Here is a 57,671-nt window from a genome sequence, read left to right as displayed (position 1 = left end):
CGGTGGAGGGGTTCGGATCCGCCGCCAGCACGAAATGCGGATCCACGCCCGCTCGCCGCAGAGCCCGAAACGACGAGTTTCCCGCCACGACGACCGCGCGATCCTGCATCGATTTGATGAACTCCAGCGATTCGTCGAGGGACGGCCCGGCGCCTGCCATGATCAACGGCAGTCCCTCGAAGCAGCCCTGGAATTCGATGGGATCCGGAGAAACGATCAAGCGCCGCAGGTTGAGAAAGGTGTTTCGCTGCCAGAAGCCCGACTGCGAGAGGTTGGTCCCGTACATCTTGCGCCACATCTCCACGTTGCGGGCGAACTCCAGGAAAAACCTGGCATAGAACGCCTCGTCCTCCTGGTAAAGGGGAGCGAAGATCAACGGCTCTGCGCTAGCATAGCTCACGATCTCGAAGGAGGCCAAGGTACGGAAAAACATATCGTCGATCTCGCCGACACCGAAAAGCAAACGACGATCGGTCATCAACTCCGCCGCCAGATCCGTCGCCAAAAAGGCGTTGAACCGCCGCGCATTCGCCTCGGCGCAAAAGACCATGCCGCCTTCCGGCAGGATCTCCAGCAGCTTCCTGAGGTGCGAACCGTCGCCTACCCCACTCACCGCGACGGCCGCGTCCGCTTGAAGATTCAAGCCCCGTATCCAGCGGTCCAGCAGGGCCTCAGGATCCAAGCAACGCGCTTTCCAAGGAGCGAGCTCCTCGGAATCGGCGGTCGCCTCAGACACCCGATCCGTGAGGTGGATGTGTCGCTCCCGAAATCGCTGCATCCCAAGGCTCATGAGGCTTCCTTTCCGTCTAGAACTTGGGCCACGTCCTCTCGCAAGCACCGACCCAATGTCAGCCAGCTGGGAGCGACCTCACTGGCAAGCTGGTCGGAAACACGCACGCTGTCGCCGGACTCGACCGCGTCGGCCACGGCGTTGATCGAGTCGATCCCTCGCTGAAACGCCTGGCCTAGAGCCTCCGTCCATGCGGCTTGGCTTTCCTCTCCATAGCCTCGAGCCACCTCCACGCCTTCGATGATCGGTCGCATCCGTTCCAAACAGTCCACCACCTTCATCTGGCTCTCCTTCCACTCCACTCTGAGACTCACGCTCGCCAAGGTCTCGGCTTCCTCCGCGATGCGCGAGCTCGCCTCGCTCCATTGACCGCAAAGCGAGGCCAGACGCTGCTGAGCCGATTGAGTGAAAAACGCCAAGACGCCGTAGTTGACGACTTGGGCGAGATCCTGCAGCTCCCTCTCCACTCCATCGAGTTCCACCCGCTCCACGACACGACCGACGCCGCCGAGATAGTTTTCGATCAGCGCAATCGCATCGGCGCAGCTTTCAGGAGCGTCTCCCTGAAACTCGACCTTCTCCCCGTCTAGATAGACTTCCGACATACCAGCCCTAGCTTAGGACGCTTAGGTCGTGCTCGCCGAGGCGAAGCGTTCCGGAGGAAAGGATGCGACAGCGCAGACCGCCTCGGTCCTTCAAAGCGGCGCACGCTCCAGGGGCCACCGCCTTGTCCATCCAATAGCAGGGCTTGCACTGCTCGGTGCCCACGAACTCCACTCCGCCCACTTCGAAACGTTTCCCCACAAGCTGATTCAAGTCCACCCCGCTCACCACCACGTTTCGCCGAAAGGCGCTGCGGTCTTCGACCGTGAGCGCCAGCTCCCTCTCCATGTCCGAAATGTCCTCGGCGGAGATGAAACTGATCTGCCCTTTGAAATCCTCCTCGAAGCCGAAGTACCGGTCGCCCTTCAAACCCTTGCCCTGAACGCAGTCCACCGACTCGACCGACTGGATGCCGTGGTTGAGACGCTCCTGGCCGTGCCGGCCCTTGAAATCGTGGCCCGTTGATAGGAAAATGGATCGAATCGTTATGCTCTCTTTCATGAGACAACCGTCAATATGGATGAGGGATGGATGAGACCGGGAAACTCAACCCGCTCCGCCTGCCGATGGCAATCTCGAAGCCGAGCTAGCGAGCGGACCGATCCGAAACCGTTTCCCAAAGCCGCTCAAAACAATCCCCCATGCGTCGGGCGAACCCTTCCGCATCCCAGAGGGTCGACCTGCGCAACCGAGACGGCAACGCCTTTCGCCATTCCAGCAAGGCGCTCGCATCGGAAGCCAGGTCGCTAGCGAGCGCTACGTAGTCGGACTCGGTCTCCGCGATCCATTGCGGCACTCCCGCCGCGCGCAACAGGCTCCGCCCCACGCGGGCTGCATGCCGCCGACCCGTCAGACTCACCACCGGCACTCCCATGGCCAAGGCTTCGCAGGTGGTAGTGGTGCCATTGTAAGGCGTGGGATCGAGCGCCACGTCCACCCGCCGATACAGCTCCAAATGCTCCACCAGGGTCGGTTGAGGCGGCAGCAGCGACACTCGTTCTGCCTCTACCCCATGCTGCTCGAAACGTCGCAGCAGGTGTTCTCCCGTCGCCGCGTCATCGTGGTAAAAGCTCTTCAGAAGCAGGCTCGAGCCGGGCGCGGCTTTCAAAACCCGAGCGAACAACGCGATGCTTGCCTCTCCCAGCTTCGCGAAGTTGTTGAAGCAGCCGAAAGTCGCCGATTTCGAAACCAAAAGAGGCGGACTTCCCGAATCGGGCAATTCCGCTGGCGGCTGGTAGCAAAGAAAACACCCCTCCAGGTAGGCCGTCTCTTCCGAGGCGGTCGCGCCCTCGCATGGGTCCGTATCACGATCCACCAGTCTGGCGTCCATCGCAGAAAGCCCGGTGGCATGGGCATAGCCCAACCAGCTCGCTTGAACCGGCGCCGCCCGCCGAGCGAACGCGACCAAGCGATTTCCAGCGGTGAAACCGGACAGATCGATCAAAATGGATATGGCATCCTCTCTGGCCAGCTTCGTCAGTTCGTCCGCCGAGCCTTGGCTGATGTCTCTCCAGGCGTCGGCCAGGTCCCGAAACTGGGCCGTGGTCTGGTCCGGCTCGGAAACGCAGCTGTAGCAGATCACTTCGAAACGGCCGCGATCCAATCGCTGAAATAGCGGCAGCAGAAAAAACGCCACCGAATGCCGCCGAAAATCAGCCGACACGAAGCCTAGGCGCAGTTTTCCCCCAGCCTTCACTCCCTCGATGGAGTCGCTTAAGTCCGGGGCCTTGGGCTCGATGCCGGCTTCCAAAGCCTCCGCCGCCTGCCGATGGTAGGCGAGGAGCGTCGCTTCGTCGATGGATCCATTGGCGATCTGCCGAGCCGCGAAGGCCATCCTGGCCTCCACGCCGCGATTCCCCAGTTCGAACGAGCGCAGGTAGGCCTGCCTCGACTCCTCGTGGAGCCCGAGCTCGTAACGGGCTTTGCCAAGCTGCTCCCATGCCGACGATCGCTGGTCATCGAGGCCGATCGCCTGCACCAGCAAGCGTTCCGACTCCACCGGCTTGCCACTTTTCAGGAGACCCACCGCGTAGTTCTCTAAAAAAGAAACCTGGTTCGGCTGCAGCTCCAAGGCCCGTCTGAAGCATATAGCCATCTCTTCGAAGCGCTCCAGTTCGCGCAAGGCCAAGCCCAGGCCATTAAGGTGCTCCGCCCGATCGGGGTTCACTTCATGAGCCGCCTGAAAGGCCTGACGGGCCTCGTCAAACTGCTTCACGCCCAGATAGCCCGCCCCCAAATTGCTCCAAGCAGCCTCCAAGCCCGGCTCCTGCTGCAACGCCAGCAGCGCGCTTTCCACACAGTCGCTCGGGCGCCCCTGAGCCAAGCAAAGCGACGCCTTCGCGCACAAGGCTTGAGGGCTTTCAGGAGCGATCTCCAGCGCTTGATCGATCGCTTCCATCGCGTGGCCCCATCGCTGGAGCGCTTGGTAGGTGACCGCTAGATTCGTATAAACCGCCTCGTCGGCCACCCCGAGCTCAATCAGCCGACGCAAATGCTCCGCCGCAGCGCTATGCCGACCAAGCCCCATCGCCAGACCAGCCAACTCGATTCGAGAGTCGATTTCATCGCCGCCCCAGCGCAGGGCGCTCTCATAGGCTTGGTAGGCCGAGGCCAGTTCGCCAAGCTCGCCGTACGCCTTACCCAAAGCGGCATGCGTCGCCGCATCCGTTTCATCGAGCGAGAGCGCTTGGCGAAACCGCTGGGCCGCCCCCTCCCAGTCTCCAAGGTAGCTCGCCGCAATGCCCCAACTGCGCCAGACGCGTCCGTCGCGCGGCAAAAGCTCCGCAGACCGCGCCAGCGCCCGCTCTCCCTCCTTCAGCCTCCCCGCCTGGCAATGCCATTGCCCGAGGTTGAACTGGGCCGGACCGAAGTTCGGGGCCAAGCTCACGCTCCGCTGCAACATCTCCAACGCTTCGACGTCGCGTCCAAGCGTTCTCAAAGCCACCGCCGTATTCGCGAGCGCTTCCGCATGCTCGGGATTCCGCTGCAGAGCTTGACGCAACCACCTCACCCCCTCCTCCGCTCGACCCGCCTGAAAAAGCGAAAGGCCCAGCTGGTGGAGGATCTCTCCGTCAGTCCGATCATTCTCCGCCGCTTCCCGCAACACGCTCGCCGCTTCCCCAAAGCGTCCCTCTGCCTGCAACCCGCGAGCCCTCTCAAGGGCCGCCTCCGTATCTGCTCTTCGCGAATCGTCCATTCTCCGGCAAACGCTGCGCCAATAGAGTCCAACCGCAACGACACAATGAGCAATGGTACTCACCCTTGCGTGAACGCACGCACTCAGCGATTGAGCAAAAAAACGCGCTTTTGCGAAAGAATCCCTTAAAGTCGCCACTGAGTTGCCGATACTAGAAGGCGTAGCGCAAAACGTTACAGGTGAAGCGGACACCCTAACACCGCAACCGCGACACGGACGTCGCAAAAACCTAAAAACAAGGAAGTTAAAATGTCAGTAGTAATTAACACCAATAGCGCAGCTATATCTGCGTCTAACAACCTCGCTACGAGCAATGCAATGCTCCAGCGCAGTCTCAATCGCCTCTCCAGCGGATCCAAGATCGTCAATCCTTCCGACGATGCCGGCGGACTCGCTGTTTCGATGAAGCTCTCGGCTACCATCAAGCGTACCGCAGCAGTCAACGACAACATCGCCAACGCTCGCTCGTTCCTACAGACACAGGACGGAGCGTTCCAAACCGCCACCAAGGTTCTGGACCGTATGTCCGAGCTCAAGGTTCTTTCCGACGACGTCACCAAGAACCAGACCGACAAGGACAACTACGACACCGAGTTCCAGCAGCTCAAGAAGCAGCTCTCCGCTCTGGTGGACGAGAAGTTCAACGGAGTCTCCCTCTTCGGCAACGGTGGCTCAGGATCCCTCGCGGTCGCCACTACCGAAAAAGGTTCGGCAGGCAACACCGTGAGCATCGACCAGCCAGACCTGGCGACCCAGATCGGGGCCACCTTGATCGGCAACGACAGCACGACAGTCACGGCAATGGGCATCAGCACCATCACCAACGCCATCCAGAACATCGCGTCTCTCCGAGCCTCGAATGGAGCCCAGTCCAACCGTCTCTCCTTCGCATCCGAGATGCTCACCGTGAACAGAGAGAACTTGGAAGCCGCGAACAGCCGCATCATCGACGTCGACGTCGCCGAGGAGTCCACCCAGCTGGCCCGCTACAACATCCTGGTGCAAGCCGGATCGTCCATGCTCGCCCAAGCTAACTCCTCCACCCAGGTCGCTCTCAAACTTTTAGGTTAGTTACTACTACGACATAGGTTCCCCGCCGACGGGCGGGGCGCCTAAACCGTAGCAGCCTGAAAGCGAGAGCTCCCCCATCGCTCCACTGCGCTAGCCCGCCGCGTCCCATCAAATCGGACCGAGGCGCAAGCTCGCCGCTCGACACGATGGAGAGCCAGACTATGCGACCTGCAGCAGAGCCATGTGCGTCATGCGAACGCGTAGCGTATCCAGATCACTCGGACAGACGTACCCCGCCCCGATCCGGAACGCGAGCCCTCGATAGAGGATCCACACGCCTTCGCTGAGCAATTGCGCTCAAAGAACTCACGAACCCTACAATCGGATCGATAACTCTCGCGGAGCGAATCCTTCGCCCAGACCAATACCGAAAGCCTATACGATGAGCAGTATCAAGGACGAGAATGCCCAGTATGTCGGCGGCAAGCGCACGGAAGCGCCCCAGTCCCTGACAACACTCAAGATGACACCTCCACCCCAGACGGACCCCCCGCAGGTGTTCGAGCCGTTCATCTACCTCACCGGGCGCGTCCATAAAAGACGCCAACCCTCCTGCGTTCACCTGGCCTCGTTCTGAGAGCCCCCACGAACCAGCCCAAAGGAAAACTCGAAAAGCCTAAGATACCTCGTTCGACGCCGCCTACCAACCAAGCCGTAGACCAGAAAGAGAAACCGCAACCGCGCTCTCGAACCCATTTCACCACACCTAAAAACCAACCAATCGGACCCGCCACACCCGCGGTCCGTCATAAGAGTAGTAATGACCAGCAAACACTTCACCAACGCTCCGTGACCTCACGAGCGCACCCTTTCCGCCATCACGGCAGAAAAGCGCAAGTCCGACGCTTTCATCGGACGCGCGGCGGCACGGACGCCACCGCAAAAATCAAGGATGATATAATATGTCAGTTGTAATCAATACAAACGCATCGGCTATCGCTGCGAAGAATAACCTCAACAAGAGCAACGCAATGCTGCAAAACAGCCTTGCTCGTCTCTCTAGCGGTTCGAAGATCGTTAACCCAGCGGACGACGCTGGTGGACTCGCGGTTTCGATGAAGATGTCCGCGGCAATCAAGCGTACTGCTGCCGTAAACAACAACATCGCGAACGCTCAGTCCTTCCTCCAGACTCAGGACGGCGCCCTCGGCACCGCTACCAAGATTCTGGACCGCATGTCCGAGCTCCGTACTCTGGCTGACGACGTCACCAAGAACTCCACCGACAAGGGGAACTACAACACCGAGTTCCAGGCTCTCAAGGGCCAGCTCGACGCCATCACCGGCGAAAAGTTCAACGGTGTATCCCTCTTCACGGACGCGAGTTCCGCCGCTAGCCTCTCAGTGAGCATCACTGAAGATGGCGGCAAGTCAGTATCCATCAGCCAGGCTGCCCTCGAGAACTCTGTGGGTACCGCGCTCACCGGTGGTTCAGACACGTTGACCGCAACCAACCTGTCCAGCATCACCAGCGCTCTCCAGAATGTTGCTACTATCCGCGCCACCAATGGCGCCCAGAGCAGCCGTCTGCAGTTCGCTTCGGACATGCTGAGCGTCAACCAGCAGAACCTCGAAGCTGCGAACAGCCGCATCATCGACGTGGACGTAGCAGAAGAATCCACTCAGCTCGCTCGTGCCAACATCTTGGTACAGGCTGGTTCTTCCATGCTCTCTCAGGCAAACGCCTCGAGCCAGGTCGCTCTCCGTCTGTTGGGTTAATCCTCTTAATCCATTCAAGGCTTTCAAGTGGCTCCCTTCGCGGGGAGCCGCTTTTTTTTGCCTGGGCGCGGATCGACTCGAGCGAATTATCTGTTGCCGAAACGCCGCGAGATTCCCATTCACCTTATCATGACCGCCCCCCGCAACGGCCTGCTCCTTCTTTCCTCGGGCAGCAAGGCAGCCATCACGCGCATAGCGAAAACTGCCGCTGGCAAGCGCGGCATCGCCTTGCACGCCAGCGACGTTGCAGAAAACGTGCCCTCCAGACATTTCGCCGACCACTTCACCGCGCTCCCCCCCTCCTGCAGCCCACGCTGGGAAGCGACCCTTCTGGACTACTGCTCTCGAAACCGCATCGGCCTCGTTATCCCAACACGACACGCGGACCTGCCAAAGCTGGCGCAGCTACGCCCGAAGCTGGAAGCCAACGGCACAGCGGTCGCTGTTTCTTCACCCGAAACCGTCTCCCTGTGCGTCAACAAGCTGGAAACCGCTCGCCACCTCCGAAGCATCGGAGCTCCCACGCCAGAAACCTGGCTCAAACGAAGCCTCGACCTTCAATCAATCGCCCTCGCCTTCCCCTTGATCGCCAAGCCGAGCGACGGCGCCGCATCAACCATCCAGCGCATAGAAAACCAAGCCCAACTGAGCGACGTACCCGATGACTGGATACTGCAACCCGTCGCTCACGGGAGCGAATACACCGTCAACCTCTACCTCGATCGCCATGGAGAAGCGCTTTGCGCCATCCCTCATCGGCGGCTCGCTGTCGAGTCTGGCGAAGTGGTCCAAGCCCGCACCGAGCGCATTGAGGCGTTGATCGAACTCTGCCGGAACGTTGCCCGTTCGCTGCCTCAAGCCCGAGGGATCATCAACATTCAAGCCTTTCATCAACCAGGTCCCGAAACGATAGAAATCATCGAGATAAACCCGCGCATCGGCGGCGGCTATCCCCTTTGCGACGCAGCGAAAGGCCACTACATCGAGTGGCTCTGCCGCGAATACCTCGACGGAAGCGAGCTCTCACCCTTCGATCAATGGACCGAGCAGCTGCTCATGATGCGGTACCGCGACGCGATTTTCTCGCTTTAGGATGCCGTACAAGCCAATATTCACCAAATATTTAACACTTTTCGGTTTATGGCCGATGTAAAAGACTAGAGACTGCTAGCCTTCGCAACGCTCCGGCCTCGCCCACGCCATGAAAGCCGACCCGCAAAAATCCGCCAACGCCGACCAAGACCACTTTCTTCCCCGAAAGCTGGAACTGCAGGCCTTCGCGGATCTGTTGCCCATTCGCGGCGTGGAAGCTTCCAGCAATCGTATCTTCAACCTCTGGGGAGAAGATGGCATCGGAAAAAGCACCTTCATCTCCCAGTTTCGCGAGAGCGAGCTGATGGCAAAGGCGAAAGTCGTTTGGCTCCAGCCAACGCGAGAAGGCCAGCTCGATACGATTCCCGAATTCATTCGAGCCTGTTCGAAGTCCGTGCGCTACCCCGCCGAACCGAACAAGGAGGAAAGCATCGCCGAAAAGCTCGACCGTGTCCAGCAAGGGAAGGTCAATCCGATCGTATCCGATGACTCGATACTCATCACACGCTCTTCGGTGGCGAAAAACAAAAAGCCCTACGTCAACCAGGCCGCCGCCGCATCGGTCGGCCGCACGGAAACGGTAAAAGACGATTTGCAGGTATCGGTCGGCCTCGGCGAAAGCAAAGCCAACAACCAAGCGGAAGGGTTTCTCGACACGCTCCCTCTTCAGTCTCTAGGCACTGACCTGATCATCCTCTATATCGAAAACGTTGACACCCTTTCCGCCACCATCATCGATTGGCTGCGCGACTATGTCCTGCCTGCCGCCACGCGCGGAGCCTACCGTCGAAACCTCGTTTTCCTTTTGGAATCGCAAGACCCGATCAAACTCGCCTACCCGCACGAGAGCTGGGGCGAATGGTCGAACTTGACCGCGGACTTCAGGCTGTATCCAATGAGCCACGACGATTCATACGAAATCGCTGTTCGCTCCGGCATCGAACCCGCTACCAGCAAGGCGCTTAGCGTCATCACCCTTGGCTACCCTCGCCTGCTCCAGCAAGCGATTCCACGCTGCAAACGGGATCTAGACAATCCCGACTCGAGCAAGACCGCCCAGGCGATCCTCTCCAGCATGTCGAACGACGATCGCGCCACCTTCGCCCTCTGCTGCCTCCCAGACCGACTGTATCCAGACGAGCTGGACGCTCTTTTCGGGGCCGGGAAAGGTAGCGAAACTTTCGCTTGGATAAGTCGAGTCGCCGCATCCGCCATCGAACGAAACTCGGAAGGGAAAGCGATCACGATCTCCTACGGGGTGAGAGTGGCAGCCATTCGTGCCACTCTCGACAATCAAGCGTTCGCGTCACGTCTACCGGAGTGGAACGCGTATGGAAAATTCCGCTACAACGTGCCATCGAAGGCGAAGCGATCGAAGATCCTGCTCCTTTCCGGCCTGCTTTGGATCGACGAAGCGTTCTCGAATCAGCTCTTCGCCAACCAGTCCGACAAGGTGCTTTCCTTCATCAAGGACAACCCGACATTCTTCAACCGCAATCAGGACCGCTACCGCGTTTCGGAACGCATCCGAGAGCACCTTCAAAAGACGGCCACTCGCATGGGGCATCTCGGCATGGGAGCAATCGCAAAAAAGGCGGACGCTCTCTGGAGCAAGCGAAAGCAGGAAATCGAACAGCGGATGGTAGAGCTTGGAGCCAAGCTCGAAACCGCGCAATCGGAGGTCAACGCCCTCGTTCGCAAGCAGAAGGAAACTTCCGCCCAATTGCGTATCCAAAATCGAGAGACGCCTACAAACTCCGCGGCATCAAGCGTGAGCCATCGGAAACGCGGTCCTCTGATCGCGGCGCTCACCCTGCTCAGCGCCGCATTCTTCGCGATCAGCGCCTTCGCCACCGCCCCCTACGACGTGGCTCTGATCGGAGGCGGCTTGATCCCACTTTCGATCGCCCTCATTCTGGCGCCCAAGTGGCTGCAAGCTCGCAAAGCCCATGCTGCAGGCATTTCGACGAGCTTCGAGGACGGGGCGGACCTCAAGCAGCAAAGCCACGACCTAAGCCACCGCGTCAACGAGCAGGAAGCCGCGATCGACGAACTGAAAAGCCAACTTTCCAGGGCCAAGGACGAACTGCGTTTCTCTTACGTCTGACAGGAGCCCAGTCCCCTTTCCCTCGCATCGATCTTGCCAATTAGCTCGGCCTGGGCATCGTACTAGGCATGGCATCCATTCGCGAAGCAACCCACGACGACCTTCCCTACCTTGTAGAGCTCAACAAGATCTGTTTTCCCGCCATGGCGGAGGAAAACGTCGTCTGGACCATTCCGCAGCTTTCCAACCACCTCCGACTCTTTCCTCAAGGACAGCTCGTCGCTGAGGAAGACGGAAAAATACTCGGCGCCGTATCCAGCTTGATCGTCGACCTAGGGGCGGACGCGTATCGACAGCATACTTACGCCGGAATCACCGACGGCGGCTTTTTCCACAATCACAACCCAGAGGGTGACAGCCTCTACGGGGCGGACGTCTACGTGCATCCGGAGGCGCGAGGAAAAGGCATCGGACACCTGCTCTACCAGGCGCGACGCGACCTTTGCAAACGCCTAAACCTGCGACGCATCATCGCGGGCGGGCGCATTCACGGTTTCGCTGATCACAAAGACAAGCTCACCCCAGACGCTTACATCCGAGAGGTCGAAAACGGTGCCATCAAAGACCTCGTGCTCAGTTTTCAACTACGTGAAGGGTTTATCGTTAGAGGCGTACTGAAAAACTACATACAAGATCCCAAAAGCCTCAATCATGCCACTTTCCTCGAATGGCTCAACCCAGACTACCAGCCCGTCGAAAAGGACGATCGCAAGGTACGCGTCTCCTGCGTGCAGTACCAGGTGAGAGGCATCAACTCCTTCAACGCCTTCGCGGAGCAAGTGGAGTACTTCGTGGAAACCGCCTCCGACTACCGCTCCGATTTCGTGGTCTTTCCGGAGTTCTTTTCCGTGCAGCTGCTCTCGCAAAAGCCGCTGCGCCAGCTTCCTTCGGTAGAGGGCATTCGCAAACTCTCGGAGATGACCAAGCCGTTCATGGAACTGATGAGCAGACTGGCTCAGGACTACGGTCTGCACATCGTAGCGGGCAGCCATCCCATGGAGATCGACGGCACCTTGCAGAACGTTTGCCCGATCTTCTTCCCGGATGGCAGCAACACCTTGCAGCCCAAGCTTCACATCACCCCGTCCGAAAAGCGGTATTGGGGCATCTCCGGCGGAAACGACCTACGCGTCATCTCCACCCCTAAAGCCAGGGTCGGCGTGCTGATCTGCTACGATTCCGAATTCCCCGAGGCGGCTCGGCATCTGGCCGATCAAGGCGCCGAGATCATCTTCGTGCCCTACTGCACGGACGATCGACACGGCTTTCTGCGGGTGCGCTACTGCAGCCAGGCCCGGGCCATCGAAAATCAGGTCTACGTGGTCACCGCTGGCATCATCGGCAACCTGCCCAACGTGCCGGCGATGGATATCCACTACGGTAGAGCGGCGGTCTTCAGCCCCAGCGATTTCGAATTCGCCCGCGACGGCATCCAGGCCGAAGCGGATTCCAACGTGGAAATGCTGCTGGTGACGGATCTCGACATAAACGACCTGTACCGCAGCCGGGCCGCAGGCAGCGTGACGCCTCGCCTCGATCGGCGAAACGATCTCTTCCAATTCTCCACCAGCCTGAAGTCCGATCGCTCCAGTCGATCGCTCGACGATCGCCCTCCCATGGACCTGCCGATTTAGGGTTGCCAGTAGAGAGCGTTTTCTCGACAGCTATCAGCGATACCCATGATTCTGTCAGACAAAGCGATCCTCCAAGCCATGGAAGCGGGCGATATCGTCGTCGAGCCTTTCGACCGGTCCGCCCTCGGCACCAACAGCTACGACGTGCACCTGAGCAAGCATCTCGCCACCTATACTGACGAGATTCTCGACGCCCGGCAGCACAATAAGATCGCCCACTTCGAAATGCCAGAGGATGGCTATGTACTGCGGCCCGGCACCGTCTACCTCGGCTCCACCCTCGAGTACACCGAAACCCATAAGCACGTGCCTTTCCTGGAAGGGAAAAGCAGCGTCGGGCGCCTCGGGATCGACATCCATGCCACCGCTGGCAAAGGCGACGTCGGTTTCTGCAACCATTGGACGCTTGAAATCTCAGTCGCCCAGCCAGTGCGCGTCTATCCAGGCATGCCCATTGGACAGCTCATCTACTTTGGCGTGGATGGCGATGTGGAAACCTTCTACAACAAGAAGGCCTCCGCGAAGTACAACAAACGCAGTCCTCTCCCCATGGAATCCATGATGTGGAGAAACTCGTTCTAGCGGCGCCGTCCCTCGAGTGGTGGAGTAGGACCGTTGAAAACGCTTGCTCCACATCCCAAGATCGGGAGCGTCGCAAATCCCGTCGCTCCGCTCCCTACAGCAGATCCTTCAGGCTCCTGCCGACGTTCGATTTCGCTTCCCGATCCCCGCGGTAGCTCATGCGACTCGGCACCGGATCGTAGCCTGAGCCGCCCCAAGGGTTGCAGCGCAGGATTCGCCAAGCCGAGAGATAAAGGGCCTTGCCTAGAGGCTGGGTGCGCAAGCAGGTGATGGCATAGCTGGAACAAGTGGGACGAAACCGGCACCCGCCTCCAGGTCCCACGAGCGCGTTCTTCAGCGGCGATAGGAACCACTGGTACAAGCGCACCAGAAAAATAAAGACAGCGGCGATCGCCCGACTTGCCAACTCAATCACCCTCATCGTGGTTCAGTTTGCCAGCGCATCCCCCAGCTTCGCAAGCCCGCGGAAAGGTCTCAGACCATCGCCCGAATTAGTCTCGAGACTGGGCGTCACCACCCGGCGCGCAGCATTTCGGTTCGAAAATTCGAATATGAGCGGCTCGCCCGGCGGTCGAGCCCTACCCTTGGCAAACTATCGAACCCCCACAGAAAAAAGCCTAGCGGGCCTTGGTGGTGTGGCCGCGGTACTGCGGATTGATCGCTCCGCACTCCATGGCCAACACGTCGGTCACCACCTCGATGCCGTGCTGCTCCAGGATGGCGACGGCGTTGCCTTGATGATCCGGCGTGGGGTCGAAGGCTCCGATGACCACTCGGCGAATTCCGGACTCCACGATGGCGTCCGTACAGGCGCCAGTGCGGCCTTGAGTGGAACAGGGCTCCAGGGTCACGTAGAGACAGGCTCCTTCAGCGGGCTTGCGCCCAAGGGCGTCGAATGCCTTTCGCTCCGCGTGCGGACCGCCATCCTGCTCGAAATGGCCCATGGCGACGATCTCCCCTCGCTCGACCACGATAGCGCCGACGCGTGGATTGGGAGCGGTTTTCACCACATCTCCCTTCACCGCCTCGCAGATAGCCGCTCGCATGAAGGATTCGTCCTGTTGCTTTGTTTCCATGGATTTAGAAGCTTAGATCCGCAGGAGGGGGAAAGGATCCCTCCCATACGCAAGCTACTGCGTTTCAGCGTTTTTCAAGCAAAGTTCCGCATAAGATTTTATACGGGTACGCACGTTGGTCAACCCGTTGCGGCGGTTTGGCGACAAGTGCTGCGTCACCCCGACTTCCGCCAGAAAATCCGGTTCCAGAGCGATGATGTCCTCCGGTCGCTCATCGCTGTATAGACTGCAGAGCAGGGTGGACGTTCCCTTGGTGATCGCCGCATCGGAATCGGTGTGGAAGTAGCACTTGCCATCCTTGAACTCCGGATAGACCCAGAGCCGGGAGAGACAGCCCTCGATCAGAAACGCGTCGATTTTATACTCGTCCGCCAAGGGCGGCTGAGACTTAGCCCGATCGATGATGTACGCAAAGCGCTCGAAGTGGTCTTCGAACGGCATGAGCTCATCCACCAACGCGTTCTTCTTGTCTTCAATACTCATAAACTTCCGAAACACATGCAGAACCAGCGCCAAGTCGAGATTGAATCGCATCCCCCCTGCCCGCCCACGAATCGGCCGCGGCCAATTTAGGTCTGGAAATCCGCTCGATTCTGCGTCTCCTTCCTCCCCACTTTCATCATGAGCGGAAATCAAACTCCAGAGAAGCGCACGCCTAAGAACTTCCGGCCAGACCCCTACCAATACCACGAAGAGATCGAGCTGGAGATTGAGACGCTCACCAACATGGGACAAGGGCTCGGCCGCCACGACGGCTGGGTGATCATGGTCCGCTTCGCTCTGCCGGGCGAACGGGTGAAGGTCCGCATCTACCGCAATGACAAGAACTTCTCCGAAGCGGACCTGATCGACGTGCTGCGCCCCTCGCCCCACCGCGTCGCGGCGCCCTGCCCGGTTTTTACGGAATGCGGCGGCTGCCAATACCAGAATTTCGACTACCCGACTCAGCTGGAGTGGAAAACCAAGCAGGTGCAGGAGCTGCTCTGGCACATGGCCCGCATCAAGCACGATGTCCTGCCGGCCATTCCCTCCCCCAAGCAGTACGCCTACCGCTCCAAGCTGACCCCTCACTTCGAAAAGCCGCGCCGCGACGGCAAGGTGACCGTCGGCTTCCTCAAGGCCGGCTCCCGCTTCAACTACGTGGAAATCGACCGCTGCCCTCTGGTGAGCGACGAGATGAACGCCGCCCTGAGCCGCCTGAAGGCGGAAACCCAGGCCCGACAGGACCGCAAGCCCTTCAAGAAAGGCGGCACCCTGCTCATCCGCGAACACCTCGACGGCGTCACCACCGACCCCAAAGCCATCATTCGCGAACAGGTGGGCGACGTGATCTTCTCCTTCCCCGCAGGCGAATTCTTCCAGAACAACCCAAGCATCCTGGAGAGCTTCACCCGCTACGTCTCGGGCAAGGCCGCCGAAAGCGGGGCCACCCATCTCGTGGACGCCTATTGCGGCAGCGGCCTTTTTTGCCTCACCGCCGCCAAGCGCTTCAAGGAGGCGGTCGGCATCGAAGTCTCCGAGCACTCGGTCCAGTACGCGGTGAAGAACGCCGAGGCGAACCAGCTCGACAACGCCCGCTTCGTGGTGGGCGACGCCGCCTCCATCTTTTCCCAAATCGACTTTCCCGGCAGCGACTCCGCAGTGATCATCGACCCGCCGCGCAAGGGCTCCAACGAGGACTTTCTCAGCCAGCTGATCGCCTTCGGACCGAGGACCGTGGTCTACGTTTCCTGCAACCCTGCCACCCAGATGCGCGATCTTCGCACGCTGATCGATGGCGGGTATCAGGTCGCGGAGGTGCAGCCTTTCGACCTGTTTCCCCAAACCAAGCACCTGGAGTGCGTGGTCACGCTCAGCAAATCCTAAGCTCGCCCCCACCCACGAAGAAACTCGCAGCGGAGCTCACATTCCGTAGCCGGGTCGTCTTCGAGTGTCGGCTACGCCTCGGCACCGCGAAACGCGCTCGCCGAACAAGGCTTCTTAGCAAAGCTCAGGAGGATCGCCTGACCGCTCCCCGCTAAACGAGAGCGCCCTAATTCTCTCCAGAAAGGATCTTCTCGACGATGCTCGCAAGCACCGCCGGCTTGAAGGGCTTGGAAAGCGCCGGGTATTCGCGCCCGCCAACCGTCAAACGCGTTTCCTGTCCCGCTGTCGCGGACCTGTTGAGCAGCGAGGTCAGAAAGAGCACTTTCAAGTCGTTCATCTTCGAGGAGGCGCGCAGCTGCTTCACCGCTTCGGAACCATGCATGTCGGGCAGAAGCACGTCCGCGATCAGCAGATCAGGTTTGTCCTTGAGAGCCATCTCGATGGCGAATCGCCCTTCGTAGCTTTCACGAACGTCGTAGCCTTTGGATTCCAGAAATGTTGATACCAGGCGAGCGGACGCCTTGTCGTCTTCGAGCAGGATAATCTTCTTTGAGTCGGCCATAGCAGGGCAGTGTGAGCAGTCAGAGGGGTTGCAAATCAGTACTCTTATATTGGCCGATTCGCGGCCGACTTCAGCGCTTTCACCGGTTTTAACAAGGCTTTCACGTCACCTTCCGCCTTCGATCCCAAAACGCGAAAAGACACCAAACGCCCATAGGCTCAGGACGACTCCTCGAGCGACTTGAGCTGATCGCGCACCACCGCAGCGAGCTCGTACTCCTCGCGGCTCACATGCTCGTCCATGCGGCGCTTGAGGGCTTCGATCTCCTCGGGAGAAATCGATCTGCGACGTCCGCGCGGCGCCTTTCCCAAGTGCGTCACGCCTCGGTGCAGGGTCTTGAGCAGCGGCTCCAGTTTTTCTTGAAACACCTCGTAGCAGGTCGGGCAGCCGAGACGGCCGTATTCCTTGAAATCGGCCGGTGTCAGCCCGCAGTCGGGACACTTCCTGCTGCCGCTCTGAGAGGGATTGCTGACCGGCGCCACTGCTGGCGTATCGAGCAGGTCCCACCCCACTCCGCTCTGGATCGCCGCCGCTTCGGGGCAGTTGGCGCAGACGCCGAGCTTGTACACCTTGCCGTTGACGACCTTGGTCAGGTGCAGGGTGGTCGGGGCAGCGCAATGGCCGCATTTCTTTGGACGCGATTCACTCATTTAGCTGATTTAGCTTCCCTATACGTCGACAGGATTCGAGTCGAACATCAGCCCAAATTTGCCCTTTTTTGATCAAGCCACTCGGGCTCAACCGAGCGGCGCAGCCCTTGCTGGACAGCGTCCGCTCCTTGATCCATAACGACTCGCATGTCCGAACACATCGCAACCCTCACCTGGGAGCGCGGCGACGCCGCCTTCGACTACAAGACCTACTCTCGCAACCATACCTGGGACTTCGGCCACAGCCTCACCGTCACCGCCTCGGCCGCTCCCGCCTTTCTAGGCGACGAGTCGAAAATCGACCCGGAACAAGCTTTCGTCGCCTCCCTGTCCAGCTGCCACATGCTCACCTTCCTCGCCATCGCCTCCATGAGAGGCATCACTGTGGAACGCTACGTCGACCGGGCGGTGGGGCATTTGGAGAAAAACGAGAGTCGCAAGCCGGTCATCACCCGCGTGGACCTGTATCCGGAAATCACCTTCGCCGACGGACAAACACCAGACGCTGCCGCCTTGGAAAAACTGCACCACCTAGCCCACGCGGAGTGCTTCCTGGCCAATTCCGTCAAGTGCGAGATCGTCACCCATCTGCCCGATTCCTGATCCGTTCCTCTCTCGCCCGCCCTTCTCCCTTTTTCGATTCTCCATCTTCCTCTTCCCTTCTCCTCGCCGCCTGACCTTCCCATGGAAAAACTGATCTCCTTCCTCAACGACATCATCTGGTCCAACTGGCTCGTGGGCCTCTGCCTGATCACCGGCCTCTACTTCTCGCTCACCACGCGCTTCCTGCAGCTGCGGCAGATCCCCGCCATGCTGCGCTACCTCTTCAAGGGCAAGGAATCGGCTAGCGGGCTGTCCTCCTTCCAGGCCTTCGCCCTGGCCGCGTCCGGCCGCGTGGGCACTGGCAATATCGTCGGCGTGGCCACCGCCATCGCCATGGGTGGTCCCGGCGCCGTGTTCTGGATGTGGGTCATCGCCTTTCTGGGGGCTGGCTCCGCCTTCGCCGAAGCCGCCTTGGCTCAGATCTATAAAACCGAAATCGACGGCGAGTACCGCGGCGGACCGGCCTACTACATCGAAAAAGGGCTGGGCGTGAAATGGTACGCGGTGATCTTCGCCCTCTCCACCATCCTCGCCACCGGACTTCTGCTGCCCTCCGTGCAATCCAACTCGATCGGGGCCGCCATGAACAACGCTTTCGGGGTCAACCCCGCCATCACCGGCGTGGTCATCGTAGTCCTCCTAGGGGCCATCATTTTCGGCGGCGTGCACCGCATCGGCCACGTGGCCCAGCTGGCAGTCCCCTTCATGGCCATCGGCTACATCTTGGTGGCCTTCGTGGTCATCGGAGCAAACATATCCCTCATCCCCGCCACCTTGCTCTCCATCGTGAAAAACGCCTTCGGCATGGACGCCGCCCTCGGGGGCATGCTGGGCGCCGCCATCCAATGGGGCGTCAAGCGCGGCATCTACTCCAACGAAGCAGGCCAAGGCACCGCCCCGATCGCCGCGGCCACCGCCGAAGTGGACCACCCCGCCAAGCAGGGCCTGGTGCAGGCCTTCTCGGTCTACGTCGACACCTGGTTCGTCTGCACCGCCACCGCTTTGATGATCCTCATCACCGACTCCTACAACGTCTTCGCCGCCGACGGCAGCCGCCTGATCGACAACATTCCGGAAATCACCGTCGGACCCGCCTTCACCCAAAACGCGGTCGACTCAGTGCTGCCGGGCTTCGGCTCGCCGTTCATCGCCATCGCCCTGCTGTTTTTCGCCTTCACCACCCTGCTGGCCTACTACTACTACACCGAGTCGAACCTGATGTATCTGATCAAATCCGGCCCGCGACGCACTCTGGCCAAGCAGATCGTTCGCATCCTCTTCATCGGCCTCATCTACTACGGCACCATCAAATCCGCCAAGCTCGCATGGGCCATGGGCGACGTGGGCGTGGGGCTCATGGCCTGGGTCAACATCATCGCCATCCTCCTGCTCAGCCCGACCGTCTTCCGCTGCTTGAAGGACTTCGAAGGCCAGCAAAAGGCCGGCAAGGACCCGGTTTTCGATCCAGAAGCAGCCCAGATCAAAAACGCCTCCTTCTGGAAAAAACCCTAGCTTCCCGCTAGACCTTCGCCAGCACCTCTTCGCGGCGCGGCAGCGACGGGATCGCTCCGTAGCCGGAAACCGTTATCGAAGCCGCGGCGCAGGCGAAGCGACATGCCTCCTCCAGCCTCTCCGCGTTCTCAAACGGAAGTTCCAGCTCAACGAAGCGTTGCAGAAACGCTCCGATAAAACTATCGCCCGCGCCCGTCGCATCCACACACGGTACCAAAAATGCGGATACATGAAACTGAGCTTCGCGATTCGCGCCAAGACAGCCCTCCGCATCCAGGCTCACCAGCACGACTCGAGGTCCCGTAGACATCAATCGCTCAACTGCGAGCTTCCGATCTTCAAGTCCGGTCAGCAGAACCGCCTCTTCCCAGCTGACCTTGAGAATGTCGACCAAGGGTAAAACCGATTCTACGCAACGAATCGCTTCCTCCGGACTCGACCAGACGCTCTCTCGATAATTCACATCCAGCGAGATCAGCCCGCCCCGCTCCCTTACTCGCCGCACCGCTTCCAAGGTCGTGCCTCGCGAAGGCTCCACGCTGAGGCTAAACGTGCCGAAGTGCAAGAGTCCGCAGTCTTCCAACGATTCTTCCGCCATCGCGGACGCATCCAGCAGCGTATCCGCACCTGGACTACGCATAAAGGAGAAGTCTCGATCGCCCTCCGCATCGAGCGATACGAATGCTAATGTGGTGGAAGCGCCAGCGGTTCGCTGCAGTCCGCGAGTATCCACGCCCTCTCGATCTAGCGTCTCGCGCAGAAAGTCGCCCCACGCATCCTCGCCTACGCAAGATATGAGGCTCGACCTCCCGCCCAAGCGAGCGATCGCTACCGCGACGTTCGCAGGCGCCCCGCCCGGGCAAGGCTTGAACGCCTCCGCATCCAGCAAGCGGGTACACCTCTTTGTCGAGACGAAGTCGACCAGCGACTCCCCTATGCAACAAATCCGATCATTCATAACGTATCAAACTCTGAATACATCCCCCCAAAAAAATCATCACCAAAATCAGCGAAAAACATTGCCCGAACCTCAACAGCCTATCTTAGGCCGTCATCAGACGGCTCACAACAGGTTTGCCCATTTAGCAAACCTTCTCATTCAAACATTCGTGGGCAGAAAGTACTCTACGCAAAAAGGTGATGCCCCGAAGAAAAGCTCGTCAACCTCTCTCATTCCGCCCTCCGTTCCGAGAGCTCGTCCTCTATTCGACTGAGCGTCTCACGATCGATCCTATAGAAAATCATCAGCATCCCTCCGAGCATGAAAAACAAGGCGGGCAAGGCGTTGGTCATGAGCCGAATTCCCAGCAGCGACGTTTCGCTTTGCTGCTCGTTCGCCACAAACCCAAACCAGGCGAGAATGAAGCCCGGCAACGCCCCGCCCACCGCCGAACCAAATTTGAGCGAGAACATCGAAGCCGATACCGTCAGTCCAGCGGTGTTCTTTCCGGTCTTCCACTCCCCAAACTCCGCGCAATCCGTGTACATCGCAAAGAGCAGCGTAATGACCACACCGAACGTAAAAATCCCCAGGCTATGCAAAACCACCGTCAGGGCATAGGATTCTGGAGACACGAAAAAGGAGAAGACCAGCAGCGCCGCATGCAGCACATTCGCCATGATCATCAAATGCTTCTTATCCCAGCTCCTCGCGAGCATGGGCGTTACCAGAGCCCCCACAAGCTGCCCCACCAGACCGAAGGAAACGATGAATGAAGTCTTATCCATCCACAAAAAGTACCGAGCGTCGTCCTCTCCCATGTAGTACTTGGTGTAAAACGCCAAAGAGGCAAATCGGGCGATCAAGCCGACAACCACCAGAATCCCCGTGAACATCAGCACGATCCACGACCCATTCTTCAACAACGCAGACATGTCATCCCGCACGCTAGAGTTGTGGACCTTGGGTTGAATCCGCTCCCGCGTCGTGGCAAAGGTGATCCAGAAAATCAATACAGACAATACCGCGAACAGAACGATCGTCAGCCGAAAGCCAAGCAGCTCGTCCTCGCCTCCAAAGAAGTTTACCAAGGGCTTGGCCATGGCTCCCACCGACAAGGTCCCGAGAGACGCGAAGACAAAGCGAAACTGCGTCGCTTTGGTTCGCTCCTCCGCCACCGGAGAAATCACCGCCAACAAGGCTGAATACGGCACATTGATCGCCGTGTAGGCGAGCATGACCAAAGTGTAGGATACGTAAGCGAACGCGAGTTTTCCGAAGTCAGAAAGATCCGGCCCCATAAACAGCAGGTATCCAAGCAACGCATACGGTATCGCCGTCCACAACAGATAAGGACGATATTTGCCCCAACGACTCTGCGTCCGATCCGCGATCAGCCCCATAGCCGGATCGCTAATGGCATCTACGATCTTGGTAACCAGAAGCATGGTAGCCGCTGCCGCGGGAGAGATTCCCCACACGTCCGTGTAGTAGTAGAGTAGAAACAAGCCGAAGAACCCCATATAGAAGTTCGAGGCCATATCGCCCAAGCCATAGCCGATTTTCTCTTTGAGCGACAGGCGCTCCGTTGCGGGGGATAACTTCATAAGAACCAAAAGGGGTGGTCGACCGAGCGTCTCGTTCACGAAAAACGAATCAAAAACGGTAGGGGAGAAAAGTAATGATCAAGAAGGAAAATCGCTGCCCTCGACAAGGCGACGAGCAGCGACCCTCCTCTATCCTAAGCCTAAATCCTCAAACTGCTAGAAATCGTAGCGGAAAGTGAGGGCGGACGAGCTACCAGCGATACCGCGAGCGCGGATGATTCCGTTGGCAGGAATCGAGCCCTCCTCCGATTCGCTCAAACCGAACTCGTCGAAGACGTTGTTCACCGTCAGCAATACGCTGAACGCGTCGCTGAAGCGATAGCTGCCATAGAGGTTAACATACTCGTAGCCGGGCATCACCAACACGTTGTCGTCTTGGGCATAGGAGTCGGTCGTGCCAATCACGCTACCTCCCACCGACCACTTATCGGTCGTATAGCTGGGGCTGATCTGGTACATGAGGTCCGCCTGGCGACGTGGGGTATTGCCCACCACCGAAGCGTTCAACGCGTCCGAAGTGATCTCCGCGTCAGTCCAGGTCATTCCGACCTTCAAGTCGAAGTTGCCTCTGCGATAGCTGCTCTCGAGCTCCAAACCGGTCGCCTCGTACACACGATCCAAAAACACCTGGGTCGTCGCTTCGTAGTTCTGTTCCTCCGTCTCCGCGAAGAAAGCGGTGGCGAATACGCCAAGAACGCCGCCCGCGAAGTCGTCGTTGGCATACTTGATACCGGCCTCAAACTGCTCCACGATATCGACCGCAGCGTCGTCGTCGCGAAGCGATCCGTCCGCTAGAATGTTTGGTCCGAATATCAAGCGGTCCGCATTGGCTCGACCGCCGCGACTGACGCGAGCAAACACCGCATAGTCTTCAGTGAAAGCGTAGTTGCCTCCTAACGACAATGAGTAGTAGTCCCAATCGTAATCCACCGGACTGCGATTCGCCGTATCCACGACTTCAATACTCTGCTCGGGGATCGAAATCAATCCATCACCGTTGAGGTCGACATTCGTTTCATAGCGAGTGCCTGCATAGGAACCAGTCGCATCTCCGAAATCGTAACGGGCGCTCACATCCATGTTGAACTTTCCTTTCTCCATCGCCAAGGCGACGTACGGCGCGTTGATGCTGTACTCGGTGTCGTAGTTGCGATGCAGGCCGCCCCAAAAAGGAGTTCCATAGGCGATCAAACCTCGATCGGAATACGACACTCCGTCAGCATCGAACACGTCGACCAGTTGGGCATCGCGTCCCTTGACCTCGAGCAGGTAGGAATTCCACAACCAGTCCATGTTGATGTTCTGCGTCGAGTGATAGTAGCCAAGGGTCAGGTCGTAGGTACCTGAATCGCCACCGCCGAAGTGACGAGTCACTTTGAGGTCATTGACGAGGTTGTTGAAGTCGTTAAGCTCCGTATCGAACATATGGACACGCATCAGAAGTCCATTGTCATTCAGCGACGCTGGATTCACCACAGCGCCTTCATTCGCTCCCGTGGCGTAGCGAAGCGTCGCGCCTGCGCCCGCTATGGAGTCGGCGATTTCCTGAGCAGGAGCGACCTGGGCCGGGAACGGAGCTACAAAGCGGCCGCTATTATCGGAATAACGGAATCGATCTACCAGTTTCCAATCACTGCTGAGGTCGAACGAAAACTCCGCTCCCAACGCGGTCGAGAGCGAGCGCAAGCCTTCCTGAGGATCGCTCACTCGTCGATTGCCCTGGCCGTCAGTCCCAACGTTTTCGATGAAGGCTGGCGTGTGCGGCGTGTCGGTCAGCGGATCGAAGCTTGGCAAGGCGCCCATGTGGGGATTCGCGTTCGTCCCAGTCGCCAAGACCGGCATCGGCATGTAGGTGATGGCTCGGTCGTCCAAGCGCTTGAAGAAGAACCGAGCGTATCCGTTTTCCGTAAACTTGGTGAAGTTGGCCTTTATCTGACCTCCTTCATTTCCATCGTATCCAGCCTCTCTGACACCTTCGCCAACTCTGTAGTATCCACCGACATGATACTGCATATCATTGCCCAGCGGCTTGCCGTAGTTGAAGTCCAATCGCAGCGAATCGTAGTCGAGTCCCGTGGTCAGTCCCACGCTTCCGCCTTCGACCGCGCCCGTGCGGCTGATAAAGTTGACGATACCACCCGGAGAGTTGCTGGCAAAGGTCGAGGCGGATCCGCCACGGATGGCCTCCACTCGCTCGGTGGTGTAGTCGGGGCGGAGAAAACCGTCTGCCGTACCGAAAGCGATATCGCCAAACTCGAGAATCGGCAGCCCGTCTTCCTGCAACTGCAGAAACTTCGCTCCGCCCGCCGCTACCGGCAGTCCACGCACCGCGATGTTCGCGTTGCCGTCACCGGAAGTCGCTTCGGAACGAATGCCTGGGATGCTACGGAAAATTTCGGCCGTGGAACGGGGCGCCGAAGGAGCCAGGTCCCCTGCATCCACCGTGCTGATCGCCACGCTGGATTTTACCTTAGTCGTTTCCGCCGCCACGCCAGTGACGACCACGCCTTCGAGCAGAAAGATCTCCTCGTCGTCAAACTCGTCCATTTCATTGTCGGCCGAAACGGCACTCGTCACGAGAACGCCGCACGCAAGCAACGAGCTGATTGCTGGGCAGACACGCTTGCTCGTAGCGACACGTTTCTGCCGAATTGAGGTAGTTAGATTAAGCTTCATTGAACTATTCGGGGTTGAGTTCGTTTTGGGTATATCGCTTACAAAACGCCCTCAGGGGTTTGGAGCGATGGGCGCTGGAACACGCCCTCAAGTACACCAAACAACCTCCTCCAACCGCTCGGATTCCGCAACGGGACAAGTCTGGACAAAACTACGAAGAACGGGAGAAAAATGCCAAATCCCCACAGACTCGCTACTTACCACTCGGCTTCGCCATTCTTAAACGACCACGCAGCTCCCTCGCACTGCCGCCATGGGAACGAGAGCCCTACCCTCGCGATCAGTTCTGAAAAAGCCTAATCTTCAGCCTGACCATTAGCCTCAGGTACCTTCTTCAGGTTGCCGCGAATGGGACGATTCTCATCGTCGTATCCATAGTGGTATTCTTCGTGGTCACCTCGCACCAGTTTTGGCTGCGACTCCGGCTTGCCGCTTTCGTTCACTAGCTTCTGCCGGTAGTCCTTGGGCGTCATCTCATAGCGCTGACGAAAGACGCGGCTAAAATAGTTCGGATCCCGAAAGCCGCAGGCCAGAGCGATTTCCTTCACGCTTAGCGCCGTATCCCGCAGGGCGTAGAGCGCATTGTCCAAACGGATACGCGTGATGTAGTTGGTCACCTTCTCGCCCAGCTCGTCATGGAAAAGCTTAGACAAATAGTTGGAGCTGCAGTCCAAGGAATCGGAGAGCCATTGCACCGAAAGCTCCGGATCTTGCAGGTGATTGCGAATCAGCCATTGGCAACGATACACCCGCTGAGACTCCACGCTGGCCGCCCCGTCCTCCGTCGCGATCATATTTAGCAGCAGCGAAAACACGCCCATCATCACCCCTTGCAAACCGAGCTTGGAGTCGGGAAGCGTGCTGTGACTCAGGTCCACGCTCAGATTCAGCATCGCCACCAGGTCCGAAAAATAAGGCGTCTGATAGAAAAAAATATCAGTCGCCCGCGGCTTCATATGCTCGTCCGCTTTGGCAAGATGCAGCGTCACCGTCTTGCTATAGAAGCAAACCACCACGTTCTCGAAGGGCGTATCCAAATTTTCCACCGTCTCGTGATGCGGCACTCCCATCGGCATGATGCAGATCTCCGGAGCTCGCACCAAGAGCTCCTCTTCCGGACAACGAAACAGCGTCGCCCCTCCCGTCTGCACGAACATCTCCGGCTTGAAATGATACGCCATGTCCTTTTGCCGATGATACAAACGCCTCGGCTGCGGCACCCGTATCGGGGCGAGTCCGCGCTTGAGCGCTTCCTGGCGTCCGCGAAAGGTATCGCGAAAGATTTCGATCAGCTTAGCGCTTTGAGAAGAAGGCCGTTCGGGGTGGTGGAGCACGAGGGAAATGGGTCTATGCTAGGAATCTTGGTTTTATCTAGATGAACAACCTTTTCCGATCAAGCCCCCTCCCTAGTCTTAAAACCGTACTCGAACGCCCCGCTCGCCAAACGGACGTCACCCCCAACAAGCGGGCCAGCTCCACCTTTCACCCCTAGACACCGCAATGAAAAACGGCATACAGCTCATCACCTACGCCAACTCCCTCGGCGGAAACCTTTCCCAGCTCGACCGCTTCCTCAAAACCCACGGCAAGGACACCCTCTCGGGAGCTCACATCCTCCCCTTCTTTCCCTCCAGCGCCGACCGCGGCTTCGCGCCGCTCACCTACGAGGAAGTCGATCCTGTCTTCGGCACCTGGAACGACATCGAGTCCATTTCCAGCCGGGTCGATCTCGCGGTCGACTTCATGGCCAACCACCTCAGCCAACAGTCTCGCGAATTCCAGGATTTCCTGCAGCGCAAGGACCAGTCCCCCTGGAAGGACTTCTTCCTGCGCTACAAAAATCTCTGGCCAGACGGAGAAGCCCCCGCCGCGGACCTCGCCAAGATCTACACCCGCAAGCCGCGTCCGCCCTACTTCGAAGCCACCTTCGCCGACGGCAGCACCGAGAAGATCTGGTGCACCTTCGACTACGAGCAAATCGACCTCGACCTCCGCCAGGACGTCACCAAGGAGTTCTTTCGCCAGACCATCGGCGGGCTCGTCAATCGCGGGGCCAAAATCATCCGCCTCGACGCCTTCGCCTACACCACCAAGCGCCCTGGCACCAACTGCTTCTTCCTCGAACCCGACGTCTGGGAAGTGCTCGAATTCTGCGACCAAATCGCCGCCGAGGGCGGAGCCATTCTCCTCCCGGAAATCCACGAGCACTACAGCATCCAGCTCAAACTGGCCGAAAAAGGCTATTGGGTCTACGACTTCGCTCTGCCCATGCTCGTGCTGCATACCCTCTACAGCGGCTCCGCCAAGCGCCTGAAAGACTGGTTCGAGATCTGCCCGCGCAAGCAGTTTACCACTCTCGACACCCACGACGGCATCGGCGTGGTCGACGTCGCCGACCTGCTCACCCCAGAGGAAATCGAGGCCACCAAGGACGCCCTCTTCAAGCAAGGCGCCAACGTCAAAGCCATCTACAACTCCGCCTCCTTCGGCAACCTGGACATCTACCAGCTCAACTGCACCTACTACTCCGCCCTGGGAAATGACGACGCCCGCTACCTCATCGCCCGCCTCCTGCAATTCTTCGCTCCAGGCATCCCTCAAATCTACTACGTCGGCATGCTCGCCGGAAAAAACGACATCAAACTCGTCGAATCCACCCGCAACGGCCGCGACATAAACCGCCACGACTACAGCAACGAGGAAATCGAAGCCGAAATCCAACGCCCCGTCGTGCAGCAGCTTTTTCAGCTCATGAAGCTGCGCAACAACCACCCCGCCTTCGACGCCGAACTGCGCATCCTTCCCAGCGAAGACCATCAGCTCCACCTCCGCTACGAGAGCGGCCCCCACTTCTGCGAAACCCGGATCGACCTGCAAAGCATGCAAGCCACCGTCACCGCCTCCGCCACCGAAACCCTCGAAGTCCCGCAGGAGCTCGGCATCGGCCACGCCCTCGCAGAATAGGGCCACCTGGTCCGAACGATCATCCAAAGACCCACGCACCCGGCGCAGGCGGACCTCGGAAACGTCGCCCCCACCTCCTCATTTACCAAGCTCGAATCGCCATGCCTGGTCGCGTCGCTCCGCGCGCCAGCCATCATTCGGCATTCTTTTTACTCGCTTCTTGAACCCACGTAGATTTAACCCTATATCATGCAACGCCCCCAGCATGATATGCTCCGTCTCTTTTTCCGCCTTCTGGCGATTCTCGCCTTGTCAGCCCCCTCCTTCGCCTCCGAGGCGAACCACACCCAATGGGCTTCCGTGCGCATCGGCGGTGGCGGCTTCGTTTCCGCCATCATCGCCAACCCGTCCGAACCGGGCCTGATCTACGCCCGCACCGACGTAGGCGGAGCCTACCGCTGGGACGACTCGTCCGCCACCTGGATCGCTCTCAACGACTGGACCAGCCGCGAAGACGTGGGCTACCTTGGCGTGGAATCGCTGGCCACCGACCCCAATTTCCCCAACCGCCTCTACCTCTTCGTCGGCACCTCCTATTTCTCCGACGGTCGCAGCGCCATCCTGCGCTCGGACGACTATGGCGAAACCTTCGAGATCATCGAGGTCACCGATCAGTTCAAAGCCCACGGAAACGGCATCGGGCGGCAAAACGGCGAAAAGCTGCAGGTCGATCCCTTCAACTCCGACATCCTCTACTGCGGCACCCGCTACGACGGACTTTTTAAGAGCCTGGACCGAGGCTCCTCCTGGAGCCGACTCGAGACTCTACCGGTGACCGCCACCGAGGGCCGAAACGGCGTGGCCTTCGTCATCATCGACCCGTCCAGCGAACACGCGGGCGCCGCCCAAACCCTCTACGCCGGCATCTCCCGAACCTCCGAAAACCTCTACCGCTCCACCGACGCCGGTCAAACCTGGAGCCTAGCGCCCGGCGCCCCTGCCCAGATGCCGCAACGCGGAGCATTAGCCTCGGATGGCTCGCTCTACCTCACCTTCGGAAACGGAGCCGGTCCCCATGGGGACTGGGTCAACAGCGCGTTCACCTTCGACACCGGCGGCGTCTGGAAGCTCGACACAAGGGACGATAGCTGGACGAACATCACCCCGAGCGGCTTCACTCGGGCCTTCGGCGGGGTGAGCGTCGACCCGGCCGATCCGCAGCGCCTGATCGTTTCCACCATCAATACCTGGATGGAGCAGGACACCAGCGCGCAGCCCGCTTCCCACGGCGACCGCTTTCTTCTTTCCACCGACGGGGGAAGCAGCTGGACCGATCTGGTCGCTCGCGGCTTCGAGCTGGACCCGAACGGCGTCACCTGGATCCCCGGCCAGTCCATCCATTGGGCCGGCTCCATCGAATTCGACCCTTTCGACACCGACACGGTCTGGGTCACCTCCGGAAACGGAGTCTATCGCTGCGCCGACATCGACGCCACCCCGACCGTCTGGCAGTTCACCGTTCGCGGCCTGGAGGAAACGGTGCCGGAAAACCTCGTTTCCATCCCGGACGGCCCCACCATCTCCGTCATCAAGGACTACGACGGCTTCCTGCACAGCGATCCCCATGTCTACGCCCCCGTCCACAAACCGGGCATCGGCTCCACCACCGGCCTGACCTTCGCCTCCCAAAACAGCGCCCTCGTCTACCGAGTCGGCAGCTCCCTGTACCGCTCTGAAGACCAAGGCAAAACCTGGACCAAAGCTCCACAGATCGAAGGTCCAAACGGACACATCGCCCTCAATGCCGATGGCTCCGTCCTGCTGCACGCCCCGGAAGGCTCCAGCGTCACCTACCGCAGCGAGGACCAAGGCGCCACCTGGGCGCCCGTCTCCGGCCTCTCCGTCAGCGACGCTCGCCCCATCGCCGATCCCGAAAACAGCGACATCTTCTACGTCCTCTCCGACACCACCCTTTTCCGTTCCGACGACGCTGGAAAAACCTTTGCCGCCGCAGCCAACGACCTTCCCAGCGGCGCCTTCGATCGTCTGGCCACCGTTTTCGACCACCTAGGGCACCTCTGGCTCGCCCACCCGACTCGGGGACTCTACCGGTCGACCGACGCCGGCGCCACCTTCTCCCAACTCGATTCCGTCGACGCCGCTCGGGCTGTAGGCACCGGCAAGGCCGCTCCCGAGGCCAGCTACCCGACGCTCTTCGTCTGGGGCTCCATCGACGGCGTGGAAGGCGTCTTTCGTTCCACCGACCAAGGCGCCAGCTGGCTGCGCATCAACGACGACCAACACCAGTTCGGCGGGCCCGGAAACGCCCATTTCGTCATCGGCGACCAAAACCGCTTCGGCCGCGTCTACATGAGCACCGCCGGACGCGGCATCGCCTTCGGAGAGCCCGCAGGCGACAGCATTTCCTACCAGACCTGGAGCCAATCCGTGTTTTCCGCCTCCCAGCAAACCAAAGCTTCGATCTCCGGCGAACAGGCCGACCCCGACCGCGACGGCCTCAGCAACCTCGTCGAATGGATCCTGCAAACCGACCCTCTCACCGCCACAGACCTGGCAGGGCGCACCTTCGTCCTCGACATGGCCCCACCGCAGATCGCCATCCAGCAACTGGCGGAACTCAGCTCCGCGACCCTCACCCTGCGCGTTTCCCACGACCTCGTGCTCTGGTCGCCCATCACCGATCTCTTTCAGGAGGAAACCATCGCCCGCCAGGCCGATTCGCTCACTCGCCATCGCCGCTTCGTCCCCACCAGCGACACCTTCCCCAGCCCCCTTTTCCTAAAAGCCAGCGCCACCCGCTAGCCAGTCCGCGCCCCCCAGCGGCCGCAGCCGCCAACCCGTAGCCCCCTTCCTGAGAAAGTCGGCCCCTCCGACTCCAAACTAGATATTCCACCGGGTCTTGGCCTTCTTCGTCGGCTTGTGGATCTTGAACAGCTTCGCATCGTGCGTGCGATTGGCCTTTTCCGCCGTCTCCTCGTCGAGCTCCCTCAGCAGCTCCATGATCTCCACCAGCGGATGCGAACCTGGGATGTCCCGGGCGTTGCTGTGGGCGTAGTGGCCCTCGCAGTAGATATGGATCGCCTTGCCGATCGACTTTGCCGCCTCGCGCACCTGATCATTGATAAACCCGTCGTCGTTCGGTTCGTATCTGCCCTTTTCCATTGAACGAATAGACAATGCTGCTCCCCTTGCCTGTAAACGCCAAACTCCCATCCCCTATCCATCATCCTTTCTCCCAGAAAACACGCTATACAAGATCCCAAAAATCTGTGTTATCTGTGGTTAGAAAACCGTCCAACGTTCCGCAAAAGATCTCTTGAAATTCCTCACCTCCAGCGCCCTGTCCTTCCTGCGCGGCGAATCCGAATCCCGCCGCCGCAACCTGCGCCTGCTACTGCGCTTCATCGTTATCCTGGTGATTGTAGTCGCCATCTTCAGCGTGCTCTTCCACGTCATCATGGCCTGGGAGGGACAACAGCATTCCTGGCTCACCGGCGTCTACTGGTCCCTCACCGTCATGTCGACTCTGGGCTTCGGCGACATCACCTTCCACTCCGACCTGGGCCGCATCTTCAGCATCATCGTGCTGCTCACCGGAGTGGTCTTCCTGCTGGTCCTGCTGCCCTTCACCCTGATCGAATTCTTCTACGCCCCTTGGGTCGAAAGCCGGGCCAAACGCGCCATCCGCGAGCGCGTTTCTCCCGACGTCGAAGGCCACGTCATCCTGCTCAACTACGATCCCGTCTCCGCCGCCCTGATCGAAAAGCTGGAACGCCACGGAAACGACTACGCCTTGCTCGCCTCCGAGCAGGAGGAGTGCATCCGCCTCACCGACCTGGGCGTCAATGCCTACTGGGGCGACCCGCGGCAGCCCGACACCTACGAGCGCCTGCGTCTCCAACATGCGGGCATGGTGGCCCTGACGGGAAACGACTTCGAAAACTCCCGCCTCGCCTTCACCATCCGCTCCTTTCGCGAAGACATCCCGATCATCGCTTCCGCGGAGTCAAAATCCTCCCGCGACGTGATCCGCCTCTCCGGAGCCAACAAGACCTTCCAATTGCCCTCTCTCGTCGGCGAAGCCCTCGCCCGCCGCTCCCACGGCGGCAAGTCCATCACCCACAAGGTCGCCCAGTTCGAAGACCTCTTCATCGCCGAAGCGGTCGCCAACACCCCGGAGCTCGAGGGCAAGACCCTCGCCGAAGCCAACCTGCGAGCCAGCGCCGGGGTCAACGTCATCGGCCTGTGGGAACGCGGCGAATTCCTCATCGCCCGCCCCCAATCCACCATCAACCGCAACACCGTGCTGCTGCTCGCGGGATCCGAAACCCAGCTGGAGACCTTCGACCGGCTCTACCGCAAGTCCGACGAAACCCAAAGCTTGATCATCGTCATCGGAGCCGGCCGCGTGGGCGCCGCGGTCTGCCGCACCCTGGAGAGCGAAAACGCCAACTACCGCGTGGTCGATCGGTCCCCCCACTTGCTCAAGCCTTTCGGCGACAAGGGCGTGCGCGGGGACGCCTCCTCCTTCGAAGTGCTGCAGGAAGCGGGCATCATCGACGCACGCACCGTGGTGATCACCTCCCACGACGACGACCTGGAGGTCTACCTCACCATCTTCTGCCGCAAGCTCCGTCCCGACATCCAGATCATCTGTCGAGCCACCCAACCGGAAACCATCAGCGAACTCCACCGCGCGGGAGCCGACATCGTGCTCTCCTACGCTTCCATGGGCGCCAACATTCTTTCAAACTACTTCAAGCACAGCGACGTGCTCATGGTCGCCGAAGGGCTCAATATCTTCAAGGTCCAAGCCCCGCCCGATCTCCAAGGCAAAACCCTGCTCGAAGAGAACCTAGTGCTCAACACCGGCTGCAACGTCATCGCCATGATCGCCGATCAAGGCATGCAAGCGCCCCCGAACCCTCACACGCCTATCACCGAGGGCACCGAGCTGATCCTCATCAGCGACGCCGACTCCGAAGCCCGCTTCTTCAGCCGGTACAACCCGAAGAAGAAAAGCTCCCCGACCAATCGAGCCGAGACCTGAACTCGAAAAACGCTGGCGCAGCGCCAGGCGCGGCCGCCTAACTCTCCAGCTTCGAAAGAGCCGCTTCGATTTCGTCCAGACGGCTGCGCTCGCCCCCTCCGAAACCTTCCGCGGCCGATTCCTGCAAGTGGATCGCCTCGGCCTCCCACTCCTTCAAGACCTCGCGCTTCTGCTCCGCGCTCAGTTCCTCGTCGCTCAATACGTCCTCAGGGCGGCCGTAAACCTGCCCCGGGTTTCCCACAGCTTTCTCGTATTTCGTCTGCATAGGCTACACCCTAACGCGACTTGCCCCAACTCGCAACCGGCAGACGCAATCGCGACCCCCACCATCGCGTCTCCCCTTAACAATTAGCTCTTTCCGTGACTCGATCCGAAATCTGTGTTTCAACGGGAATTCCGCCAATCCATCACTCCGCACGCATGAAAGACACACCCATCTCCTTCATCGGCCTCGGCCGCATGGGCGCCAACATGGCCCGTCACCTCAAAGACCTTGGCTACTCTATCGCTAGCGTCTACGATATCAACAAGACCGCCACCGAGCTGGTGGCTCCAGAAGTCGACGCCGTCGCCGCCAGCTCCGCCGCCGAAGCCATCCAGTCCGCCAAAATCATCTTCACCGTCATCCCCGACGACGAAGCCATGGCCGAGCTCTTTTCAAAGGAAAACCTCAGCGAGGTCGCCGGCAAAACCTTCATCAACTGCGCCACCCTTTCGCCCGAAGCCCACCAAGCTGCGGCCGCCGCCGCCAAAGAGGCCCGAGCCGAAGCTCTCGAAGCCGCCATGGCCTCCTCCATCCCTCAAGCCCGCAACGGCACGCTCTACCTGATGATCGGAGGCGACGAAGACGTTTTTCAGAAAAACAAGCCGCTTCTCGAAGACTTGTCACAAGATCTTCAATACATCGGTCCCATCGGCAGCGCCGCCAAGGTCAAGGCTCTGGTCAATATGGTCATGAACATCAACACCGCCGGACTCGCCGAAGGCCTGGGGCTGGGAGCCGCTCTCGGCCTGGACCTGCAAGTCCTCAAGAAAGTCTTCTCCCAGACCGGGGCCAATTCTCGCGTGCTGGAGACCGACGGCGACGACATGATCGCCCGCGACCACGACTGCTACTTCTCCGCCGCCCACGCCGCTAAGGACTCGAGCATCGCCAACGCCCTCGCCAAAGCCAGCGGCGTCACCGTGCCGCTCTCCGAAGCCACCGAGGCTCAATACCGCAAGCTCATCGACGCCGACAAAGGCGAGCTCGACAAATCCGCCGTCTCCGAGCTCACCTTTCCCGGCCGCGATCACGACCCGTTGATGTAGTTTTTAAGCAACTACACACTTCGCAGTTCTTCGTTCTCAACTGTTTCTTTCAGAAAAATGGATACATCGACGCTCAAAAACCGCTACGGCCAGCGCATCGACGCCACCTTCCACCCTGCGCCCAATACACGCTACCTCGCCCTTATCGGACATGGAGTTACCGGCAACAAGGACCGCCCGCTGATCAAAGGACTGGCCGACCAGCTGGCGATGCGAGGCATCCCCGCCCTGCGTTTCTCCTTCACCGGAAACGGAAAGTCGCAAGGGCGCTTCGAAGACTGCACCATCACCAGCGAAACCCAGGACCTCACCGACCTGCTGGACGAATTCTCCAGCCCGCAACGCCACATCATCTACGTCGGCCATAGCATGGGCGGAGCCGTCGGCGCCCTCGTCGCCGCCGAAGAGCCCTACCGTATCCAAACCTTGGTGTCGCTCGCCGGCATGGTCCACACCGCCGAGTTCTTCAAACGCGAGTTCGGAAACGCCACGCCCGGACAAGGCTTCATGTGGGACGAGCCCACCTGCCCGCTCTCGCAAAAGGCTTGGGACGACGCCCTCGCTATCGGAGACACGCTAAAGGCCGCCGAAACGCTCACGCAACCTTGGCTGCTCTTCCATGGCGCCGACGACGACGTTGTGCCCCTTTCCGACAGCCACGCAGCCCTTTCCGCGGCAACCACCGCCAAGATCAAGCTGGTGGAACGCCCCGGCGAGTCGCATATGTTCAGCGAGCTCGCCTACCGCGAAATCGCCGCCGACATCGCGGACTGGGTTTCCTGAAAAAACCTTCCGGTCTGCAACGCTCTAAAGAGCGTCCAAAGCCCGTCGGATCGCGCTCAAGCCCTGATCGTTCGAGGCGCTGCGCAGCGAGATCCTCTTCGGTTCCTCGCAACGGTGGATGGCCTCCGATTCCCAGCTTTCCAGCACCTCGCGCTTCTCCGCCCGGCTGAGGGACAGATCACTCAAAACGTCATCCGGCGAGCCATAGACTTGAGCCGGATGAACCACCGCCTCCAAATACTTCGCATTCATGCTGGCAACCTAAAAGCAAAGCGCTCCCCTCGCAAACCGAAGATTTCGAATAAAACGTCAAACCGGCCCACAACGCTTGCAGCAGTCCGTTGATCCCGATTTCGCCAAGTCAAAACTCCACCCGCCGACTGTGCGACTCCTCACGCGTGGTTGTGATGATAAAGCCACAGCACGTTCGGCGTTAGGGACTTATCTATCGAAAGCGACGCCGGCACGCTTGCGCTTCTCCCCCTCGGGCTTTAGATAAAGATTTCTATCTCTTCCAAGCAAAAGCAGCCATGTTGAATATCGCGTTATTCGGACCTCCAGGAGCAGGCAAAGGAACACAGTCGGAGCGACTGATTCAGGACTACAAACTGCACTACATTTCCACCGGCGAAATCTTGCGCCGCGAAATGGCGGACAAAACACCCTTGGGAGAGGAAGCCCGCAGCATCATCGCAGAGGGCGGGCTCGTTTCGGACGAAATCATCGTTCAAATCATAGAGAAATTCATCACCGACAACCGTCAGGCGAAGGGCTTTCTATTCGATGGCTTTCCCCGCACCTACATTCAGGCCTACATCCTCGAAGGCCTGATGATCAAACTGCACAGCTCTCTGACCTGTCTGATCAATCTGCAGGTACCGGAAGAGGTATCCGTCGAAAGACTCCTCAAGCGCGGCCAGAGCTCGGGCCGCAGCGATGACAATGAAGTCGTGATCCGAAACCGCCTGCGCGAATACAATGAAAAGACCCTGCCGGTGCTCCAGTTCTACAAGGAGAGGGGGCTGTGCCACGACGTGGACGCGACGGCTCCTATCGACAAGGTCTACGCGTCCATCAAGGACGTAGTGGAGCAGGAACTACGCAAGACTCTACTCAACGTGGTCATCTTCGGCTATCCGGGCTCGGGCCGCGGTTCACAAGGAAAAGCCCTCGCCGCGAAGTACGGCCTGGAGTTCGTGGCCACCGGCCCCATGCTGGAGGAAGAGATCGCCGCCAACACGGAACTGGGAAAAAAGATCAAGGCCCTCTACGAAAGCGGCCAGTTGGTCCCGGACGAAATCGTGGTGCCGCTGATCGAGCGTCGCATCGAAAACGCCGGCGACGTCAAAGGCTTCATCTTCAAAGGATTTCCCAGAACCTTGGTGCAGTCCTACATTCTCGATGGTCTGCTGCAAAAGCACGGCTCCTCCATATCCAAGGTCATCGAAATAGAAGTGCCCACCTTGGAGCTGATCCGACGCTTGGACGCCCGCAGCAAAACCGAGCGCTGCATGCCCTACGACAGCAGCACGCAAAAGATCGTCAAACGCCTGGAAGAGCACGAAATGAAAACCGTTCCCGTGATCCGCAAGTACAACCAGCTGCACGGCGTGACGCGCATAGACGGCAAAGCCAGCTTCGACGAAGTCTCAGCCCGCATCTCCGCAGCCATGGAAGAAAGCCCCGGAATCTCCTAAAGAAGGGAGCCAATCGACAGGTAGGGCGTGACCGCCGGGCACGCCGCTCCCTCAACCCAGTTTCAAACGCCAATTTACAAACGAAACGATCGCGGAAGCCGATTCCCAAAAAATCTGCTGCCCTCGGAGACATCAGTCTCGCCGCTCCCTCCGAGAGCTTCCCCCCGTCGCCCCGCCATCGCGAAACCGCCACGCAGTCGTTTGCCCAACGCACACGTTTACCTACCTACTGATAAGTAAACATGAAAACGAAGGAACGCATACTCGACATCGCCTTGAGGCACACCCAGAAGGCCGGATTCCGAGGTTTTTCCTTCCGAGACCTGGCGGCCGAAATCGGAGTCAAGTCGGCCGCGATCCACTACCACTTTCCGACCAAGGCGGATCTCGGCAGAGAACTCGCCGCGCGCTACTACGAGAGCGACATGGCCTACCTCCGGGCTGCAGATGATTTGCCGCCCGAAAAGCGACTCGACCATTTCCTAGAGCTGTTCTCAAAGACGCTGGACGATGGCCTGTTCTGCCTGTTCGCCAGCGCCGCATCCGATCGCGATGTGGTGCCCGCAGAGATGAACGAGTACGCGACGAGGTTTTTCGGCGAAGCCTCGAAGTGGCTGGAGAAAGCCTTCCAAGAGGCCGATCCGGAGGGCAAAAACTGGACCCCAGGCCTCGGGGACCGATGCGTCGCCCTCGTCTACGGCGCCTTCCTGATGGCTCACAACAATGCCGATCCAGAGCTCTTTCGAAAGCTCACGCAGTCCTACCGGACATCGAACCTACCCGTCTGATTTTTTTTATCAACCAAAACCTACCTACTGATAAGTAAGCATGAACCACACACCAACCGTACTCATCATCAATGGAAGCCCTCGCGGGGAACGCTCGCTCTCGCGAAGAATGGCGAGCAGCTTCGAGGAGAGCTGGCTAAGCCGGATTCCAGGCTCCAAAATCATTACCCGTAACGTGGGCGTCGAGCCCCCGCCATTCGTTTCCGAGAAATGGATAGCGGCCGTCTTCACGCCACCTGAGGAAAGAAACGCAACGCAGCGAGAGCTGCTCGCATATTCGGACCAAGCGATCAGCGAGCTAAAAGCGGCGGACGTCCTGGTGCTCGCCACTCCCATGCACAACTACGGAGTGCCGGCAGCCGTAAAAGCCTGGGTCGATCAAGTCGTGCGGGTCGGAGAAACGTTTTCATTCGACCTTGGACGAGGCGACTTCCCCTTAGAACCCATTCTCTCAGGCAAGCGCATGGTGACTTTGACCACTAGCGGAGAATTCGGCTTCACCGGCGACGGCATACGAGCCGACTGGAATCACCTTCACCCTCATATCGAAGTATTCTCGCGATACTTCGGAGTGTCCCATTCCTGGCAGGAAGGCATCGAATACCAAGAGTTCGGCGACCAGAGGTTTGAAGACTCGAAAGCCAAGTCCTTCGCCGCGATTCCCGTAATCGTAGACGAGGTCATATCGTCGTACCAGCAAGAGGACAAGGTCCTGAGCGCCTGACCCCGAAGCTACGTTACACGGCGAACTCATGCGCCGCTCGGATGCTAACAAAGCGAATCGGAACAGACTTCGTTCGAATTTCCACCAAGAGTGGGCCTGTTGCCCAGTCGATTCGTTCCGAGGCGTAAGCCAAGATCCCGTCGCGAATGCGACTACACTGCTGACCCGACCACTGCTCGGAGTTGACAAACGGCCGAGAAACAGACCTTGTCTTGTTTTTCACCTGTGTTGGGCCTGTAGCTCAGTCGGTTAGAGCAGTGGACTCATAATCCATTGGTCCTCGGTTCGAGTCCGAGCGGGCCTACCATAAGTCGTTTATTTTGAATGACTTATGGATTTCGACTGGATCGCTTGTAAAGCGGTTTCCGATTCTGTACTAGTTCTGTACTAGATTCGCCTTTCGTCCGAGAAACTGCCTCCGTGAACGGCAAGCGGCAAGGACATTCCGACAAGGCATCCGAATCGCACTTTTCGGAAGGATTTACCACCCAGCCGGTCTCCGACCCTTTCGCCGTCGAATAGACCAGAGCTCAGGCCCAAGAGTCCCCAATCCGGGCCGACTGCTCAGAAGCCATCGCAACTTCCCAAGCGACACTTTCAGAACTCCAAGCGGTCTTCGCGTTTGATCGGCACGGTCACCATGCGATGTACCGAGTGGCCAAACAACAAAAAATCCCCAGCCGCGTGCACGTCAGCAACGCAAAACTGGGGTTCTGCTAGTTAGACTTCCCGAAAGAACCTAGAATTCCAGAGTCGTACTGTAACTCGTATCGACTTCGGAATAGAACTCAATGGTCGTTTGAACGCTGGCATGCCTCAGGAAGCATTGTGCCGCGAAAATGTCGTTATCAATGCGGACTTGGTTTCCACCCGCCCCCCTCAGGTAATGTATCGGCTTTTCGTATACAACACCATGCGAGCGAAGCCATGCCTTCAATCGATCGGCCGTCGGCTCGCAGCGATAGTAGGTAGTCTCTTTGTCTTCCCCGGCCGGGCGGTCAGACGGCAGGACGAAGTCGCCGATGCGATTTTCAAAGCGCGAACGGAAATGAGCCAGAACCTTGTCGTTATAGATTTTGACATCCCCCTCAGACTGGTAGCTCTTGTATCCATACAAGACGCTCGCCCTGAGACTGAGAATCTTGCGATCAAAATCAAAAGCCGACCACAACAACATGTCCGCTTCCTTGAGCCGGAGCCCCAGAGCAGTAGCGAGCAGAAACAGGTCGTAGCAATCGGGGTCCTGCTCCTTGAGCTCTTGATTCGCTTTATCAATCAAGCCCTGCAGAGGCACCAATGTTCGAAAAACGACTTTCTTGGTCTTGAGCTTCTTTAAATCCAAGCCAGGGAAACTCGATAGACCGAATAGATCCCAAAGCGACGACTTCCTAAACACTGCCCACCAGGCAGCGATCAGCCCGTTCGGTGACCGTGGACTCTGCCGCTTTTCCGAGTCGCGACGGCAGAGCTCCACCTGGCGTTCCCGCCAGGCCATCAGATCCTGCTCCTTGATCGTCGAGAGCCTTACGGCTCCCACCTTTCGCTCAAAAGCCTTGCGCCTCGGCCCTGTCGTTACACTTGGAATCTCGATACCCTTGATCCACGCTACGACTCGCAGAACCTTGTTGCGGTAGTCTCGGTAGGTCTTCGGCGGCAAAATTCCAAGAGCCTTAAAGGCAGCCAAGAACTGAGCAACGGTAGCCTGCGAAAAATCGACCTCCTCGCCTTCGAGCGGTAAGCCGCCTCGTATCTTTTCTCGCGCCGCCAAGACAGCCAAGTCTGGATCGCTGGTTTTGAGATTGATCCAGCCTTGCTTGCCCCGCACGGACATTCGGAGGTAGAGATGCCTGCTAGGTTTCTTTTTGCCTCCGATGTAGTGAATGCGATGGTCGAGCCTGTAGCTCCGACCGTCGACGGTTACTGTCAACTGACCCTTAGGGTCGTTCCTAACTGCATGATCTAGTGCCATGCTACCCCTATTTTATTTAAGGTAGCCAAAGCAAAAAAAAGTTTTTGAGAGCGTCTACCCTGTCCATCGTCCACCGATTTGGACTCGTCCTCGTAAGGCGCATAGAAGGAGGATGGAAGAAACATCACGCCTTACTAGATCCTCAGCCGCTAGGCTGCTTGGAACCTCGCGACCAACCCTGATCAGAATCGACGCGACTCACCCTCACCTCGCGCCGCAAAAGCGAAACAGAACCGCGGTCGAGTACACGCTCGACCAGCTCGCTGAGGTTTCGAAACTCATGCGAGCAGAACCAAACCTGGAAGAGGCCAACAAACTTGGTTTTACGAAACAGCACCTACTCGGTTTCTACGTCGAGCTGCCTAAATCCAAGACACAGGTATCGAGTCCCTCAGATTTAAGCGGGGAAACCAAACTCGCGCTTGGCATCGCCGAGCAACTCAAGCTGCTCGCCGACGGCGTGTACCGCGAGCTGCCGCGAAACCTGCAGCTGGCTTTACAAAACGGTGTCCGCAAATCGAAGCCAGAGCTATTGATGATCGCTTCCATCCTCGCAGCGCTCCAAAGCGACGGCGATCAGACCTAGGCTACGTCAAGCACTACCTGCCCGAAGATATCCCTTGGCGACATTGCCCGCCACAAATCGGGCAAAAAAAGATTAACTTTTTTCGCCCAAACACTTTCGCGAGCGAACTAACGATTCATAGGAACCCTCGCCATGAGCAAAAACATAACACCGAACCGCGAGGGTACCGACGACTCTGTCGCCTGTTACTACCTCCCAACCACAACCATCTCTCGCTTGCTGAGCGGAGATCTAACCAAGACGCCGGCCTACTCCAGCGAGTACATCGAAGTCTATCGCGATCTGACGCTCGCCGCGATGCCCGGCCTCATCGAGTCCGCCGTATCAGCGGCCCGAAAAGGACGCGCCAAGGCCGAGGAAGCTTTCGAGAATAACACGACGTTTGAGGAGCCCCTATCCCTTAAGCCTCAAGAAGCGACGTCCTGCTTCATCGCCGATTCCGAGCTCAAGTCGTACCTTGAGCGCTACGAGGCCAGCACCAGCGACCGCATCCTGGCCTATCTCGTAATCGAGATTTTGACCTTCCTGGCCAAAAAGGAAACCCGGCGCAAGGCTGCACGGGCTTACGTGGACAAGATCGACCTCAAGGATCACCTGAAATTCATGGTCTCCGAAGTCGTCAAGACCGGCATCGCCAAGCCATTCACCGTCGAAGGAGGGAACGCACAATGAGCTCGCCAAAAAATCGATCCAGCAGCGGCCCGATCAGCAGCAAAGCCTCAAAGGAACATCTCGACCCTGAGTCTGAGCGCTCGCGCAAGGATCAGGTACTCTCCCGCACCGAAGCAGAAACCGAGCGTACCTTTGTCGTAACCAGGGCGTACGTCGAGATCGACGGCTACCAATACCGCTCTCTAGGAGTCGGCAAGGCCTGGCGACTCGACGGCACCCCGTACAAAAAAGGCGAGTTCGTGCCCGACATGGAAGCCAAGGCCGCAAAGCGTCGGAAGCGCAAATCGACCGAGTCCCGCGGCAAGGGCAAAGGCCGCCGCACCCGGTGGCACGACGTGCCGCATCCCTTGCGCAAGGAAACCATCACATTTTCTGGCGAGCACGACTATGCGCTCAAGGCCCTCGACAAATACGGCTACGACCTCGGGCCGTTCACCACAAAACTCGTGCTGTCCTTGCCCAGTCGCTGGGACGAGTGCGACTGGAGGTCAATGGCCTTGGCGTCCATACTACACACCGAGGCTGGGGCCATACACTCCCACCTCGCAACCACCGAGGTTGATGACGATGGAAAAAAGATCGGCCCACCGACTCCCGGCAACCAAAAATCCCCTCGCGCGGGGGAGGGACTCATCGGGACGCTGAGACTTATCAAGACCGGCCATATCACCGACCCGGTTGTTATCGCCGAAGCCGAGGCCTCGCTCGCCAAAAAGAGCGCTGCGAGCGGACAACCACCGCCTGACTATGTACTGAGTTGCTACGTCGACCGGAGCACCGAGCGATTTCTGAAGGAGCTCTCAAAAGACAAAGACCTCGCCCGGGTGATCCAGGAAGCTCGCGAAGGTTACGCTGCCAAGCACACCTTGCAAAAGTTCGCAGAAGCCCTCGCCCAAAATGTGCTAGACGCCCAAAGCGTTTTGAAACTCCTCGGAGGCCTACACCGCACCGTCATGCCCTTGCACGAAAATGTGAAAAGAGCACTCTCCGAAGCGGAACTGGAAGAGTCTTTCCAGATGAAATTCCAGGTGATGCAGCGGGTCCTGAAGCCAAGCGCAGACAAGGTCAACGAGTACTTCAAGGAGGTGGCTAAGAAAATAAAGGCAGCGGGCTTCGGCGAAATAAAAAAAGAGCCTCGCCCCACTCCGCACTTACCTGCCGCAGTAGAGGATTCGGCATCAAACGATGGCAAATCCAACGATGCCGACAAGTCGCCTCCTGCTGGAGCATTGGATCCTCAAACGTCGCCACCTCCGCCGTCATCCAAGGCAAAGAAGAAAGCCAAGAAACGGAAGCGTCCCGAGGACAAAAATCAACAGGACCATTCCGAGCCTGAGAAGCCGAAGGACATCGACGACTCCACGTCGTTCGGACTCTAGCAAAGCTTGTCACTATTCACAAAACTCAGCGCCGCTTCGTATCACGGAGCGGCGCTTTTCATTTCCATTTGCAACCCCAAGTGCAAAGACACCGACAACATCCACCAAAGTGTATCCAGATCCCAGCCGACGTCGCCTTTCGATATCGTGTAAGTCGACCTAGGGGGATTTGCCTTACTTGCCATCCCCTACCTAAAAAATTAGACAATCTTCCTCCCTCAGCGGCACACCACCTGCCGCCCACTTCCCGGCCGTATCCCGACAGCCCGCAGATCTCCGTCGCAAAAGCCCAACTTTTCCCGTTGCCCAGCCCTTCGTTAGCTCCGTACTTTCGCTGACGCTGCCACGCGCCGCCCTCGCCGGCGCGAGACCGCTTTTTTCCGCTTCCCTTTCCGCGGCGCTCACCCATCACTTTCCCATCCCTCATGGCCCTCAAGAAATCCGAACTTTACTCCTCCCTTTGGCAGAGCTGCGACGAGTTGCGCGGCGGCATGGACGCCTCCCAGTACAAGGACTACGTTCTCGTCCTCCTCTTCCTAAAATACATCTCCGACAAGTACGCTGGTCAGCCTTACGCTCCCATCGTCATCCCGGACGGTGCCAGCTTCGCCGACATGGTCAAGCTCAAGGGCAAGACCGACATCGGCGACCAGATCAACAAGCGCATCATCGCCCCGCTGGCCGCCGCCAACGAGCAGCTCTCCCAAGCCGACTTCCCCGATTTCAACGACGCCAACAAGCTCGGCTCGGGCAAAGAGATCGTCGACCGCCTCACCAACCTCATCTCCATCTTCCAGAAGAAGGAGCTCGATTTCTCGAGGAACCGGGCCGAAGGCGACGACATTCTGGGCGACGCCTACGAGTACCTCATGCGGCACTTCGCCACCGAGAGCGGCAAGTCCAAGGGCCAGTTCTACACCCCGGCCGAAGTCAGCCGCGTCATGGCCGCCATCCTAGGTATCCACGAAGCCCAGACGACCAACGCCACCACCGTCTACGACCCGACTTGCGGCTCGGGCTCCTTGCTGCTCAAGGTCGCGGGCGAGGCGGATTCCGACATCACCATCTACGGACAGGAAAAGGATTCCACCACCGCCCAGTTGGCTCGCATGAACATGATCCTGCACGACCGGCCAACCGCCACCGTGCGTCCGGGCAATACCCTCGCCAATCCCAAGTTCCTCCAAGGCGACGCCCTGCAGACTTTCGATTTCGTGGTCGCCAATCCACCCTTCAGCGACAAGCGCTGGACCAGCGGCCTCCATCCCGACGAGATCGGCGTACCGGCCGACAGCGACAGCGTCGACCAAGCCTCGCGCAACTTCCATCGCTTCGACGGCTTCGGCGTCCCGCCCGCCAAGCAAGGCGACTACGCCTACCTTCTGCACATCGTCCGCTCCATGAAGTCCACCGCCAAGGGAGCCTGCATTCTCCCGCACGGCGTGCTCTTTCGCGGCAATGCCGAAGCCGCCATCCGGCGTGAGCTGGTCAAGCGCGGCCTCCTCGCCGGTATCATCGGACTCCCAGCCAACCTCTTTTACGGCACGGGCATTCCCGCCTGCATCATCGTACTCGACAAGGAGCATGCCCAGGAGCGTCGCCCCATCTTCATGATCGACGCCTCCTCCGGCTTCATGAAGGACGGCAACAAGAACCGCCTCCGCAGCATGGACATTCACAAGATCGTGGACGTATTCAAGAAACGGATCGCGCTGCCCGGCTACGCCCGCGAAGTCCCCTTCGAGGAGATCGAGAAAAACGACTTCAATCTCAACCTCCCGCGCTACATCGACAGCCAAGCCAAGGAGGACATCCAAGACATCGAAGCCCACCTCCGCGGCGGCATCCCCCAGCGCGACATCGACGCCCTCGACCGCTACTGGCAAGTCTGCCCCAGCCTGAAAAGCTCGCTTTTCAAAGGTAGGGCTGTCTCGCCGAGACAGCCGCAACGCGCCTACTCCGACCTCACCGTCACCCCCGACCAAATAAAACCCACCATCCAATCCCACAAGGAATTCGCATCCTTCATTGCCTCCCTCGAAAAACACTTCGCTGCCTGGCGAAAGAAAGCCTCCGCTCAGCTCAAGCAACTCGATCTAGGCTTCCATCCCAAGACCCTCATTCACGAGCTCTCGGAAGACTTGCTCGAGCACTACGCCGATTCGCCGCTCATCGATCGCTACGACGTCTACCAGCACCTCATGGATTTCTGGGAGGAGACGATGCAGGACGACTGCTACCTAATCACGCAAGACGGCTGGATTGCCAAGCCCGAGCGTATCCTAGAAGAAATTACAAAAGGCAAAAAGAAGGGCCAGACCGTGGACAAAGGCTGGACCTGCGAGCTGGTGCCCAAGCCGCTCATCGTCGCCCGCTACTTCGCCGCCGAGCAAGCAGAGCTCGAAGCCCTCCAGTCCCAGCTCGAAGCCGCCACCGCCCGCCTCAAAGAGCTGGAAGAAGAACAAAGCGGCGACGACGGCGCCTTCTCCGACCTAGACAAAGTCAACAAAGCCAACGTCACCGCCCGCCTCAAAGAGCTCGGAATAAAAGGTGGCGCCCGACGTCCCGGCGGGCGCAGAAGCGCATCCACCACCCAACCTGACCTCCTCGCCGCGGAAGAATCCGCCTCCTACGGCTCCGAGACCTCCGTCGACGAAGTCGACGCCTTGCTCGCCTACCTCGAATCCTCCGAAGCAGAAGCCGCCCTCAAAAAGCAAATCAAGCAAGCCGAGTCCGAACTCGATGCTTTAGCGCTCGCTCACTACCCCAAGCTCACTCCCGAAGACATCAAGACCCTCGTCGTCGACGACAAGTGGCTCGCCACGCTCGCGACCGCCATCCACGGCGAAACCGACCGTATCAGCCAGAGCCTCACCCAACGCGTCAAAGACCTGGCCGAACGCTACGCCCAGCCGCTCCCCGAACTCACCACCCGCGTCACCGACCTAGAGTCCAAAGTCAGCCAGCACCTAGAAAGGATGGGCTTCGCATGGCAGTGAAAAATGGATACAAGCAAACGGAGGTTGGTGAGATTCCGGAGGATTGGGATGTCGTTCCAGTCAGCCAAAAAGGAAAAGTTGTCACTGGGAAAGCATTGGCAGTAAATGCTCCCGGCAGACAGCGCCCTTACCTCAGAACTAAGAATGTCTTCGATGGTCGTATTGTCACTGATGATGTGCTCACGATGCCGATGACCGATGAGCAGTTTACACAATTTCAGGTGCGATCTGGCGACGTCCTCTTGAACGAGGGGCAAAGTTTAGAGCTCGTTGGGCGTTGTTCCATCTACCAAGGCGAATACCCAGAACCATGTGCTATTCAAAATGCACTTCTCCGCTTCCGGTCTTTCGCTGACGCATCGGCAAAATACGCGTCGTACCTATTTCGATACTGTCAGCAGACAGGTGTGTTTGCAAAAATCGCCCTTCAAACGACTTCGATCGCACACCTTGGAGGCTCGCGACTTGAACGATTGCCTCTCGCGTGGCCACCCACCAAAGCCGAACAAGAAGCCATCGCCGAAGCCTTAAGCGATGCGGATGCCCTCATTGAATCCCTGGAGCAACTCATCGCCAAAAAACGCCAAATCAAACAAGGCGCCATGCAGCAACTCCTCACCGGCCAAAAACGCCTCCCCGGCTTTTCCGGTGATTGGGGCAAGGCAGTTTTGGAAGAGGTAGCCGACTGCTTGGACAATCTCCGCGTCCCGCTCAACGATGCTGAACGTCAAAAAAGAAAGGGCAGCATACCATATTGCGGAGCGAATGGCGTTTTGGACTACATCAATGACTACGTTGTCGATGACGATGTTATCTTGATGGCCGAAGATGGTGGTTACTTCGATGAGTACATGTACCGTCCGATTGCTTATCGTATGACCGGAAAGTGCTGGGTGAACAATCACGCTCACATACTCAAGGCCAAACAGGATACTGACCAAGGATTCCTTTTCTATTCGCTAGTCCACAAAAACCTAATGCCATTCATCGCTAGCGGCACTCGTGCAAAACTGAACCGCTCCGAACTCAACAAGATCGAGGTCACGATTCCTGGCAGCAAAGCCGAGCAAACCGCCATCGCCGAAACGCTCAGCGACATGGACGAGGAAATCGCCGCCCTCGAAGCCAAGCTCTCCAAAGCCCGCCAACTCAAGCAAGGCATGATGCCAGAACTCCTAACCGGCAAAACCCGACTCCTCTAGAGCACCCCCGAACGACATGAAAACCAAAGTCTACGGATTCAAATTCAAGAACGATATTGTACCCCGTGCGATGAACATCACCGATCTTTACGGTTTCATGTCGGCCAACGCTGGAGCGAAACTAGGTAAACTGTATCAATATGGTGCGACCAAAGTTACTTTTGAAGGTAAGGACGGACCGATGGAATGGTGGGCCGGTATGATCCTCAAGGTGCGCGATTCGAAGGCGTTCACGAAGCTGACGGAGTCGGATGGGAAGACAACTCTTACGGCGGAAATTCTGGCAGAGAATGAAAAGCTTGTTGAGTTAACGTATTTCATTGCCCACCCAGAAACCGGGAGTGGTTTGCTTGCCCATCACTATCATGGTACTAGCATTACTTCATTTGCGGTGATATGCCGGAAGCTTTTTGCGGCAGAAGCCAGGCTCCAAAAGGAGGCTGCAGTATCCGGGAAAACCAAAAAAGAAGCCAAAGAGATAGCACAGGACTACAAAGGGACCTTATCGCTCATACAGCTTTGTAATGATACTGATTTGAAAGACCTCGTAAAGGGATTGAAACGGGTATCCAGCTTCGAGTTACGTCTGGCGACTTTGGAAACGAAGGAGACATTCCTTCGCGGAATCGTAGAAAAGGCATCTAACGAAATCATTAAGCTTACATTCCCCCCTGATTCCGATATCGAGGAGCTAGCGGATTCGGCAGTTGAGCTTTCAAATGCTCAAGAGGTCGCTGAGGTAATCGTATCTGGATATGATTCAAACAAGAATCGAAGACAGTTTTTCAAGGACAAGAATCCTTTGGTCTTCAATGAATTCGACTACGACGAATCAATCAAAGACCTCGTTCTCGATTTGGATGATTGGCCCAAATCGATTGGCGGATCTGAGGTTGTCAGCAAACTGGCTGCCATGGCTTCGGGTGAGAGCGTATTGAATCTATTGCTACACGCATGAGATGAAAAAGTTCTTCGCAGTTCTAGTTTCGTCCGTGTTGATCTCGACTGTCGGGTTCTATGTTTTGCTAGAGCGCTACGTTGGGTGTGCGGACCATTGGGTTTCTGGATATTTCACGAATGCCAGAGTTCCAATGTTTACTGGTTTCCTGACCTTGGGGAGCTTTCTACTTACTCTTCAGACGGGAATCATTCAGAGACTGAAAGAGGCATACGAGAGTACCGACCATGCTCGCAAGATAAGGCAGTTGAGAGACAAAGGAAAAGAGGTACGCTACTATGGTAGCTTGGAAAGAGTAGGAATCGCATTATCTACTAACGTGATTTTGGCTCTGACGACATCACTTTCCCAGATGACGTTGGGCTTTGTTCAGACTAACTGGTCGACGGCGATCTGTGTCGGCCTTGGTTTCACGACAATTGCTCTGGTTGTATACCTTACTGTACAGCTCGTTTTGGCTCACCATCAATGGTTCAAGAAGATTGAGGCTGAGAAGTCTCCAGAAAGTAATCGCAGCTAGATGAAATCCTACAACAGAGTCATGGCCGGGCAGCAAAGCGTGTATGCGGATCGCTGCTACAAGGAAGGATTTATCGGAGTCGACTACGGTATCCGCGAGGACCTTACGGGACGGCTCCCTGAAAATTGGCGTGAATTCAACAAGGAGTTTAGGCCGATCTACTTGGAGAAACATCCGGGCAAGAGTGCCATCGCGGCGGGATTGGCCTGCGGCTTCACCTGGACAATGAGCAAAGGCCTCAAGGAAGGCGACGTGATCATCACCCCAAATGGTTCAGGACGTTACCGAGCGGGCGAAATCACCTGACCCTATTATTACGCTCCCGACGATATCCTCCCTCATCGAAGGTCCGTCACTTGGTACAGCGACCTCTTCGATCGGGCAGACATGAGAGAAGCCCTGCAACGCTCTACCAACTCAACCGGCACCTGCTGCGACATCACCGGCTACGCGGAAGAACAGGAGAAACTCATTGGTGGCCAAGCAGTGAGGCCTGACATAATTGTTTCCGATGAGACCGTTGAAGACCCATCTGTGTTCGCTCTGGAGAAGCACCTCGAAGACTTTCTCGTCGCCAACTGGCAGTACACCGATCTTGGTAAGAGCTACGACATCTATTCCGAAGACGGCGAAGTAAAAGGGCAGCAGTGCCCAAGCGATACGGGACCGATCGACATCCTCGCGGTCAGCAAGGATCAGAAGGAGATCCTGATTATCGAACTCAAACGCGGCCGGGCCAGCGATGTAGTCGTAGGACAGATACAACGCTACATGGGTTACGCCATGGAAGAACTCGCTGAGCCCCATCAAACGGTACGCGGGGTGATCATCGCCCTCGAAAACGACCTAAAACTCCGCCGTGCCCTTCGGGCTGCGACCAACATAGACTTTTACCGGTACCAAGTCAGCTTTCGGCTGCTGAAGGACTCCTAGCTCCTAACTCTTGGCCAACCTTAAATGCTTACTCTTGTCTCTCTGAACCAGTCTTCCCTAAATAAACGTTAATGAACCGCATCGCAGTCAGTCCAACAGTCCTTCGCTGGGCGCGTGAGCGCGCGGGATTGGCTGTGTCTGACCTGGTTTCGAAGTTTCCGCACTTGGCGGAGTGGGAGGCGGAGCAGGAGCAGCCTACGATGAAGCAGCTCGAAGCCTTTGCGAAGGCGACTCGGATTCCATTTGGGTACCTCTATTTGCCGGAGCCGCCGGAAGTGTCCTTGCCCTTTGCTGACTTCCGTACACTGGAAAGCCGTCGTCCCCAAGGGATCAGTCCCGACCTCATGGAAACGATACAGTCCATGCAGCGTCGACAGTCTTGGTTGCGGGAGGAGCGAATCGAAGCGGAAGCGGATGTTCTGTCTTTTGTCGGGTCGGCCGACCTTTCCGACAATCCGGAAGCGATCGGTCGAGAAATGCGTCGCGTGGTTGGGCTTGACGATGGCTGGGCTCACAGGGTGCCAACTTGGACCGCTGCCGTCGGAGAGCTTCGCAATGCAATCGAAGCCTTGGGCGTAATGGCGGTGATCAATGGGGTGGTAGGGAACAACACGCGTCGCAAGTTGGACGTGAAGGAGTTTCGAGGCTTCGCTTTGAGCGACCCGCATGCCCCGCTTGTCTTCGTCAACGGCTCCGACGCGAAGTCCGCCCAGATGTTTACTCTCGCTCACGAGTTAGCTCATCTTTGGCTTGGCGAAGCGGGCGAAGGCCTGTCGGGATTCAAGGGGCTTCAACCGGATGGCGATGCGGTGGAGCGTTTCTGCGACCAGGCAGCAGCGGAATTTCTTGTTCCTGAGGCGGAGATGCGAGCGGCATGGCCGAGTGTCGCGAATAGCGATACCCCATTCGAGAAGTTGGCAGGGCGTTTCAAAGTGAGTCCGGTTGTAGTCGGCCGTCGGGCAATGGACCTCCGACTCGTCGACCGTGAGGAGTTCTTTAGTTTCTATCGCTTCTACACCCAACAGGAGCGTCGAATGAAGGCTGCTCGTACTGGGGGCGGGGATTTTTACAACAACCAGAATACGCGAGTCGGTCGGTTGTTCGCCTCGCAAGTCATTCGGGCTGCCAAGGAAGGACGCATCGGTTTCAAGGAAGCCTACGATCTGTCTGGCCTGAATGGCGGGGCTTTTCAGAAGTACGCACGGAAGATTGGAGTTCCCCTGCCATGAGCAATAACCTCAGCTACCTGATCGATTCGGACGTGCTGATTACGGCCAAGAACCGCTATTACGCGTTTCCGATTTGTCCAGGTTTCTGGGAAAGTCTCCTTCATGGGTATTCGAGCGGCAGTCTGCACAGCATCGATCGCGTGAAGCAGGAGCTTCTCAATGGTAGTCCCGATGACGATCTCGTCAAATGGGTCAGCAACTCGGTACCCAACGAGTTCTTTCATACCTGTGGTGTGAGCGACGTCGTCGACGCTTTCCGTGAGATCATGATGTGGTCGCAGCGTCACACCCGTTTCACCGACGCGGCAAAGGCGAAGTTCGCCAGTGGGGCAGACGGATGGCTGGTCGCTTACTGTCGTGTGTATGGAACGACCGTCGTGACCAACGAGCAACCCGCCCCCGAATCCAAGAAGGAAATCAAGCTTCCCGATGTCTGCGACGAATTTTCCGTCCGCTACGAAGACACGTTCTCCATGCTTCACAGACTCGGGGCGCAGTATCGTTTCACGCCTTGATGCGAGAACAACTCCTTCTCGGAAATTTAATTAGCGCCAGGCCTTATTTAAAAGTTGGGCTCAAAATTTAGTTCGACGGATTTTACGCTCCGGCATAGAAGCATGAATACTTTGGCGAGATCGCGGAAAGCTGAAAACAAACGCAGGAGCCTAATCAGCTTTGATGGCCCTGGACATCGCGTCCCGCATAAATCGCATGGGGGGAATTGGCTTACTTGCCAAATACAGAACTCAAACTTACACAACATGCGTCCTTTTGTCGATGGCCCTCCACCCAAAGTGAAAGTGGCCGTACACGAGAGCGATACAGCCCAAGCCTTGCCGAGGATCCCACCCCTGCCAAACTTTCGAAGAAGGCCGAGAAGAAGAGCGAAAACAGTTCCGAGGAGCTCGCCTGTTTCGAATGCGAAACAGGCCGACTCCGTACAGTCTATCGAGACTACCAAACAAGCTTATCCTCAGGTACAGAGGTGACGGTATCCAATGTTCCCACGCTACATTGCGACCACTGCGGCTATCTGGTTATCGGCAATGACGGAAATAGGAAGATCGACGCCTGGCTCAATAAACTGACGCCCTCATCACACCCGATGAAGTCCAAACCTTCCTGACAAAGTATTGTATTGTCTGACACAACGCGAAGCTTCAGGCATCATGGGATTCGGAGAGAACAATATTACTCGTTGGCTCACGGGGCACTCTCGACCGCCCAATTCGGAACGCAATTTTTAGAAGTAATTAGGCGCCGGGGTCACTAGGGAATTGAATTTGACGAAGCCAGTTCCGATCTAGTAACTTTCACATATGCGGCATGAGGACGAAAACTCGGAACTTGTTGAAGCGCAATTGCCTCCGTTGTCAGGTATTGCCTTTCACGGAGCCCGCGAGCAGGTACTGAATTCCGGGAATAGCGTCGTCGAAATGGAGAACGGCGACCTTTTCCGCATCGAACCCAATCGCAAGAAGGTCTTCCTCAAGTCGATAGGTTCTCCCTACAAGGTGAAAAAAGGCGAAGTCCGTCGCATCAAATGACTGCAGGCACGCCTCGCGTCCGGATGTTCGCCGGTCCGAACGGTTCAGGGAAAAGCACGCTAAAGGGGGTCATCGGCCCCGAACTCTATGGAGTGTACATCAACGCGGACGAAATTGCACAGGGACTTCAACAAACGGGAAAATTCGATTTGTCTGCCTTCGGGCTAAAGGGATTGGGCGTCCAGCTGAACCAGTTCCTGGAAATCTCAGACCGCCTTGCCGACTTGAAGTCAATTGGGCTTCTGATTGGCGAGAACAGTTTATCCCTTCCAAGGGAGTCGACCTCCCCTTACCTTGCGGCAGTCCTCGCAGAATTCGTCCGGCACGAGCTTTTGAAAGCGAGGAGGAGTTTTACCTTTGAAACGGTGATGTCACATCCGAGCAAGGTTGAGCTGCTTCGTGAAGCTCAGTCGGCTGGCTATCGAACCTATTTGTACTTCGTGGCCACGGAGGACCCGGACATCAACTGCTCACGGGTCGAGAACCGGGTGCGAAAAGGCGGTCATTCAGTGCCTCCAGACAAAACGGTATCGCGATACTACCGCTCTCTCGATTTGCTATGGGACGCTATCCAGGTTTCGAATCGAGCATTCGTTTTCGACAACTCTAGCGACAATGTAGAAAAGTCCTGGCTGGCTGAAATCACGGACGGAGAAACACTCGAATACAAATCGGATACCATTCCACAATGGTTCAAACGCTACGTACTCGATAAAGCGACTGATAGCTAGCGATCCATTCATCTCCCAACTCTTGAATCCCCCTCCCCTCATGACAATTGGCCAAGCGGAACGCGTTACCCAGAATCGAGTCGTCGCCTTGTTCGTCGACGAACTGAAATACCGCTACCTCGGCCATTGGCAGGACCGGGCTGGCAACAGCAATGTCGAAGAAGCAGTCTTGGGAGACTACCTTACGAGAGCGGGCTATCGCAACGAGCAGATCAGCCGGGCCATCCACTCGCTAAAGGTCGAGGCGAGCAATCGCAGCCGCACGCTCTACGAAAACAATAAGGCCGTGTATTCACTCCTGCGCTACGGCGTGCCGGTGAAGGCTGAGGCTGGCGAAAACACGGAGAGCATCCAGCTCATCAATTGGGAAACTCCCGAGGCCAACGACTTCGGCATCGCCGAGGAAGTGACCGTGCATGGCCAGCATGAGAAGCGACCAGACGTGGTTCTCTACGTGAACGGGATCGCGCTCGGCGTGCTGGAACTGAAAAACAGCCGCAAGTCGATAGGAAACGGGATACGGCAGAACATCAACAACCAGAAGCCGGAATTCATAGGGGACTTCTTCGCGACGATGCAGCTGGTGTTGGCTGGCAACGACTCGGAGGGGCTGCGCTACGGAACGGTTGGAACTCCAGAGAAGTACTACCTGAAATGGAAGGAAGACGAGGACGACAATGCTCGCCTCAAGCTGGACAAGTACCTGCTGAAGCTCTGCGACAAGAAACGTTTCTTGGAAATCGTGTACGACTTCGTGCTCTTCGACGGCGGAATCAAGAAGGTCCCGCGGCACCACCAGTACTTCGGGATCAAAGCCGCCCAGGAACGCATCGCCCGAAAGCAAGGCGGCATCATCTGGCATACGCAAGGCAGCGGAAAGAGCATCGTCATGGTGCTGCTCGCCAAGTGGATATTGGAGAACAACCCCGAGGCGCGTGTCGTAGTGGTCACCGACCGCGACGAACTGGACAAGCAGATCGAAAGCGTCTTCTCCAGCACGGGCGAAAAGATCCACCGAACGCGAAGCGGCCGCGACCTGATGAGCCAGCTCTCGCAAGCGAAACCGCGCCTGCTCTGTTCGCTCGTTCACAAGTTCGGCAAAAAGGGGGTGGACGACTTTGACCGCTTCATCAGGGAACTGGAGTCGCAGCCCAGCGCAACGGTGGGCGAGCTCTACGTCTTCGTCGACGAGTGCCATCGTACGCAAAGCGGAAAGCTGCACCGGACGATGAAAGCCCTTATCCCGCAAGCGATCTTCATCGGATTTACAGGCACTCCCCTGCTGCGTCGCGACAAGCAGACCACGCTGGAGGTATTCGAACGGTACATACACACTTATCGCTTCGGAGAAGCCGTCGAGGACGAGGTGGTGCTAGACCTGGTATACGAGGCTCGAGACATAGATCAACGCCTTGGGTCGCCCGAAAAGGTGGACGCTTGGTTCGACTCGAAAACGCGCGGCCTGAACGATTGGCAGCGCGCCGCCCTGCGCGAGCAATGGGGAACGAAGCAGAAGGTGCTAAGCTCTCGGTCCCGCATGGACCGGGTGGTGAGCGACATTATCTTCGACTTCAATGTGAAGCCTCGCCTGAGCAACCAACGCGGCAACGCGATCCTCGTGGCCTCCAGCATCCACGAGGCCTGCAAGTACTTCGAGCTCTTCCAGAACACCCCATTCAAGGGGAAGTGCGCCGTTATCACCTCCTACAATCCACAGGTCAGCGATATCAACCAGGAGGATACCGGAGAGAACACGAAAACCGAAAAGGAGTTCGTTTACCACCTCTATCAAAAGCTACTGAAGGACGTGAAGCCGCAAGGCAGCATGACCAAGACGGAAGCCTACGAGGATCGCTCCAAGCAATTGTTCGTAGAGGAGCCTGCTCGCATGAAGCTGCTCATCGTCGTGGACAAGCTGCTTACCGGCTTCGACGCGCCCAGCTGCACCTACCTCTACATCGACAAGTCGATGCGCGACCACGGTCTCTTCCAGGCGATTTGCCGTACCAACCGTCTTGATGGGGAAGACAAGGATTTTGGATACATCGTCGACTACAAGGACCTCTTCCAGAACCTAGTCAACGATCAGCAGACCGGAGCCCTCCAGGTTTACACCTCCGAATTGGACAAGGACGAGTGCTCCGAAGGCAACTCCGAGATCCTACTGCAAGATCGACTGGAGCGCGGAAGGCAAAGGCTAGAGGACGCTCTGGAATCGCTCGCCGCCTTATGCGAACCCGTCAGAAGTCCGCGCGGCGAGCTGGAGCATATCCAGTATTTTTGCGGCAACACGGAGATCGCCTCCGACCTGGAAGAAAGGGAGCCGAGACGGGTCGCTCTTTACCGCAGCGTAGCTTCCCTGGTGCGTGCCTTCGCCAGCGTTTCGGATGAGCTGGACGCTGCCGGCTTCAACGCAGGAGAGGCGGAGCGCATCAAGGGCGAGATCGACCGCTACCTGAAGCTTCGAGAAATCATCCGTCGAGCCAGCGGAGAGACGATCGACCTGAAAGCCTACGAGGCCGACATGCGGCATTTGATCGATACCTACATCGAGGCCAACGAATCCCGAAAAATTTCTTCCTTCGACGAAACGCCGCTGGTCGATCTCATCGTTTCGTCCGGAATCGACGAAGCGGTTAACAGTTTGCCCGAAGAGATGCGGAACAACCCGGAGTCGGTCGCTGAAACGATCGAGAACAATGTTCGCAGCACCATCATTCGCGAGCACCTGAACGACCCCGCGTACTACGAACGCATGTCCGCCCTGCTCGACGAGATCATCGCCGCCCGTAGGCGCAGGGCCATGGAGTACGAAGAGTACCTGCGCCGCATCGCCAATCTAGCCAGAGATGTCGGCCGAGGAGCAGATGACTCGACACCTTCGAAAGTTAGGACCGCCGGGCAAAGAGCGATCTACAACAATCTCCAGTCGGATACTGCAGCGGAAGCCGCAGGCCGGTACGCTGAAGCGGACTCGAACGATCCGACGGCCGACCTGGCACTGGTTATCGACAAGACGATCAAGCAAGTCAGCCCGCACGGCTGGAGAGGACACGAAGCGAAAGAGCGGACCATCAAGGCCGCCTTGTTCGCGATTCTGCAAAACGAAGACGAGGTTGAGAAGATCTTCCCCATCCTGAAGCAGCAAAGCGAATACTGATGGTCGAGCAGTTGAAGTTGAATGACCTTTCGGTGGACTTGGTTCGCAAACGAATCAAGAACGTCCATCTCTCCGTCTACCCGCCAACGGGGCGTGTGCGCATCGCGGCTCCGGAAGAGATGAATCTGGAGACGATCCGGGCGTTTGCGGCCAACAAGCTCCCTTGGATCCGGAAGCAGCAGCGCAAACAGATCGCCCAAAAACGAGAGCCGAAACGAGAGTTTCTCGAACGCGAGAGCCACTACCTCTGGGGGAAGCGCTACTTGCTGTCGCTTGCTGAAAAAAAGGCGAAGCCGAAGGTCGAACTCAAGCACCGCAAAATTGCGCTGACGATACGGCCGGGGGCGAGCGAGAGAAAGCGTCAGCAGGTCATAGAAGATTGGTACCGAAAGCAACTGGCCGACGCGTTGCCATCGATCATCGTCAGGTGGGAAAAGGTGATCGGTGCCACGGTATCCGATTGGCAGGTTCGCAAAATGAAAACCAAGTGGGGTTCCTGCATTCCGCAGAACAGAAAGATCATCGTAAACCTCGAGCTCGCCAAGAAGCCGAAGGAATGCCTCGAGTACATCGTTGCACACGAGATCGTCCACTTGATCGAGCCGACCCACAACGACCGCTTCAAATCGATGATGAACCTCTACGTTCCCCAGTGGAAGGAACACCGTAAGGTTTTGAACCGAATCCCCGTAAGCCACCGGGAGTGGAGTTATTGAATGATGAGCGGTACTTGACGCTGCATCCCACCACATCGAAAGTAAGAGCTAGGGAAACAGCCCGAAGATCGAACACGTATCGCTTTGATTAGATTCGAAGCGCTCGGCTCAAAAGCGCTATCCCCCGCCCCGCGAAAACCCGAAACCGACTCGCGACCGGGTAACATTGCATTTCACGTAAATCGGATGGGGGAAATTGGCTTACTTGCCATTATCCAGTCGCGAAATTACAAAATGCAGAGCCGTTCGGTTTTTGAGAATTTAAGGGGCTACGCCACGGTTCTGAGAGCGTATCACAACCCCGCTCAAACTAAGCACTCACAATGAGCTCGAGCCTCAGATCCCAACGCGAAAAAGTGAAGACCGCGCACTCACAACCAACAACCGTTATCGCGTGAATTAGCGACGTCCGTATTGCGAACGCCGCTATCTTTTGAATCTGAGCTTCTACACCGTTTCTACTGGCAGTTCCTCTCGTAAAGAGCACCACCTCTCCTCACGATTAAATAGGGCTGGCGTCCAACCGCCCTCCGAAGCTTCGCGTAATCTCGAAAACTCGAGGTTCATTGAATCGCAACTGGTTCACGTAAGAGGAGTTTACGAATCGCGTTCCACCAAGCTTCTGGTAGCCGCTACTCCAATGTATGTGGCCATAGACATGACAACACGGCCTCACCTCGCGAACTTTTCGCCGCAGAACACGGCAGCCTAATCCTCGGTCGAAAGGACCGTCATCGAGTGCACCAAATGGCGGCACATGCGTAATCAGAACATCCGTCTCAAGCGGTATTTTGCTCCATGTCTCTTCAATTCGCTCGTCCTCCATGGCGAATGCGTAGCCATCGGCGTTGGGCACCCATGGCGAACCATAAAAGTGCACGCCTTCGTATTCATAAACTGAATCCACGAGTAGCGTCGCCTCGCTCAAATAATTCTTTCCAGCACGCCAGCTTTTAAAAACGGGAATGTCGTGGTCCCCAGGAACAAATAGCTTTACCTGGAAATCCTGCTTCGCGAACCACGCATTGAGCCTCTTTAGTTTTTTGTCCCTACACTCGGCCAAATCGTAGAAATCGCCCGCATGGACGAGCACGTCGCCCGAAAGCGGAGGAAGCCTGTCGTGCATCGTGTGCGTGTCGGAAATCAATGTCACCTTCATATAAAATTCATTGCTATTTAGGATTGAGCGGCGCCCAGAGTATGGACGCCGCTATTTTCGTTTCTTGCTACTACGCAGCCTCAAGAGGCAGTTCCGCTTGGGGAAAGCCGCCGAACGGTCCGGTGGGACCTTCGTACTCCAGACGGAAACCACAGCGCTTTGCCAGAGCCTCGACCGCCACAATGAACGGAAGACGGTAAGCAAGCTTGAAGTACTCGATCACGTCTCCGTGCTTGCCTGTGGCCTTGCAGCGCCAGCGATTGACATCGGGGTTGATGCAAAGCGTCATCGGACGCGTTCCGACAAACGGGCTCGGAGCGACGTAATAGTCGCCCACGCGCGTCAATT

General features: G+C 57.9%; 53 protein-coding genes and 1 tRNA gene (2 of these 54 running past the window's edge). 35 read left to right on the top strand and 19 right to left on the bottom strand.

The window, feature by feature from the left end; genetic code table 11:
• The 4 genes from QEH54_RS00855 to QEH54_RS00840 all read right to left on the bottom strand — a co-directional run.
• On the bottom strand, positions 1-790 hold the beginning of the coding sequence (locus tag QEH54_RS00855; protein ID WP_309016716.1) for a 6-hydroxymethylpterin diphosphokinase MptE-like protein. The gene continues 989 nt to the left of window position 1, outside the view; 790 of the gene's 1,779 nt are visible here — the first part of the coding sequence; it begins with the start codon at positions 788-790; its stop codon lies beyond the left edge, outside the window.
• Positions 787-1,395: a hypothetical protein gene (locus tag QEH54_RS00850; protein ID WP_309016715.1), complete on the bottom strand. Its 609-nt coding sequence runs from the start codon at positions 1,393-1,395 to the stop codon at positions 787-789. Before QEH54_RS00850 ends, QEH54_RS00855 begins: the two co-directional genes overlap by 4 nt.
• Before the next feature lie 7 nt (positions 1,396-1,402).
• The gene (locus QEH54_RS00845; RefSeq protein ID WP_309016714.1) at positions 1,403-1,894 is read right to left on the bottom strand and encodes an MOSC domain-containing protein; all 492 of its coding nucleotides are present in this window, start codon (positions 1,892-1,894) and stop codon (positions 1,403-1,405) included.
• An 85-nt stretch (positions 1,895-1,979) separates the two neighbouring features.
• Entirely contained in the window at positions 1,980-4,589 is a 2,610-nt protein-coding gene (locus QEH54_RS00840; RefSeq protein WP_309016713.1) for a tetratricopeptide repeat protein, read from the bottom strand.
• A gap of 249 nt (positions 4,590-4,838) precedes the next feature.
• Between QEH54_RS00840 and QEH54_RS00835 the strand changes: the two genes are divergently transcribed.
• The 7 genes from QEH54_RS00835 to dcd all read left to right on the top strand — a co-directional run bounded on the left by QEH54_RS00835 (position 4,839) and on the right by dcd (position 12,793).
• A complete protein-coding gene (locus tag QEH54_RS00835) occupies positions 4,839-5,660 on the top strand; it encodes a flagellin (protein WP_309016712.1) in 822 nt (273 codons plus the stop codon).
• A gap of 382 nt (positions 5,661-6,042) precedes the next feature.
• Positions 6,043-6,237 (top strand): hypothetical protein, encoded by a 195-nt coding sequence (locus QEH54_RS00830; RefSeq protein WP_309016711.1) that lies wholly within the window; start codon positions 6,043-6,045, stop codon positions 6,235-6,237.
• Between the two features lie 325 nt (positions 6,238-6,562).
• Positions 6,563-7,378 (top strand): flagellin, encoded by an 816-nt coding sequence (locus QEH54_RS00825; protein WP_309016710.1) that lies wholly within the window; start codon positions 6,563-6,565, stop codon positions 7,376-7,378.
• Positions 7,379-7,507: 129 nt separating this feature from the next.
• Complete coding sequence (locus tag QEH54_RS00820; protein WP_309016709.1) at positions 7,508-8,470, top strand: ATP-grasp domain-containing protein; 963 nt, start codon at positions 7,508-7,510, stop codon at positions 8,468-8,470.
• Positions 8,471-8,579: 109 nt separating this feature from the next.
• Positions 8,580-10,577: a hypothetical protein gene (locus QEH54_RS00815; protein WP_309016708.1), complete on the top strand. Its 1,998-nt coding sequence runs from the start codon at positions 8,580-8,582 to the stop codon at positions 10,575-10,577.
• Between the two features lie 68 nt (positions 10,578-10,645).
• On the top strand, positions 10,646-12,211 hold the full coding sequence (locus tag QEH54_RS00810; protein WP_309016707.1) for a GNAT family N-acetyltransferase: 1,566 nt from the start codon (positions 10,646-10,648) through the stop codon (positions 12,209-12,211).
• A 45-nt stretch (positions 12,212-12,256) separates the two neighbouring features.
• Complete coding sequence (gene dcd / locus QEH54_RS00805; protein ID WP_309016706.1) at positions 12,257-12,793, top strand: dCTP deaminase; 537 nt, start codon at positions 12,257-12,259, stop codon at positions 12,791-12,793.
• Positions 12,794-12,887: 94 nt separating this feature from the next.
• On the opposite strand, the gene yidD is transcribed toward dcd, so the two are convergent.
• The 3 genes from yidD to QEH54_RS00790 form a co-directional block, all read right to left on the bottom strand.
• Positions 12,888-13,214, bottom strand: coding sequence for a membrane protein insertion efficiency factor YidD (gene yidD / locus QEH54_RS00800; RefSeq protein WP_309016705.1), 327 nt, complete (start codon positions 13,212-13,214; stop codon positions 12,888-12,890).
• Positions 13,215-13,410: 196 nt separating this feature from the next.
• Complete coding sequence (locus tag QEH54_RS00795) at positions 13,411-13,869, bottom strand: bifunctional diaminohydroxyphosphoribosylaminopyrimidine deaminase/5-amino-6-(5-phosphoribosylamino)uracil reductase RibD (protein WP_309016704.1); 459 nt, start codon at positions 13,867-13,869, stop codon at positions 13,411-13,413.
• Between the two features lie 54 nt (positions 13,870-13,923).
• Positions 13,924-14,352, bottom strand: coding sequence for a SufE family protein (locus QEH54_RS00790; protein WP_309016703.1), 429 nt, complete (start codon positions 14,350-14,352; stop codon positions 13,924-13,926).
• 138 nt (positions 14,353-14,490) lie between these two features.
• On the opposite strand from QEH54_RS00790, the gene QEH54_RS00785 reads away from it, so the two are divergent.
• Positions 14,491-15,735, top strand: a complete 1,245-nt coding sequence (locus QEH54_RS00785) for a class I SAM-dependent RNA methyltransferase (protein WP_309016702.1) — start codon at positions 14,491-14,493, stop codon at positions 15,733-15,735.
• Between the two features lie 166 nt (positions 15,736-15,901).
• Here the strand turns inward: QEH54_RS00785 and QEH54_RS00780 are convergent, their stop codons facing one another.
• Entirely contained in the window at positions 15,902-16,297 is a 396-nt protein-coding gene (locus QEH54_RS00780; protein ID WP_309016701.1) for a response regulator, read from the bottom strand.
• 158 nt (positions 16,298-16,455) lie between these two features.
• Positions 16,456-16,947: a UvrB/UvrC motif-containing protein gene (locus QEH54_RS00775; protein ID WP_309016700.1), complete on the bottom strand. Its 492-nt coding sequence runs from the start codon at positions 16,945-16,947 to the stop codon at positions 16,456-16,458.
• Between the two features lie 147 nt (positions 16,948-17,094).
• On the opposite strand from QEH54_RS00775, the gene QEH54_RS00770 reads away from it, so the two are divergent.
• A complete protein-coding gene (locus tag QEH54_RS00770) occupies positions 17,095-17,550 on the top strand; it encodes an OsmC family protein (protein WP_309016699.1) in 456 nt (151 codons plus the stop codon).
• Between the two features lie 81 nt (positions 17,551-17,631).
• Positions 17,632-19,062: an alanine/glycine:cation symporter family protein gene (locus QEH54_RS00765; protein ID WP_309016698.1), complete on the top strand. Its 1,431-nt coding sequence runs from the start codon at positions 17,632-17,634 to the stop codon at positions 19,060-19,062.
• Between the two features lie 7 nt (positions 19,063-19,069).
• Here the strand turns inward: QEH54_RS00765 and QEH54_RS00760 are convergent, their stop codons facing one another.
• The 4 genes from QEH54_RS00760 to QEH54_RS00745 form a co-directional block, all read right to left on the bottom strand.
• Positions 19,070-20,020, bottom strand: a complete 951-nt coding sequence (locus QEH54_RS00760) for a carbohydrate kinase (RefSeq protein WP_309016697.1) — start codon at positions 20,018-20,020, stop codon at positions 19,070-19,072.
• Positions 20,021-20,232: 212 nt separating this feature from the next.
• On the bottom strand, positions 20,233-21,609 hold the full coding sequence (locus QEH54_RS00755; protein WP_309016696.1) for an MFS transporter: 1,377 nt from the start codon (positions 21,607-21,609) through the stop codon (positions 20,233-20,235).
• A gap of 156 nt (positions 21,610-21,765) precedes the next feature.
• A complete protein-coding gene (locus QEH54_RS00750) occupies positions 21,766-24,285 on the bottom strand; it encodes a TonB-dependent receptor (RefSeq protein WP_309016695.1) in 2,520 nt (839 codons plus the stop codon).
• Between the two features lie 296 nt (positions 24,286-24,581).
• A complete protein-coding gene (locus tag QEH54_RS00745; protein ID WP_309016694.1) occupies positions 24,582-25,619 on the bottom strand; it encodes a helix-turn-helix transcriptional regulator in 1,038 nt (345 codons plus the stop codon).
• Between the two features lie 166 nt (positions 25,620-25,785).
• On the opposite strand from QEH54_RS00745, the gene gtfA reads away from it, so the two are divergent.
• A complete protein-coding gene (gene gtfA / locus QEH54_RS00740; protein WP_309016693.1) occupies positions 25,786-27,249 on the top strand; it encodes a sucrose phosphorylase in 1,464 nt (487 codons plus the stop codon).
• A gap of 189 nt (positions 27,250-27,438) precedes the next feature.
• Entirely contained in the window at positions 27,439-30,012 is a 2,574-nt protein-coding gene (locus QEH54_RS00735) for a hypothetical protein (protein WP_309016692.1), read from the top strand.
• Positions 30,013-30,090: 78 nt separating this feature from the next.
• Here the strand turns inward: QEH54_RS00735 and QEH54_RS00730 are convergent, their stop codons facing one another.
• A complete protein-coding gene (locus QEH54_RS00730) occupies positions 30,091-30,372 on the bottom strand; it encodes a hypothetical protein (protein ID WP_309016691.1) in 282 nt (93 codons plus the stop codon).
• A gap of 154 nt (positions 30,373-30,526) precedes the next feature.
• Here QEH54_RS00730 and QEH54_RS00725 point away from each other — a divergent pair, with 154 nt between their 5' ends.
• Positions 30,527-32,260 (top strand): NAD-binding protein, encoded by a 1,734-nt coding sequence (locus QEH54_RS00725; RefSeq protein ID WP_309016690.1) that lies wholly within the window; start codon positions 30,527-30,529, stop codon positions 32,258-32,260.
• A gap of 37 nt (positions 32,261-32,297) precedes the next feature.
• On the opposite strand, the gene QEH54_RS00720 is transcribed toward QEH54_RS00725, so the two are convergent.
• Positions 32,298-32,525, bottom strand: coding sequence for a hypothetical protein (locus tag QEH54_RS00720; protein WP_309016689.1), 228 nt, complete (start codon positions 32,523-32,525; stop codon positions 32,298-32,300).
• Between the two features lie 155 nt (positions 32,526-32,680).
• Here QEH54_RS00720 and QEH54_RS00715 point away from each other — a divergent pair, with 155 nt between their 5' ends.
• Positions 32,681-33,571 carry an NAD(P)-dependent oxidoreductase gene (locus QEH54_RS00715; protein ID WP_309016688.1) on the top strand — a complete coding sequence of 297 codons (891 nt, stop codon included), beginning with the start codon at positions 32,681-32,683 and terminating at the stop codon, positions 33,569-33,571.
• Positions 33,572-33,628: 57 nt separating this feature from the next.
• Entirely contained in the window at positions 33,629-34,354 is a 726-nt protein-coding gene (locus QEH54_RS00710) for an alpha/beta fold hydrolase (RefSeq protein ID WP_309016687.1), read from the top strand.
• Between the two features lie 24 nt (positions 34,355-34,378).
• On the opposite strand, the gene QEH54_RS00705 is transcribed toward QEH54_RS00710, so the two are convergent.
• Positions 34,379-34,606: a hypothetical protein gene (locus tag QEH54_RS00705; RefSeq protein ID WP_309016686.1), complete on the bottom strand. Its 228-nt coding sequence runs from the start codon at positions 34,604-34,606 to the stop codon at positions 34,379-34,381.
• 278 nt (positions 34,607-34,884) lie between these two features.
• Between QEH54_RS00705 and QEH54_RS00700 the strand changes: the two genes are divergently transcribed.
• From QEH54_RS00700 to QEH54_RS00685, 4 genes are all read left to right on the top strand, one after another.
• Positions 34,885-36,051, top strand: a complete 1,167-nt coding sequence (locus tag QEH54_RS00700) for an adenylate kinase (RefSeq protein ID WP_309016685.1) — start codon at positions 34,885-34,887, stop codon at positions 36,049-36,051.
• Positions 36,052-36,293: 242 nt separating this feature from the next.
• Positions 36,294-36,839, top strand: coding sequence for a TetR/AcrR family transcriptional regulator (locus tag QEH54_RS00695; RefSeq protein ID WP_309016684.1), 546 nt, complete (start codon positions 36,294-36,296; stop codon positions 36,837-36,839).
• 40 nt (positions 36,840-36,879) lie between these two features.
• Positions 36,880-37,563 (top strand): NAD(P)H-dependent oxidoreductase, encoded by a 684-nt coding sequence (locus tag QEH54_RS00690; RefSeq protein WP_309016683.1) that lies wholly within the window; start codon positions 36,880-36,882, stop codon positions 37,561-37,563.
• 230 nt (positions 37,564-37,793) lie between these two features.
• Positions 37,794-37,870: transfer RNA gene (locus tag QEH54_RS00685), tRNA-Ile, on the top strand.
• A gap of 432 nt (positions 37,871-38,302) precedes the next feature.
• On the opposite strand, the gene QEH54_RS00680 is transcribed toward QEH54_RS00685, so the two are convergent.
• Positions 38,303-39,490, bottom strand: a complete 1,188-nt coding sequence (locus QEH54_RS00680) for a hypothetical protein (RefSeq protein WP_309016682.1) — start codon at positions 39,488-39,490, stop codon at positions 38,303-38,305.
• A 322-nt stretch (positions 39,491-39,812) separates the two neighbouring features.
• On the opposite strand from QEH54_RS00680, the gene QEH54_RS00675 reads away from it, so the two are divergent.
• The 16 genes from QEH54_RS00675 (at position 39,813) to QEH54_RS00600 (ending at position 56,164) form a co-directional block, all read left to right on the top strand.
• Positions 39,813-40,118, top strand: coding sequence for a hypothetical protein (locus QEH54_RS00675; RefSeq protein ID WP_309016681.1), 306 nt, complete (start codon positions 39,813-39,815; stop codon positions 40,116-40,118).
• A 132-nt stretch (positions 40,119-40,250) separates the two neighbouring features.
• Complete coding sequence (locus QEH54_RS00670; protein ID WP_309016680.1) at positions 40,251-40,790, top strand: hypothetical protein; 540 nt, start codon at positions 40,251-40,253, stop codon at positions 40,788-40,790.
• The gene (locus QEH54_RS00665; RefSeq protein ID WP_309016679.1) at positions 40,787-42,169 is read left to right on the top strand and encodes a hypothetical protein; all 1,383 of its coding nucleotides are present in this window, start codon (positions 40,787-40,789) and stop codon (positions 42,167-42,169) included. The genes QEH54_RS00670 and QEH54_RS00665 overlap by 4 nt, the downstream gene beginning before the upstream one ends.
• Positions 42,170-42,175: 6 nt before the next feature.
• Positions 42,176-42,322, top strand: a complete 147-nt coding sequence (locus QEH54_RS00660) for a hypothetical protein (protein WP_309016678.1) — start codon at positions 42,176-42,178, stop codon at positions 42,320-42,322.
• Between the two features lie 272 nt (positions 42,323-42,594).
• Positions 42,595-45,168, top strand: a complete 2,574-nt coding sequence (locus tag QEH54_RS00655; protein ID WP_309016677.1) for a class I SAM-dependent DNA methyltransferase — start codon at positions 42,595-42,597, stop codon at positions 45,166-45,168.
• Positions 45,159-46,370: a restriction endonuclease subunit S gene (locus QEH54_RS00650; RefSeq protein WP_309016676.1), complete on the top strand. Its 1,212-nt coding sequence runs from the start codon at positions 45,159-45,161 to the stop codon at positions 46,368-46,370. The genes QEH54_RS00655 and QEH54_RS00650 overlap by 10 nt, the downstream gene beginning before the upstream one ends.
• Positions 46,371-46,386: 16 nt before the next feature.
• Entirely contained in the window at positions 46,387-47,328 is a 942-nt protein-coding gene (locus tag QEH54_RS00645; protein ID WP_309016675.1) for a hypothetical protein, read from the top strand.
• 1 nt (position 47,329) lies between these two features.
• Positions 47,330-47,848 carry a hypothetical protein gene (locus QEH54_RS00640; protein WP_309016674.1) on the top strand — a complete coding sequence of 173 codons (519 nt, stop codon included), beginning with the start codon at positions 47,330-47,332 and terminating at the stop codon, positions 47,846-47,848.
• On the top strand, positions 47,849-48,154 hold the full coding sequence (locus tag QEH54_RS00635; protein WP_309016673.1) for a hypothetical protein: 306 nt from the start codon (positions 47,849-47,851) through the stop codon (positions 48,152-48,154).
• Positions 48,155-48,235: 81 nt separating this feature from the next.
• Entirely contained in the window at positions 48,236-48,781 is a 546-nt protein-coding gene (locus QEH54_RS00630) for an endonuclease NucS domain-containing protein (RefSeq protein WP_309016672.1), read from the top strand.
• A 134-nt stretch (positions 48,782-48,915) separates the two neighbouring features.
• Positions 48,916-50,010, top strand: a complete 1,095-nt coding sequence (locus QEH54_RS00625; RefSeq protein WP_309016671.1) for an ImmA/IrrE family metallo-endopeptidase — start codon at positions 48,916-48,918, stop codon at positions 50,008-50,010.
• Positions 50,007-50,525, top strand: a complete 519-nt coding sequence (locus tag QEH54_RS00620) for a DUF4411 family protein (RefSeq protein WP_309016670.1) — start codon at positions 50,007-50,009, stop codon at positions 50,523-50,525. Before QEH54_RS00625 ends, QEH54_RS00620 begins: the two co-directional genes overlap by 4 nt.
• Before the next feature lie 804 nt (positions 50,526-51,329).
• Positions 51,330-51,557 carry a hypothetical protein gene (locus QEH54_RS00615; RefSeq protein WP_309016669.1) on the top strand — a complete coding sequence of 76 codons (228 nt, stop codon included), beginning with the start codon at positions 51,330-51,332 and terminating at the stop codon, positions 51,555-51,557.
• Positions 51,554-52,288, top strand: coding sequence for a zeta toxin family protein (locus QEH54_RS00610; protein WP_309016668.1), 735 nt, complete (start codon positions 51,554-51,556; stop codon positions 52,286-52,288). The genes QEH54_RS00615 and QEH54_RS00610 overlap by 4 nt, the downstream gene beginning before the upstream one ends.
• Before the next feature lie 40 nt (positions 52,289-52,328).
• Positions 52,329-55,448 carry an HsdR family type I site-specific deoxyribonuclease gene (locus QEH54_RS00605; RefSeq protein ID WP_309016667.1) on the top strand — a complete coding sequence of 1,040 codons (3,120 nt, stop codon included), beginning with the start codon at positions 52,329-52,331 and terminating at the stop codon, positions 55,446-55,448.
• Positions 55,448-56,164, top strand: a complete 717-nt coding sequence (locus QEH54_RS00600) for a SprT family zinc-dependent metalloprotease (RefSeq protein WP_309016666.1) — start codon at positions 55,448-55,450, stop codon at positions 56,162-56,164. The genes QEH54_RS00605 and QEH54_RS00600 overlap by 1 nt, the downstream gene beginning before the upstream one ends.
• Positions 56,165-56,666: 502 nt before the next feature.
• Here QEH54_RS00600 and QEH54_RS00595 read toward each other — a convergent pair.
• Positions 56,667-57,323, bottom strand: coding sequence for a metallophosphoesterase (locus tag QEH54_RS00595; RefSeq protein ID WP_309016665.1), 657 nt, complete (start codon positions 57,321-57,323; stop codon positions 56,667-56,669).
• A gap of 70 nt (positions 57,324-57,393) precedes the next feature.
• A protein-coding gene (locus tag QEH54_RS00590; RefSeq protein WP_309016664.1) for a CHC2 zinc finger domain-containing protein crosses the window boundary here: on the bottom strand, positions 57,394-57,671 show its 3' portion. Its footprint extends 82 nt past the window's final position; only the last 278 of its 360 coding nucleotides appear in the window; the start codon falls outside the window, past its right edge; its stop codon occupies positions 57,394-57,396.

Source organism: Pelagicoccus sp. SDUM812003, from assembly GCF_031127815.1.
Taxonomy (GTDB): domain Bacteria; phylum Verrucomicrobiota; class Verrucomicrobiia; order Opitutales; family Opitutaceae; genus Pelagicoccus.
Note: the sequence above shows the minus strand (reverse complement) of the source record. Positions and strands in the feature narration are given on the sequence as shown.

Coding starts and splice junctions, on each gene's coding strand:
- QEH54_RS00850 (WP_309016715.1), bottom strand. CDS start 1,395: ATGTCGGAAGTCTATCTAGACGGGGAGAAGGTCGAGTTTCAGGGAGAC.
- QEH54_RS00845 (WP_309016714.1), bottom strand. CDS start 1,894: ATGAAAGAGAGCATAACGATTCGATCCATTTTCCTATCAACGGGCCAC.
- QEH54_RS00840 (WP_309016713.1), bottom strand. CDS start 4,589: ATGGACGATTCGCGAAGAGCAGATACGGAGGCGGCCCTTGAGAGGGCT.
- QEH54_RS00835 (WP_309016712.1), top strand. CDS start 4,839: ATGTCAGTAGTAATTAACACCAATAGCGCAGCTATATCTGCGTCTAAC.
- QEH54_RS00830 (WP_309016711.1), top strand. CDS start 6,043: ATGAGCAGTATCAAGGACGAGAATGCCCAGTATGTCGGCGGCAAGCGC.
- QEH54_RS00825 (WP_309016710.1), top strand. CDS start 6,563: ATGTCAGTTGTAATCAATACAAACGCATCGGCTATCGCTGCGAAGAAT.
- QEH54_RS00820 (WP_309016709.1), top strand. CDS start 7,508: ATGACCGCCCCCCGCAACGGCCTGCTCCTTCTTTCCTCGGGCAGCAAG.
- QEH54_RS00815 (WP_309016708.1), top strand. CDS start 8,580: ATGAAAGCCGACCCGCAAAAATCCGCCAACGCCGACCAAGACCACTTT.
- QEH54_RS00810 (WP_309016707.1), top strand. CDS start 10,646: ATGGCATCCATTCGCGAAGCAACCCACGACGACCTTCCCTACCTTGTA.
- dcd (WP_309016706.1), top strand. CDS start 12,257: ATGATTCTGTCAGACAAAGCGATCCTCCAAGCCATGGAAGCGGGCGAT.
- yidD (WP_309016705.1), bottom strand. CDS start 13,214: ATGAGGGTGATTGAGTTGGCAAGTCGGGCGATCGCCGCTGTCTTTATT.
- QEH54_RS00795 (WP_309016704.1), bottom strand. CDS start 13,869: ATGGAAACAAAGCAACAGGACGAATCCTTCATGCGAGCGGCTATCTGC.
- QEH54_RS00790 (WP_309016703.1), bottom strand. CDS start 14,352: ATGAGTATTGAAGACAAGAAGAACGCGTTGGTGGATGAGCTCATGCCG.
- QEH54_RS00785 (WP_309016702.1), top strand. CDS start 14,491: ATGAGCGGAAATCAAACTCCAGAGAAGCGCACGCCTAAGAACTTCCGG.
- QEH54_RS00780 (WP_309016701.1), bottom strand. CDS start 16,297: ATGGCCGACTCAAAGAAGATTATCCTGCTCGAAGACGACAAGGCGTCC.
- QEH54_RS00775 (WP_309016700.1), bottom strand. CDS start 16,947: ATGAGTGAATCGCGTCCAAAGAAATGCGGCCATTGCGCTGCCCCGACC.
- QEH54_RS00770 (WP_309016699.1), top strand. CDS start 17,095: ATGTCCGAACACATCGCAACCCTCACCTGGGAGCGCGGCGACGCCGCC.
- QEH54_RS00765 (WP_309016698.1), top strand. CDS start 17,632: ATGGAAAAACTGATCTCCTTCCTCAACGACATCATCTGGTCCAACTGG.
- QEH54_RS00760 (WP_309016697.1), bottom strand. CDS start 20,020: ATGAATGATCGGATTTGTTGCATAGGGGAGTCGCTGGTCGACTTCGTC.
- QEH54_RS00755 (WP_309016696.1), bottom strand. CDS start 21,609: ATGAAGTTATCCCCCGCAACGGAGCGCCTGTCGCTCAAAGAGAAAATC.
- QEH54_RS00750 (WP_309016695.1), bottom strand. CDS start 24,285: ATGAAGCTTAATCTAACTACCTCAATTCGGCAGAAACGTGTCGCTACG.
- gtfA (WP_309016693.1), top strand. CDS start 25,786: ATGAAAAACGGCATACAGCTCATCACCTACGCCAACTCCCTCGGCGGA.
- QEH54_RS00735 (WP_309016692.1), top strand. CDS start 27,439: ATGCAACGCCCCCAGCATGATATGCTCCGTCTCTTTTTCCGCCTTCTG.
- QEH54_RS00730 (WP_309016691.1), bottom strand. CDS start 30,372: ATGGAAAAGGGCAGATACGAACCGAACGACGACGGGTTTATCAATGAT.
- QEH54_RS00720 (WP_309016689.1), bottom strand. CDS start 32,525: ATGCAGACGAAATACGAGAAAGCTGTGGGAAACCCGGGGCAGGTTTAC.
- QEH54_RS00715 (WP_309016688.1), top strand. CDS start 32,681: ATGAAAGACACACCCATCTCCTTCATCGGCCTCGGCCGCATGGGCGCC.
- QEH54_RS00710 (WP_309016687.1), top strand. CDS start 33,629: ATGGATACATCGACGCTCAAAAACCGCTACGGCCAGCGCATCGACGCC.
- QEH54_RS00705 (WP_309016686.1), bottom strand. CDS start 34,606: ATGAATGCGAAGTATTTGGAGGCGGTGGTTCATCCGGCTCAAGTCTAT.
- QEH54_RS00700 (WP_309016685.1), top strand. CDS start 34,885: ATGTTGAATATCGCGTTATTCGGACCTCCAGGAGCAGGCAAAGGAACA.
- QEH54_RS00695 (WP_309016684.1), top strand. CDS start 36,294: ATGAAAACGAAGGAACGCATACTCGACATCGCCTTGAGGCACACCCAG.
- QEH54_RS00690 (WP_309016683.1), top strand. CDS start 36,880: ATGAACCACACACCAACCGTACTCATCATCAATGGAAGCCCTCGCGGG.
- QEH54_RS00675 (WP_309016681.1), top strand. CDS start 39,813: ATGCGAGCAGAACCAAACCTGGAAGAGGCCAACAAACTTGGTTTTACG.
- QEH54_RS00670 (WP_309016680.1), top strand. CDS start 40,251: ATGAGCAAAAACATAACACCGAACCGCGAGGGTACCGACGACTCTGTC.
- QEH54_RS00665 (WP_309016679.1), top strand. CDS start 40,787: ATGAGCTCGCCAAAAAATCGATCCAGCAGCGGCCCGATCAGCAGCAAA.
- QEH54_RS00655 (WP_309016677.1), top strand. CDS start 42,595: ATGGCCCTCAAGAAATCCGAACTTTACTCCTCCCTTTGGCAGAGCTGC.
- QEH54_RS00650 (WP_309016676.1), top strand. CDS start 45,159: ATGGCAGTGAAAAATGGATACAAGCAAACGGAGGTTGGTGAGATTCCG.
- QEH54_RS00645 (WP_309016675.1), top strand. CDS start 46,387: ATGAAAACCAAAGTCTACGGATTCAAATTCAAGAACGATATTGTACCC.
- QEH54_RS00640 (WP_309016674.1), top strand. CDS start 47,330: ATGAAAAAGTTCTTCGCAGTTCTAGTTTCGTCCGTGTTGATCTCGACT.
- QEH54_RS00635 (WP_309016673.1), top strand. CDS start 47,849: ATGAAATCCTACAACAGAGTCATGGCCGGGCAGCAAAGCGTGTATGCG.
- QEH54_RS00630 (WP_309016672.1), top strand. CDS start 48,236: ATGAGAGAAGCCCTGCAACGCTCTACCAACTCAACCGGCACCTGCTGC.
- QEH54_RS00620 (WP_309016670.1), top strand. CDS start 50,007: ATGAGCAATAACCTCAGCTACCTGATCGATTCGGACGTGCTGATTACG.
- QEH54_RS00615 (WP_309016669.1), top strand. CDS start 51,330: ATGCGGCATGAGGACGAAAACTCGGAACTTGTTGAAGCGCAATTGCCT.
- QEH54_RS00610 (WP_309016668.1), top strand. CDS start 51,554: ATGACTGCAGGCACGCCTCGCGTCCGGATGTTCGCCGGTCCGAACGGT.
- QEH54_RS00605 (WP_309016667.1), top strand. CDS start 52,329: ATGACAATTGGCCAAGCGGAACGCGTTACCCAGAATCGAGTCGTCGCC.
- QEH54_RS00600 (WP_309016666.1), top strand. CDS start 55,448: ATGGTCGAGCAGTTGAAGTTGAATGACCTTTCGGTGGACTTGGTTCGC.
- QEH54_RS00595 (WP_309016665.1), bottom strand. CDS start 57,323: ATGAAGGTGACATTGATTTCCGACACGCACACGATGCACGACAGGCTT.